Below are 53,981 nucleotides of genomic sequence, written 5' to 3'. Positions count from 1 at the left end.
TCATAGCCAGTGTATACAATTCATGCTAGTGCTTCCGGGGGTGCGAGCCGGCCCGGCCGGGCTACAACCTATGGAGGAGTGATCGTGGGCCGGCCCATGGGTCCTCGGCCGGGGCGGGGGATTCGTTTCGCCCGCAGGCTCAAGGGCAACCCCTATGACCCGGGGCCGGCTGTCGCGGCCACCGTAACCCGGCTTCCGCGGATCGGAACCGGCGGTCGGGATCGGCTTCACCGGCCGGAGACGGCGCCCGGCGGTCCCGGACGGTGGCGGTGGACGACCATGGTCTCCCGGAATACCCGGTCACTGCCGGTCGTCGCGCTCCGCGCGTGGCATCGGTGGGGCGCGGCACCGATGCCGGGCGGTCCGACGGGACCCCGACGGGGCGCGGAAGGGTGTTTCCGTCACCGTCCCATGTGGTCGGGCCGGGAAGGGACAGATCGCTTTAAAGATGCGGACCGGCGGCGATGGCTTCCGGGGGAGACGGATCGCCGCGAAGGCGGCATACCCGGCGAGCCGGTGGTGAGGGGTGGGAATATAGGAATAAACACCGCCATGTCGCCACGAGGCCGTATGGTGGGGTCCTTGCGGCCAATCGGGCCACCGACCCCTCAACCGCGATTGCAGTTGAGGGGTCATGGCAACCGGATTTTCCCAACCACAAACGCAGTCGCAGACGTCCGACAGGGCCGTCCGCAACTGCATGCGTTGATCGCGCGGGGACTCTCTTAAGGAATATCAGGCGGTTGCCGCGCCGGGTGAACCTGCCCTGCGAAGCTCGATGGCATCCCAGATCAGGCCCTCGATGCACACGCCATCGAACCGATCGATCTGCTGGATGCCGGTGGGCGAGGTCACGTTGATCTCGGTGAGGTAATCGCCGATGACGTCGATGCCCACGAAGATCAGGCCGCGCTCCTTGAGGGTGGGGCCGATGGCCTCGCAGATCTCGCGGTCGCGGGCGGTGAGAACGCTGGCCTTGGCGGTGCCGCCCACGTGCAGGTTCGAGCGGGCCTCGCCCTCGGCCGGCACGCGGTTGACGGCGCCCACCGCCACGCCGTCCACCAAGATGATGCGCTTGTCGCCCTGGCGCACCTCGGGCAGATAGCGCTGGACCATCACCGGCTCGCGGTAGAGCTGGGTGAACATCTCCAGCAGGGAATTGAGGTTTTCGTCGCCGGGCAGCAGGTGGAAGACGCCGGCGCCGCCGTTGCCGAACAGCGGCTTGACGATGATGTCCTTGTGCTCATCCCTGAAATCCATGATCTGCTCGCGGTCCGAGGTGATCAGGGTCGGCGGCATCAGGCCGCCGAAATGGGTGACCAGCAGCTTTTCCGGGGCGTTGCGCACATGGGTGGGGTCGTTGACCACCAGGGTGCGGGGGTGAATGTGGTCCAGCAGGTGGGTGGCGGTGATATAGGCCATGTCGAAGGGCGGGTCCTGGCGCATCAGCACCACGTCCATGCCGGCCAGATCGACGGTGCGGGCCTCGCCCAGGGTGAAGTGATCGTCCCTGACCCGGCGGACTGAGAGCGGCCGCACCCGGGCCAGGACACGGCCATTGCGCAGCGCCAGATCGCGCGGTAGGTAATGGAACAGGGTATGGCCCCGCTTTTCGGCCTCCAGCGCCAGCACGAAGGTGGAATCGGCATCGATGTCGATGGACTCGATGGGATCCATCTGGATGGCGACGGCAAGGCTCATGATCGGGTCCTTCTGTTTTAGTGCATTCGACGCTTGAGTTCGGCCAGCAGGGCCAGGGTCCGGGCCTTGGCCTGGGCGCTGGGGGTGCGGCTGAGGAATTGCTCCAGCGCCGCGATGGCCTGGGCGGTGTGGTCGAGCCGCATGTGCATCAGCCCGGCCTCGCGCCACAGCAAGGCGGCGTCGGGCGCCACCAGCAGCAGGGATTCCACCATGGCCAGGGCGCGCTCCACATGGCCCAGGCGCAACAGGCGCAGCTTGGCGGCATTGCCCAGGCGCAGCAGCAGGTCGCGGTTGCTCATGGCCGCGTAATGGGCGGGTTCCAGTTCCGCCTCCAGGCCAGCGGCGGCCTTGAGCATGGCCCGCAGATCGGGCGGGGCCAGCGCCTGGCCGCCGCCCAGGGGATCGACGATCACCCGGCTGCCGTCGTCAAGGCCCAGGCGCAGCAGGAAATGGGCGGGAAAGGCCAATCCCTCGGCCACCATGCCGGCACGACGGGTGACGGCCAGGGCCAGCAGGCCGATGGCGTCGTTGCCGCCCCGACGGCGGTCCATGACGGTCAGCAGGTCGAGGTCGCCCAATTCCTCGTCCTCGCCGTCATCGCCGTGGAAGCGGTGGCGGCGTCCCAGCAGGTGGAACAGCCGCAGGGCCAGGGCCTGGGCATGGTCGCACTCTCCCGCCTCGGCGCGCAACTCGGCGGCCATGCCGTCGAGCAGGGCCAGATAGGGGGCGATGTCCAGGGGCGCCCCCCGGCCGGCCCGCCCCAGGGCGGCCAGCAGCAGGGCCGGTTCCGCCGGGTCCAGGTCGCGGTCGTCCACCCGGCCCAGGGCCGTCAGGCGTTCGCGGACCCGGGCGGCGGTCTCGGTCATCAGCCGCCGTTCCGCCGGGGATCGGTCTTGAGGCGCACATGGCTGATCACCCGCTTGACCCCGCTGACGTCGCGGGCATGGGCGATCACCCGGTCAAGCTCGGTGCTGCTCTGGGCGATGCCCAGCAGGTAGACCACCGAATCGGTCACATCGATGATGTAGTTGATGTTCTTGACCTCGCCGTCGGTGAGCAGCCGGGCCTTCAGCTTGTTCTGAATCCACAGGTCGTTGGCCTGATCCCAGCCGGATTCGCCGGCCGCCACCACCTGGATCTCGTTCAGCACCTCCTTGACGCCGCCCACCTGCCAGGACAGGCGCACCGCGTCGGCGCGGGCCTGCTCGGTGGCGACCATGCCGGTCAGCATCACCCGGCCTTCCGAGATGTTGAGCGTGACCTTGCGGTACATCTCCACATCCTTCTGGAACCATAAATTATTGATTTCAGTCCTGATTTTCAGATCGTCGATGGCGCCGTCGATGCCGCGCTCCTCGGCGGCGGCCACGCCGGCGGTGGCGCCGGCCCCCACCACGGTGGCGGCGCAGCCGGACAACAGGCCACCCATGGCGGCGATGATCAGGACGTTGAGCAGCGGTCGAACCCCGGTCACGGATGACTCCCTTCAAAAACGGCGACTTTCCGGCAGTGTACGGCCTGGAAGAGTCGCTAATCAATTCTCCAAGCGTCGGGGATATGGCGAGGCAAACGCCAGGGGGCGATCAGCACCATGTCGAAGCGCACGCCGCATCCGGCCAGCTCGGGCCGCCGGGCCAGGAAGGCGGCGGCGGCGCGCTGGATGCGCTGTCTTTGGAAAGATGTAAGAGATTCAATGGCTTGATCGAAAGTTGCCCGGCGCTTCACCTCGATGAAGGCGACCAGATCGCCGCGCCGGGCCACCAGATCCACCTCGCCCGCTCCCGATCCCCGGCCGGATTTCAGGCCTTTGGTCAGGATTCCATAACCCTTGAGGCGCAACCACAGTGCCGCCACCCGCTCCGCCGCCCTGCCGCGCCGTTGGGCCGCCTGACGGGGGGCCGAGGGCTGTACGGAATTCATTCCTCGTTGCCCCCTCGGAACAGTCGCAGCGCCGTGGCGTAGACATCGCGCCTCGGATGACCGGTTTCGGCGGCCACCAGGGCGGCGGCATCCTTGATGGAAAGGCCTTTCTCTACCTCGGCGCGCAGACGGCCCTCCATGTCCCGGGGGGTGCCGGCCGTGGCGGCATCGGGTCCCGAGACCACGATCGCCACCTCGCCCCGGGGGGGGGTCTCGGTGAAGCGGTGGGCCAGTTCGCCGAGCGACCCCCGGACCACTTCCTCGTGCAGCTTGGTCAATTCGCGGGTCACCGCCCCCTGCCTCTCCCCCAGCACGGTGACCATGTCGGCCAGGGACTCGGCCGTCCGGTGGGGGGATTCATAGAACACCAGGGTAGCGGGTACCCGGGCCAGTTCCTGCAGCACGGTGCGCCGCGCCGCCCCCTTGGAGGGCAGGAAGCCGGCGAACAGGAACCGTTCACTGGCGATGCCCGATAGTTGTAAAGCCGTCAGCACCGCCGAGGCGCCGGGCAGGGCGGTGACCGGGATATCCGATTCGATACAATCCCGAACCAGCTTGAATCCGGGGTCCGAGACCATGGGGGTGCCGGCGTCGGAGACCAGGGCCACCACCTGCCCCTGGCCGAGCCGGGCCAGCAGGGCGGGCCGCGCCTTGTCGGCGTTGTGGTCGTGATAGGGGGTGAGGGGGGCCTTGAGGCCCAGCAGCTGCATCAGCTTGCCGGTGACGCGGGTGTCCTCGCAGGCCACCAGATCGGCGTGGCCCAGCACCTCCAGGGCGCGCAGGGTGATGTCGCCCAGATTGCCGATGGGCGTGGCGACCAGATAGAGCCCGGCGCTCGGTTTACTTCCGCGTGCCCAGGGTCTACCTTTCGCCTCTGTTCCGCCGCTGGGCTCCGAGGCCCCGGGGCCGTCGTCCGAGGAGGATTCCCTTGCGCCGTTTGGGCTTTTCCCGGCACTCCGTCGCTGTCCTGCCATTGCTTGCCGCCATGCTGATGGTATCGGGCTGTCAACAAGCGTCAGACGTACCACCTTGGCTCGGCGGAACCAAGTCCGCTCCCCAGGCGCAACCGCTTCCCGCCCCGGTACCGCCGCCGGTCGCCGCCGGGACGGGGTCGGCGGGCAGGGCGGTTGCCGCTCCCGTGCCGCCTCCCGCCTCCGCCTCTCCGTCTCCCGCCGCCGTGCCGGAGCCGCAGGCGGAAATCGCCAGCCTGCCGCCTGCCGCCGCCCCGGCCGCTCCGGTTCGGGCCGTGCACCAGGGCGAGGTGCGCGCCGCCTTGCTGCTGCCCCTGTCGGGTTCGCAGGCCGCCATCGGCCAGGCCCTGTCCAACGCCGCCCAACTGGCCCTGTTCGAGATCGCCGACGCCAAGTTCAACCTGATCCCCCTGGACACCAAGGGCACCGCCGAGGGGGCTGCCGCCGCCGCCCAGGCGGCCATGGCCCAGGGCGCCGACATCGTCCTGGGGCCGGTATTCAGCTACGAGGTCAAGGCCGCGGCGCCCGTGATCCGTGAGCAGGCCATTCCGCTGCTGGCCTACACCACCGACCGCTCGGTGGCGGGGACCGGCATCTATGCCCTGGGCTTTCTGCCCGGTCCGCAGGTGGCGCGCGTGCTGGCCCATGCCCGCGAGCAGGGCTTGCGGCGTATCGGTGTGCTGGCGCGCTCCGACGATTACGGCCGCGCAGTGGCCGACGCCGCCAGGGAGGCCGTCGCCATCCAGGGCCTGGAACTGGTGGCGGTGGATTATTACGATCCCGCCGCCACCGATTTCACCCAGGTGGTCAAGCGTTTCTCGGCCCGCCGGGGCGTGACCCCCAAGGGCGTGCCCGGCTCGGCCTATGACGCCGTCCTGCTGCCCGATGACGGGGTGCGGCTGCGCAACATCGCCTCGCTGCTGTCCTACTACATGAGCGAGGGTGGCGCCGAGGTGCCGCGCCTGCTCGGCACCCTGCTGTGGGACGATCCCAAGCTGGCCGCCGAGCCCGCCTTGGCCGGCGGCTGGTACCCGGCCCCGTCCGCCGCCGGACACGTCGCCTTCGAGCAGCGCTACGCCAAGGCCTTCGGCACTCTGTCGCCGCGCCTGAGCGGTCTGGCCGGCATCGCCTACGATTCCGCCGCCCTGGCCGCCGCCCTGGCCCGCAACGGCATGGGCGATTACGGCTCGGCCACCTTGCAGAACCCCAACGGTTTCGCCGGGGTGGACGGCATCTTCCGCCTGGGCGCCAACGGCATCGCCGAGCGCGGCCTGACCGTCAAGGAGATCGCTCCCACCGGCGCCCGCGAGGTGGGCACGGCGCCGAGCGCGTTCCAGTAGCGTTTTGGGATTTCAGGTTCAGGTGGGAACACCCCTCCCGTCGTGGCCTGGGCTTGAGCGCCTTATCCCCCCGTGCGGGGGCGTGAAAAAGGTGGATAACCACCAAGACACCAAGGACACCAAGCGGATTTTCCCTGGGACACTCTTTGCCCAGCCATGACGGCAAGGCTGGGCGGGGTTTTCTGCTCCGCCCCCTTGGTGTTTTTGGTGCCTTGGTGGTGAAGCGGCCTATCCCCCGGCACCCGGAAACTTGAACGGGACAGCCGTGGGTCAAGCCCGGCCACGACGGGTGGGAGTGTTTCCACCCGAGTCTGGCAAATTCTAAGTCAGCAATTCGCCCAGCACGGCATTGAGCACCAGCCGCCCTCGCGGCGTGGTGCGCAGACCCAGGGCATCCTCCACCAGGAAGCCGCCCTCGATCATATTGGCGAGGCCAAGGGGGTCGAGGGCGGGCCGCACCTCGGCCAGCAGGGCGGAATCAAGGCCGTTTCGCAGCCGCAACCCCATCAGCACCAGCTCCGGCAGCCGCTCGGCGGGGCCGAGCCTGGACCGGATCTCGGTGGCATGACCGTTCCGCTCCACCTGGGCCAGCCAGGCGCCGGGCGAGCGCGCCTGGGCCAGGGCGTCGCCGCCAAAGCGGCCATGGGCGCCGGGGCCGATACCCAGCCACTCGCCGCCCCGCCAATAAGTGAGGTTATGACGGCATTCGGCGCCGGGGCGGGCGTGGTTGGAAATCTCATAGGCCGGCAGCCCGGCCCGTTCGGTCAGCTCCTGGGTCGCCTCGAACTGAGCCGTCGCCTCGTCCTCGTCGGGCAGGGCGAAGTCGCCCCGCGCGTGGGCCGGGGCGAACATGGTGCCGTCCTCGATGGTCAGCTGGTAGAGCGACAGGTGCTCGCCCGCCAGATCCAGGGCGCGGGCCAGTTCGACCCGCCATTGCGCTTCCGTCTGTCCGGGCCGCGAATAGATCAGGTCGAAGGAGATTCGGGGGAAGGTGGCCTGGGCCAGCCTCAGCGCCGCCAGCGCCTCGTCGGCCGAGTGGCGGCGGCCGAGAAAGGCCAGGGATTCCGCGTCCAGCGCCTGAATCCCCAAGGACAGACGGTTGATGCCGGCGTCCCGGAAGGCGCGGAAGCGGTCGGCCTCGACGCTGGTGGGATTGGCCTCCAGGGTCACTTCCAGATCGGGGGCGGGTGCCCAGCGGCTGCGGATGGCCGCCACCAGGGCGCCGGCCGTCTCCGGCTCCATCAGCGATGGCGTGCCGCCGCCGAAAAACACGCTGGTGGGGATGCGGTCGGGAGTTTCGGCGGCGAAATGATCCAGCTCGGCCAGCAGGGCCTTGCGCCAGCGTCCATGGTCGGTGGATTGGGCGGCATGGCTGTTGAAGTCGCAATAGGGGCACTTCGACAGGCAGAACGGCCAGTGGATGTAGATGCCGAAGCCGGGGGCGGTCATGGGCGACAGCGCAACAGGGCTAAGCTCAACCCTTGCCGAAACACGCCGCCACCAGCTTGGTGAAGGCATCGGCCCGATGGCTGATGGCGTGCTTGGCGGCGGCCTCCATCTCGCCGAAGGTCAGCGTACCGCCCTTGGGCAGGAAGATGGGGTCGTAGCCGAAGCCGTTGGAGCCCTTGGGCGGCCAGACGATGTCGCCTTCCACCGTGCCCTCGAAGGTCTCGCAATGACCGTCGGGCCAGGCCAGCGCCAGGGCGCAGACGAAGCGGGCGGTGCGATCCCTCTCGTTGCCCATGGCGGTGTGGACCTTGGCCATGGCGAAGTCGAAATCCTTGGATTCCCCCGCCCAGCGGGCCGAGTAGATGCCCGGCGCCCCGGCCAGGGCATCCACCGCCAGGCCGGAATCATCGGCCAAGGCGGGAAGACCGGCGGCCGAGGCGGCGGCGCGGGCCTTCAGCTCGGCATTGGCGACGAAGGTCTCGCCGGTCTCTTCCGGCTCGGGCAGGCCCAGGGTGCCGGCCGACACCACCTCGGTACCGAACGGGGCCAGCAATTCGCCGATCTCGCGGACCTTGCCGGCATTGTGGCTGGCGATGACCAGCCTTCCACCCTGGAACCGCCGCGCGCTCATGACAGGCCCAGGGCCTTCTTCTGCGCCTCGACCAGCTGGCGGATGCCCGCCTCGGCCAGATCGGTGAGCTCGAGGAACTGGGCGCGCGAGAACGGACGCTCCTCGGCGGTGCCCTGAATCTCGACGATGCCGCCGGTGCCGGTCATGACGAAATTGGCGTCGGCCTGGGCGTTGGAATCCTCCGGGTAATCCAGGTCGAGCACGGCGGTGCCCTCGTAGATGCCGCAGGAGATGGCGGCCACATGGTCGGTGAGCGGCACGCTTTTCAGCAGTTCCAGGCGCACCAGCCGCTGGAAGGCCAGATGCAGGGCGACGAAGGCGCCGGTGATGGAGGCGGTGCGCGTGCCGCCGTCGGCCTGCAGCACGTCGCAGTCGATCTTGATCTGGCGCTCGCCCATGGCGGCAAGATCGGTGACCGAACGCAACGAGCGGCCGATCAGGCGCTGAATCTCGTGGGTACGGCCCGATTGCTTGCCCTTGGCGGCTTCGCGGTCGGTGCGGGTGTGGGTCGAGCGGGGCAGCATGCCGTATTCGGCGGTGACCCAGCCCTTGCCGGTGTTGCGCAGGAAGGGCGGAACCTTCTCTTCCACCGAGGCGGTGCACAGCACGTGGGTGTCGCCGAACTTGGCGATGCACGAGCCCTCGGCATGGCGTGACACGCCGGTTTCCAGGATGACGGTACGAAGCTGGTCGGGGGCGCGGCCGGACGGTCTCATGCTTATGGAAGTCCTCTAAGGGGGAAGAGGCGGCAAGCTACCTCCATATGGTGGGTTCCGTCCACAATCTCGACCCCCCGACATTGACGAGGGGGCGAGGCGCCACTAGATTTTCGCCGCACCGGAGAACGCTCCAGGAAACCCAATGCCACGGACCAAGGGACCCGTCATCACCGAGCTGAACGACCGATCGCGGGAAATCTTCCGCCAGATCGTGGAAGCCTATGTGGAGACGGGCGAGCCCATCGGCTCGCGTACCCTGTCGCGCCGCCTGACCCTTTCCCTGTCGCCGGCCACCATCCGCAACGTCATGGCCGACCTGGAAGATTTCGGCCTGCTCTATGCGCCCCACACCTCGGCCGGGCGGCTGCCCACCCAGGCGGGCATGCGTCTGTTCGTCAACGGCCTGCTGGAAGTGGGCCGCATGGCCGATGCCGAGCGCTCGGCCATCGATGCCCAGTGCAAGGCGGCCGGCCGTTCCATGGAGCAGGTGCTGGGCGAGGCGCTGGGCGCGCTGTCCGGCCTGTCGCGCTGCGCCGGCGTGGTGGTGGCGCCCAAGATCCAGCGCACGCTGAAGCACGTGGAATTCGTCTGGCTGGGCCGCAACCGCGCCCTGGTGGTGCTGGTCACCGAGGACGGCATGGTGGAGAACCGCATCCTCGACCTGCCCGACGGCGTCGAGATGTCCACCCTGGTGGAGGCGGGCAACTATCTCAATGCCCGGCTGGCCGGCCGGTCCCTCGACGAGGTACGCGAGGAGATCACCGCCGAGCTGGAGCATCAGCGCACCTTGCTGGATTCGCTGACCAAGCGGGTGATCGAGGCCGGGCTGGCCACCTGGGCCGGTGGCGAGAGCCATTCGGCGCTCATCGTGCGCGGCCAGTCGCACCTGCTGGAAGACGTCACCGCCGTCGAGGATCTGGAGCGCATCCGCGGCCTGTTCGAGGCGCTGGAGACCTCGGAGCAGTTCCTGCGCCTGGTGGACCTGACCCGGGTCGCCGACGGGGTGCAGATCTTCATCGGCGCCGAAAGCGATCTGTTCGGCGTCACCGGCTGTTCCATGGTGGTGGCGCCCTATCGCGACGCCCGCGAGCGCATCGTGGGCGCCATCGGGGTGATCGGCCCGCAGCGCATCAATTACGCCCGCATCATTCCCATGGTCGATTACACCGCCAAGGTGATCGGCCGTCTGATCGGGCAACCCACCTGACCATTAACCCCAAGATATCGAGAGAGCTTGATTATGACCCAGGATCAGACTGCTGAGCAGACGCCCGCCGCCGAGAGCGCCGAACCGGCCGCCGAATCCGCTGTTCCGCCGGCCGCCGAGTCCGATCACATCGCCGAGCTTGAGGCCGAGATCGCCCGCTTGAAGAACGACGTGCTCTATGCCAAGGCCGAGACCGAGAATACCCGGCGCCGCCTGGAGCAGCAGGCCGAGGATCGCGGCAAGTACGCCATCTCCAACATCGCCAAGGATGTGCTGTCGGTGGCCGACAACCTGCGCCGCGCCCTGGATTCGGTGCCGGCCACGGCGCGCGAGGGCAACGAATCGCTCACCGCGCTGACCACCGGCGTCGAGATGACCGAACGCGAGCTGCTCGCCACCTTCGAGCGCTACGGCATCAAGCCGGTTTCGGCCCAGGGCGAACGTTTCGATCCCAATCTGCATCAGGCCATGATGGAGATGGAGGACCCCAGCCAGATCGAGGGCACCGTGGTGCTGGTGATGCAGGCCGGCTACACCCTGCACGACCGTCTGCTGCGCCCCGCCCTGGTGGGGGTGGCCAAGGGCGGCCCCAAGGGCGGCGGCAACAACGTGGATACGTCGGTCTGACCGGCCCCATGAAAAATCCCCCGGCCCTGGCCGGGGGATTTGTTTTTCCCGATTACCGCAGCGCGCCGTAGGTCAGCGCCCCCAGCAGCAGGGCCAGGGCGGTCATCATGCCGTAGAAGATCCTGCGGGAGAATGCCACCTCCTCGGGCGAGCTGTGCTCCCACTCCTTGTAGCGGCGCTTGACCTGCGGTTCCTGCAGGGAAGGGGTCTCCGGGGGGGTCTGCTCCTCGCTCATCCCCTAAAGCCCCAACACGTCGCGCATGGAATAAAGACCGGCCGGCCGGCCGGCGGCCCAGCGCGCCGCCCGTACGGCGCCCTTGGCGAACACGGCCCGCGACGACGCCTTATGGGTCAGCTCCACCCGCTCGCCATCGGCGGCGAACATCACCGTGTGGTCGCCCACCACGTCGCCGCCGCGCAGGGTGGCAAAGCCGATTTCGCCCTTGGGGCGTGCCCCGGTATGGCCGTCGCGACTCTTGCACCATACGCTGTCCAGCGCCACCTGCCGGCCCCTGGCCGCGGCGCGGCCCAGGCCCAGCGCCGTGCCGCTGGGGGCGTCCACCTTGTGGTGGTGGTGCATCTCGACGATTTCGATATCGTAATCCTGGTCCAGAATGGCGGCGGTGCGCTCTGTCAGCGCCATCAGCAGATTGACGCCGACGCTGAAATTGGGGGCGTAGACCATGGGAGCACTCCTGGCGGCCTCGGCCAGCCGGGCCTCGTCCTCCTTGGCGAGACCGGTGGTGCCCACCACCAGCACCTTGCCGAGTTTGGCGGCCATGGCGGCGTGGGCCAGGGTGGCGGCCGGCGCGGTGAAGTCGATCACCGCGTCCGAGGCGGCGAACAGGGCTTCGGCGTCGGCGCTCACCACGGCGCCCACCGGATCGCGGCCCAGCAGGAGTCCGAGGTCGCGGCCGATGACGTCGCTTCCGGCCCGTTCGGTGCCGCCCGAAAGCCGGCAGCCCTCGGCGGACAGTACCGCCTCCATCAGCATCCGGCCCATGCGTCCATTGCAGCCGACGATTCCGATCCTCATGTCCCGATCCTTTCCAAAAAGGCTTGTCTTATGACTTTCCGTGCCGACAGGCGAAAAAGGAACCGCTGGGAGAGGGTGGCTGCCCTCTCGTCAGCGGCGAGGGATGGATCGAGAAAAAGCGGGCCGGATTGATGGGCCGAAGCGGAGTCTGATCACCCTCGTCTTTTCCATTGGCCTGAACGGATACCCGGGGGAGAGCCCCGGATGACAAGCAGAGGCACGGAAAAGATGACCGAGACTACCATTGGCATCGACATCTCGAAAGACAGTCTCGATGCCCATCGCCTGTCAGATGGCATCAGCCGCCAGTTCGCCAACGATTCCAAGGGACACAAGGCCCTGATCGCCTGGATCGGCAAGGATGTTGCCCGCGTGGTCTTCGAGCCCACCGGCCCCTATCACCGCACATTTGAGCGTGCGCTGGCCAGAGGCGGTCTGCCGATGGTGAAGGTCAATCCCCGCCAGGCCCGGCGTTTCGCTGAGGCCGTCGGCAAGTTGGCCAAGACCGACCGCCTGGATGCCATCCTGCTGGCCAGAATGGGGGCTCTTCTCCAACTGGAAACGCGCCCGGCGCCGGACGAGACCATTGTCGAACTCAGGCAGTTCCACCTCGCCCGCGAGGCGCTGGTCAAGGATCGCACGGCGGCCAGGAACCGCGCAAAATCCCTGAGCATCACCCTGCTCAGGCGTCAGAATGCCGAGCGGCTGAAGCACATCGAGCGTCAGATCGCCGCCATCGACGCCGAATTGGAACGTCGCATCCAGGCCAATGCCGAACTTTCCCGGCGCCAGGAAATTCTGATCAGCATTCCTGGCATAGGGCGCCTGACCGCGCTTGCTCTGCTGATCGAGATGCCCGAACTCGGTGTCTTGGAACCGGGACAAGCCGCAAGTCTCGCCGGGTTGGCCCCTATTGCCCGCCAGTCCGGACGCTGGACCGGACACGCATTCATTCGCGGCGGACGGGCTGACGTCCGTCAGGCGCTCTACATGCCTGCTCTCGTCGCCATGCGCTTCAACCCTGACCTCAAGGCCAAATACCAGCAGCTCATCAGTGCTGGAAAGCCCGCCAAGCTCGCCATTACCGCAATCATGCGAAAGCTCGTCGTCCTGGCAAATGCCCTGCTCAGAGCAGGCCGTCCCTGGATACCAAAATCAGCTTGATCAACACGGATACTCCGCTACTGCTCCCCCAATACCTTCAGCAACCGCGCCACCACGTTTTCCGGCAGGTCGCGGATGGACCGGCCGAGACGGTTGGCCAGTTCGGTGTGGGCGGGGGTGAGGCCCGAGGTGTCCAGGGTCACCTTGGGATGAGACAGTTCGGCCAGGGCCTTCAGCTCCTCGGCCTCGTCCCAGATGCAGCCGAGATAGCCGCAGATCTGCATCACCAGACCGGGGGCCGGACGGCCGCGATGGCCGTGCTCCAGCGCCGAGAGATAGGCGGCGGAGATATGCAGGTCGGCGGCCATCTGGCGCAATTGGATACCCTTGGCATCGCGCAGGGCGCGGATACGGGCGCCGAACGGAGTCATGCCCGCTGCCTGCGGATCAGGACGTAGAGGGCGCCATCGCCGCCATGGCGCGGCTGGGCGTAGGAAAAGCCCAGGATACGCTCGCGCAGGGGACTCTGGTTGAGCCATCGCGGCACCTGGGCCCGCAGGACGCCGAAGCCCTGGGCTCCCTTGCCGGTCACCACCAGGACACAACGGCGCTGCGCCACCCAGCAGCGCTGGATGAAGGCGGTCAATTGGGCATGGGCCATGTCCTGGGTCAGGCCGTGCAGGTCGAGATCGGCCTCGATCTCCATCTCGCCCTTCTTGAGCCGGTCGGCGGACCGGCGGTCCAGGCCGGGGGCTCTGCCGTGATGCAGCTCACCTTGACCGTGGCGGGGTGGGCGGGGGATGGGCCGAGGGGCGGACCGGCGGCTTGCCGGGCGGCGGCGGCTCTGAAGCCACCGGCTCGGGCGCGGCCACGGCATCGGGCGGCGGATCGGCGGGAGGGGAGCGGCCGGGCAGCGGCTTGGCGTCCGACACCACCGCCTTCCACACCCGGATCTCGTCGGCGCTGACCACCCGGCGGCGGGGCTGGCGCGGCTCGACCAGACGCGACCGGGTCATTGCCTGGGCACCACCTCATCGCGCGGCGGGTCCTCGTCGGCGATGGAGGCCCAGCGATCCCCCGGCTGGGGTGTCGGCGGCGCCATGATCTCGGGTTCGGGGGCGGGAGGAGGAGGCACCGGCTGCACCGAGTCGGCCAGGGGCGCGGTCTCGATCACCATCGGTGCCGGTTCGGGCGCGGGTGAAGGGGGCGGCACCGGGGCGGCCGGCTGGGCCGGCGGCGCCGTCATGCGCGGACCGGCGGGCACCGGAGCATTGGCCATGGGCGCCTGGGCCTGGGCCTCGCCCTCGCCGAGATTGCGGCGGATGAACTTGCGCCAGTCGCCCTTGGGCGCCAGACAGGGAGCCTCGTTGACCCCCTTGACCACCAGGGCGATGCCGCCCAGTTGCCACAGAGTGACGAATTGCTGATAGCTGCCCATCAGATAGGCCAGGGCACGCATCTTCAGCCGCCAGGCCACGTAGTACTTGTTGCCGTACAGATGGGCCAGCACGCACAGCGTCATGGCGACGATACCGGTGGCAAGGCCGGTAGCCAGCAGGATGATCAGCGCCAGGGTGGCTTCGATGGTCAGCGGCAGCAGATGGTCCCAGTGCTGGTGCACCGGCGAGCCCTGGAAATCCAGGAGGCGGGGATCGGTATAGACCTGAACCTGGCCGGCACGCACCGCGGCGCACAGCTGCTCATGCAGCTGCTCCTCCTCGCGTCCCTTGCGTTCCCGCCATTCGGCCAGCAACCGGCTCATCGCCGCGATCCGTTCCGTATCAGATTTCGTTGAGGCGAAGGATGGACAAGCCGGACCCGGAAGGCAACCCTTACCTCTCGGCCAGCCGGGGAGAGCGGGCGCGGGGCAGGAACACCACCAGCCGGCCGGGGCTCTTCATCTTGCCGGCGATCTGGAAGGCGGCTTCGCCAGCCCCCCAGAACACGTCGCCGCGCACCGGTCCCTTGATGGCGGCGCCGGTATCCTGGGCCACCATCAGGCGGCGCAGCGGCTTGCCCGCCGGATCGACGCTGTCCACCCATACCGGAACGCCCAGCGGCACGAAGCGGGGATCGACGGCCAGCGAGCGCTCGGGCGTCAGCGCCACGCCCTCGGTCCCCATGGGCCCGTCGGTGCCGGCGTTGAGGCCGTAGAAGATATAGCGGGGATTACGGCCCAGCAGGGTGCGGCCTTCCTCGGGATTGGCCTTGAGCCAGGCGCGGATGGCCGGCATGGAGGTGTCGCTCCCCAGCTTGCCCTCATCCTTCATCACCTTGCCGATGCCGACGAATTTATGGCCGTTGCTGCCCGCCACGCCCAGGCGGATCACCGAGCCGTCGTCGAGGCGTACCCGGCCCGAGCCCTGAATCTGCATGATGGCCAGATCCACCGGGTCGTCGGTCCACGCCACCACGGCGGCCTTGCCGTCGATGGCGCCCCTGTCGATCTCGGCGCGGGTGGCATAGGGAACCAGACGGCCGTTCTCGACCCGGCCGACCACCTGCTCGCCCGACCAGTCGGAGCGGAACTTGCCCAGATCGGCGGTGACCAGATCGGCGGGCTTGCCGTAAATGGGCTGGGTATAGGGCGCCTTCCGCAGGCGCGAGCCCTTGATCTCCGGCTCGAAATAGCCGGTGAACAGCCCGTCGGCCTTGCCGTCATTGGTGACCTGCCAGGGGGTGAACCAGGTCTCGAACAGGGCGCGGGCGCCCTTATGGTCGCCCTCGGCCACCCGGGCGGCGGCGGAGCAGGGGGAATACCAGTCGGCGGCGGTACCGCCCACGCCCTCGAAACCGATGGATTTGTCGATGGGCAGCCGGGTGATGCGGTTGCACGATTTAAGCAGGGCCGGCAGCACCCGGGCCGATTCGTCGTCGGACCACCCGGCCAGCCGGTCGAAGGAAAGGGGCTGCAGCACCATGCGGTCGGGCCCGCCTGGGCCGGGCGCCGGTTCCGGCGTGGCGCAGGCGGCCAGGGATGCCGCCACCAGCAGCGCGGCGGCCGCTTTCCTCATGGCTCGGGGGTATGGGTGGCGGCCAGCGCCCAGTTGGGATCGGTGGCGCGGGTATCGCGGCGGAAGGTCCACAGGTCGATCACGTCGATCACCCGCTCGGGATTGCCTTCCACCACTTCGCCCTTGGCGTCGCGCAGCGCGTTGACCTGCTCGCTGACGAACCGGATGGTGAGCGCGGCGAAGCGGCCGTCCATCTGGGCCTCGATCAGTTCGGCCGAGCGGATGCCCACCAGTTCGGTCTGCAGCGTCTCGCCATGCTGGCGCCGCGCCTCGATGGCGTCGCTGAAATGACGGTAGACGTCGGGGGCCAGCAGCGGCTGCAGCGTCGCCTTGTCGCCGTGGGCGAAGGCGATGACGATCATCTCGAACGCCGCCTTGGCTCCCCCTAAGAAGCCGTCCAGGTCAAATCCCCGGTCGGCGGCGCGGATGGCCGCCAGACCCTGGCCCACCGGCGTCTCGGCCGGCGGTTCCGCCGCCGAGCGGCGGACGCTTTGCAGGTCCACCACGTTGTCGGCGGGGGTTTCCGGCGGGGTCCACTGCTCGGGCGGGCGCTCGGCGCCGGTGCGCTTGCCCAGCACGCTGCGCAGGCGCAACACCAGGAAGGCGGCGACCATGGCGAAAAAAACGATGTCGAGAAGGTGATAGCCGTCGTTCATCAGGCCAGTCCGAGGTAGGCTGCTAATCCAGTCAAAGACATAAGACGGGTTGGGGGAAAGAGCAAGCATGGCATGGGCGTTCCTGATCGGTGTGCTGACCTTGCCGGTCGCCGAGATCATGGTGTGGATCCACGTGGCCGATGCCATCGGCGGACTGGCCACCGTGGGATTGACCGTCCTGGCCATCCTGGCCGGCTCGGCCCTGCTGCGTCACGGCGGGCTGGCCATGACGCTCGACGTGCGGGCCCGGCTGGAGCGGGGCGAGCCGCCCGGCCCGGCGGTGTTCGACGGCGTCTGCGTCACCCTGGCCGGTTTCCTGCTGATGCTGCCGGGCTTCATCAGCGACGGTCTGGCGCTGCTGCTGCTGTTGCCGCCGGTCCGCGCCCTGCTGCTGCGCGCCGTGGTGGCCCGCGTCGTAAGCGTGGGACCGGGCACGACCGGTACGGGTCCCGCCGCCCAGTCCGGCCCGACGGTCATCGATGGCGAGTACGAGATCATTCCGCCGGAATCGGAACCGACTCCGCCCGTGGACCACAAGCGGCTTGAGCCGTAAAGGTGTCCGTGCTACGCCCCTTGCCAGCTTGTTGAACGACTTCCCATTCGGAGAGTGCCATGACCGATGCCCAGACGCCGTCCGAGGATCTGCCCCAGCTGCAGGTCAACATGCAGTACATCAAGGACCTGTCCTTCGAGATCCCCGGCGCGCCCCAGACCTTCATCGAGATGCAGGGCAAGAATCCCGAGATTCCGATCCACGTGGACGTCAACGTCGCCAATGTGGGCGGCAACGCCTATGAAGTGGTGCTGCACCTGAAGATCGAGGCCCTGCTGGAAGGCAAGGCGCTGTTCATCCTGGAACTGGCCTATGCCGGCGTGTTCACCCTGAACCTGCCGGAAGAGCAGATTCACCCGGTGCTGCTGATCGAATGCCCGCGCCTGCTGTTCCCCTTCGCCCGCAACATCGTGGCCGACATGACCCGCGACGGCGGCCTGCCGCCGCTGCTGCTCCAGCCCCTGGACTTCGTGCAGCTCTACCGCGCCCGCGCCGAAGAGATGAACGCCCAGCAGGGTCAGGCCTAGTTTATTCCCGCAGCCACACGGCGTTCTTGAGCTTGCCCACGAACGCCGTGTGCGCCGCGCTTTCCTCTTCGGTCGGAGCATGGGGCCGGGGGGCGCGGAACTCGCGCTTGACCTCGATGGTCGAGGCGGTGGCGCCGCCACCACCGCCGTTGCCCTTGCCGCCACCCAGCTCGAGGCCCGGCTGGCGTCCGCCGATCAGCTGCAGATAGACCTCGGCCAGCAATTCCGAATCCAGCAACGCTCCGTGCTTGGTGCGGTGGGTGTTGTCGATCTCGAAGCGGCGGCACAGCGCGTCCAGATTGGCCTGGGCACCGGGAAAGCGCTTGCGCGCCATCATCACCGTGTCGATGGAGCGGCTCATGGGCAAGGGGGGAAAGCCCAGCCGCGCCAGTTCGGCGTTGATGAAACGCATGTCGAACTCGGCGTTGTGGATGACCAGCGGCGCGTCGCCGATGAACTCCAGGAAATCGGCGACGACCTCGGCGAACAGCGGCTTGTCCGACAGGAAGTCGGCCGACAGGCCGTGCACCTTGAACGCCTCTTCCGGCATGTCGCGCTCGGGATTGCAGTAGCGATGGAACACCGAGCCGGTGGGCAGGTGGTTGAACAGCTCGACACAGCCGATTTCCACCAGCCGGTGGCCGCTCAACGGATCGAAGCCGGTGGTTTCCGTATCGAGCACGATCTCGCGCATCAGACCTTCTCTCCTCTAGAGTTCTTCGCACTTAAGCTGAATCGGAACGTCGAAGAACTCTTAAGCCCGAGCGGCGCTTGAGCCCTGAAAAAGCGGAGCTTTTTCGTACAGACAGAATCCTGGAGTGCATCAGCTTGAAGCTGATGCACTCTAAGGGCGGCGACCAGCCGCTTCAACCGCTTCAGCGCCGGACCCTTGCCCAAGCCGGTGGGAATGACCACGTCGGCCTTCCGGCGCTTTTGCCCATCGGGCATCTGCTTGGCGAGCACCGCATCCAGACGCTGCCGCGTCATGCCCGGCCGGGCCAGCACCCTTGCCGCCTGCAGGAAGGCGGGGGCGCTGACCACCGCCACCACGTCGCAGCGATCCTCGCCATGGGTTTCGAACAGCAGCGGAATGTCGAGCACCACCAGGGGCGTATGATAGCGGCGATGGCGGGCGAGAAAATCACGCTCGGCGGCCCGGACCAGGGGATGGACGATGGCTTCCAGCGTCTTCAGGGCCGCCCCGTCGCCGAATACCCGGGCGCCCAGCGCCGTCCGGTCCACGGTCCCATCCTTGACCACGCCGGGAAAGGCGGCATCCACCGCATCCACCGCCTTGCCGCCCCGGGCGAACAGGGCATGCACGGTGGCATCGGCATCGTGCACCGGCACGCGAAGACGGCGAAGCATGGCGGCGGCCGTGCTCTTGCCCATGCCGATGGAGCCGGTAAGACCCAAAATCCTCATGACGACAGCACGAAGCTCCGTAATTCGCCGGTGACCACCGGGCGTTGCCCGAACCATGCCTCGAAGCCGGGCACCGCCTGATGCAGCAGCATGCCGAGTCCGTCCACCACCTTGTTGCCCCGCGCCCTGGCGCGCGCCAGCAGATCGGTCTCCAGCGGCACATAGACGATATCGTTGACCAGCGCGGCTTTCGGCAAGACCGACAGGTCCAGATCCAAATTCGACTGACCGGTCATCCCAAGCGTGGTGGTGTTGACCAGCAGGGCGCAGCCTTCCAGCATGTCCGCCCGGTCGGTCCACTCCACCACGGTGACCGGACCGCCCAAATCGGCGGCCAGCACCTCGGCCCGCTCGCGCGAGCGGTTGGCGAGGCGAATCTCCGGCACCCCGGCATCGGCCAGCGCCGCCACCACGGCACGTGCCGCGCCGCCGGCGCCGATCACCGCCGCCGGGCCGGATCGGGGCATCCATTGCGGACAACCCTGGCGCAAGTTCTCGAGGAAGCCATAGGCGTCGGTGTTGCGTCCTTCCAGGGAACCGTCGTCGCGCACCACCAGGGTATTGACCGCGCCGATGCGCCCGGCCAGGGGATCGAGATGATCCACCAGCCTCATCACCGCTTCCTTGTGGGGCACGGTGACGTTGGCGCCCCGAAAGCCCATGCGGGGCAGGGCGCGGATCACGGAATCCAGATGCTCGGGCGCCACCGCCAGCGGCAGATAGGCGCCGTCGATACCCAGACGTTCCAGCCAGAAGCCGTGCAGACGGGGCGAGCGGGAATGGGATACCGGCCAGCCGAGCACCCCGGCCAGCCGGGCCTTGCCCGATACGATCATGGAATCAGCTCTCCGTTCTCGCGCAGGAAATCCATCAGGGCCAGCAGCGGCAGGCCGAGGATGGTGAAGAAATCACCCTCCACCTGGAGGAACAGCTGGGCGCCCAGCCCTTCCAACTGATAGGCGCCCACCGAGGACAGGACCGCGGCGCCCGCCTGCTCCAGATAGCGATCGAGAAAGCCTTCCGAGAAATTGCGCATGGTCAGTTTGGCGGATTCGGTGTGGTGCCACACCCGCCTTCCGTCCCTGACCGCCACCACCGAGGAGGTCAGGCGGTGGGTCTTGTGACGCAGCGCCAGCAACTGGGCGCGCGCCGCGTCCCGGTCGGCGGGCTTGTCGAACCATGCGCCGTCGCAATCGAGCATCTGGTCGGCGCCGATCACCAGGGCGCCGGGACGGCGGGTGGAGACCCGCACCGCCTTCAACTCGGCCAGCACCTCGGCGACACGGGCGGGATTGCGGGTCTCGGCGGCCAGGGAATCCTTGACCGCCTGCTCGTCCACCGCCGCCACCTCGACGGTGAAGGCGATGCCGGCCTCTTCCAGCATGCGGGCCCGCGTGTGGCTTCCCGAGGCGAGAATGATCATGACGGGGCGTTCTCCACCTTGACGCCGCGCTTGGCCAGATGGCGTTCGTAAAGCTGAATGATGGCCGCCGAGGCCTCCTCGATGGAACGCCGCGTCACGTCGACCACCGGCCAGCCGAGGCGCGAGAACAGGCGGCGCGCCTGCTGGACCTCCTCCTTGACCTTCTCGAACTGGGCATAATCGGCTTCCTCTTCCTGGTTCAGCAGGCGCAGCCGGGCGCGGCGGATATCGGAGAGGCTTTTGGGGTCCTTGGTCAGGCCGACCACCAGGGGTTTCTTGGTCCGCTCCAGCTCGGGCGGCAGCGGCACACCGGGCACCAGGGGATAATTGGCGCATTTGAGGCCGCGATTGGCCAGGTACATGCAGGTGGGGGTCTTGGACGAGCGCGATACGCCCACCAGTACCACATCGGCCTGATCCACCAACTCGATCAACTGGCCGTCGTCGTGGGACAGGGTGAACTGCATGGCGTCGATGCGGCGGAAATACTCGGCATCCAACTGGTACTGGCGGCCGGGCAGGGCGGTGACCTCCAGGTCGAGAAAGGCCGACAGTCCGGCCATCACCGGATCGAGCAGCGAGATGCAGGGGATACCCCGATGGCGGCAGGCTTCCTCCAGCAGGCCGCGCACCGCGCCGTCCACCAGAGTGAAGAACACCAGTCCGGGATTGTCCTCGATGCCGGCGATGACCCGTTCCACCTGACCCTGGGTGCGGACCAGCCACCAATTGTGCTGGATGGGCTGCACGCCTTCGAACTGGACCAGACAGGCGCGCGCCACCGAGGTGACGGTCTCGCCGGTGGCGTCGGAAACGAGGTGAAGGTGAAAGCTCCGCATGGCTGTGGATAACCCGCAAGTCCGTGGATAAAGGGGGGTCCCGGCGGGAGACGGGAAAATCGCTCCCCGCTGACCCCGATTCCATGGAGATACATCCCCCCATGTCCAAAACCGTTCCGCTGTCTTCGACAATAGCGTGAATCGTCGCCGGCCACACCCGATTTCCCCGTTTTCCCCCGCGGATGAAGGCGTGAGAAAACAACGGTCTGGCCCGGTTGCACCGCACTCATCCACAGACCCGTCGGCATGGGGCGCAAATCCGGAAAAGCCTGTGGATGGCTTGGGTAAAGAGTCCAATCCCCGTTATCCACAGGCACCCACTAACCACAGCAACCTTTTCTCTAAACCTTAAAGTCTGTAAGAGAGAGCCATCCCCAGCCTGCGAGGCCCATTCGTGTCCAGCTCGTCCAAGCCCTTCCTCCGCGCCCTTGCCGGTGAGACCCTCACCCCGCCGCCCTTCTGGCTGATGCGTCAAGCCGGACGCTATCTGCCGGAATACCGCGCCACCCGCGCCGAGGCCGGAAGCTTCCTCGACCTTTGCTACAACTCCGATCTGGCCTGCGAAGTCACCCTGCAGCCCCTCAGGCGCTACGGCTTCGACGCGGCCATCCTGTTCTCCGACATTCTGGTGGTTCCCGACGCGTTGCGGCAGCATGTCGCGTTCAAGGAAGGCGAAGGTCCGGTGTTGACGCCGATTCGCTCGGCAGAGGATCTGAGCGCTCTCGACATCTCGGGCCTGCACGATCATCTCGCCCCGGTCTACGCCACGGTGAAGAAGCTGTCGGCCGCCATCCCCAAGACCACCGCCCTGATCGGCTTCGCCGGCGCGCCGTGGACGGTGGCCACCTACATGATCGAGGGCAGCGGCTCCAAGGATTTCGCCAAGGCCAAGGGCATGATGTTCGGCCAGCCGGAACTGTTCGCCCGCCTGATGGCGCTGTTGGTCCAGGCCACCGGCGACTACCTGATCCGCCAGATCGACAACGGCGCCGAGGCCATCCAGATTTTCGACACCTGGGCCGGGGCGCTGCCCGAGGATATGTTCGAGCGCTGGGTGATCGGCCCGACCCGTACCCTGGTGGAGCGTATCCACACCGAGCGGCCGGGCGTGCCGGTGATCGGCTTTCCGCGTCAGGCCGGTTACCTCTACAAGCGCTACGTCACCGAGACCAAGGTCAATGGCGTTTCCCTCGACCCCTCGGTGCCGCTGGATTGGGCGGCGGCCGAATTGCAGACCAGATGCACGGTACAGGGCAATCTCGATCCGCTGTTGCTGGTGGCGGGCGGCGAGGCGCTGGATTCCGGCATCGACCGGGTGCTGAAGGCGCTGTCCAAGGGACCGTTCATCTTCAACCTGGGTCACGGCATCACCCCGCCCACTCCGCCGGACAACGTGGCGCGGCTAGCCGAACGGGTGAAGGGCTGGAAGGGCTGAGGCCATGAGCACCGCCGGGGGCAGGAAGACGGCCGTCGTGCTGTTCAATCTGGGCGGTCCGGATTCTCTGGACGCGGTAAAGCCGTTTCTGTTCAACCTGTTCAACGACCCGGCCATCATCGGGGCGCCGGCACCTGTCCGCTGGCTGCTGGCCAAGTACATCTCGGCCAAGCGGGCTCCCATCGCACGCGGCATCTACCAGATGTTGGGCGGCCGTTCGCCCCTGGTGCCGGAAACCGAGGCTCAGGGCCGCGCCCTGGAGCACGTTCTGGGACATGGTTTCCGCTGCTTCATCGCCATGCGCTACTGGCATCCCTTCACCTGCGAGGCGGTGACCGCCATCAGGGAATGGGGAGCCGACGAGGTGGTGCTGCTGCCGCTTTATCCCCAGTTCTCCACCACCACCACCGGCTCGTCGCTCAAGGAATGGCACAAGCAGGCGGCCAGACAGGGCCTGAGCGTGCCGACCCGCATGGCGTGTTGCTATCCCACCGAGCCGGGACTGGTGGAGGCCATGGCCGATCTGGCCAGGACGGGATACCAGGAAGCGGCCGGTGCCGGCCGGCCGCGTATCCTGTTCTCCGCCCATGGCCTGCCCAAATCGGTGATCGACAAGGGTGATCCCTATCAGGCCCAGGTGGAGCTGACCGCGGCGGCCGTGGCGCGGGCCACCGGCATCGGCGACCTCGACTGGGCCATCTGCTATCAGAGCCGGGTGGGTCCCATGGAATGGATCGGTCCCAGCACCGAAGCCGAACTGGAACGCGCCGGCAAAGACGGGGTGCCGGTGGTGATCGTCCCGGTGGCCTTCGTCTCCGAGCATTCGGAAACCCTGGTGGAACTGGATATCGAATACCGGCACAAGGCGGATGGACTGGGCATTCCCGCCTATGTGCGGGTACCGGCCCTGGGTTGCCATCCCGCCTTCATCCGTGGGCTGGCCGATGTTATCCACCGGCCGCAGGCCTTTAGCGGCCAGGCCTGCAAACTTCTGGGCCGGAACTGTGAACTTGGGAGCCGCGCCTCATGCTGAGCGGATCGGCCTATCTGTGGGTCAAGGCGGTGCATGTCATCGCCATCATCTCGTGGATGGCGGGATTGCTCTATCTGCCCCGGCTGTTCGTCTATCACACCACGGTCAAGCCGCGTTCCGAGACCTCGGAAACCTTCAAGATCATGGAACGCCGTCTGATCAAGGCGATCATGACGCCGGCCATGGTGCTGGCCTGGACCCTGGGTCTGGTCATGGCGGTGGACGGCGGCCTGTTCTCCCAAGGCTGGTTCCACGTCAAGCTGGCCTGTGTGGTGGGCATGACCGTCGCCCATTTCTTTTTGGCCCGCTGCAAGGACGACTTCGCCGAGGACCGCAATGCGCGGTCGGAGAAGTTCTATCGGGTCATCAACGAGGTCCCCACCCTGCTGATGATCGTCATCGTCATCGTGGTAATCGTCAAACCGGCTTTCGGTGGCTGAATTCCGATTTGACAGCGCCGCCGGCTTTGGCTAATGCTCTAGCGAATATTCCAGGGCGGCCAACACGCCCGTTTCCCACCATCCCCCTTCCGCGCCGGATCATTCGCATCCGTTCCTGATCGGCAGCCGGTCCGCTTAAGAGTCGGACCCGTCCCACCTTAGGCCGATCGTCAGCGCGGGATATCCATCCAACGGATTTCTCCCATGCATTTGCAGGACCTGAAGAAGAAGACCCCGGCCGAACTCCTGGCCTTTGCCGAAGAGCTGGAAGTGGAAAACGCCAGCACGTTGCGCAAGCAGGACATGATGTTCGCCATCCTCAAGCAGTTGGCCGACAACGACACGCCCATCTACGGCGACGGTGTCCTGGAAATCCTGCAGGATGGCTTCGGGTTCCTGCGCAGCCCTGAAGCCAACTATCTTCCCGGTCCCGACGACATCTATGTCAGCCCCAGTCAGGTGCGGCGCTTCGGTCTTCGCACCGGCGACACGGTGGACGGCCAGATCCGGGCTCCCAAGGACGGCGAACGCTATTTCGCCCTCTTGAAGGTCAACAACATCAATTTCGAGGACCCGGAAAAGGTCCGCCACCGCATCAACTTCGACAATCTCACTCCGCTCTATCCCGACGAGAAGCTGAAGCTGGAGATCGAGGACCCCACCCGCAAGGATCTCACCACCCGCGTGATCGATCTGGTGGCTCCCATCGGCAAGGGCCAGCGCGCCCTGATCGTCGCCCCGCCGCGCACCGGCAAGACGGTGATGCTGCAGAACATGGCCCACGCCATTTCCCTCAATCACCCCGAAGTCTATCTGATCGTGCTGCTGATCGACGAGCGGCCGGAAGAAGTGACCGACATGGCCCGTTCGGTGAAGGGCGAAGTCATCAGCTCCACCTTCGACGAGCCGGCGTCGCGCCACGTCCAGGTCACCGAGATGGTGCTGGAAAAGGCCAAGCGTCTGGTCGAGCACAAGCGTGACGTGGTCATCTTGCTGGATTCCATCACCCGTCTGGCCCGCGCCTACAACACCGTGGTGCCCAGTTCGGGCAAGGTGCTGACCGGCGGCGTGGACGCCAACGCCCTGCAGCGCCCCAAGCGCTTCTTCGGCGCCGCCCGCAACATCGAGGAAGGCGGCTCGCTGTCCATCATCGCCACCGCCCTGATCGATACCGGTTCGCGCATGGACGAGGTGATCTTCGAGGAATTCAAGGGCACCGGTAACTCGGAAATCATCCTGGACCGCAAGCTCAGCGACAAGCGCACCTTCCCGGCCATCGACATCACCAAGTCGGGCACCCGCAAGGAAGAATTGCTGGTCGACAAGGGCATCCTGTCCAAGATGTGGGTGCTGCGCCGCATCCTGATGCCCATGGGCGTGGTCGACGCCATGGAGTTCCTGGTGGACAAGCTCAAGCACTCGAAGAACAACGGCGATTTCTTCGAAGCGATGAATTCCTAGGAATAACTCGAAAATCGTCACCCCCGGACTTGATCCGGGGGTCCATGGATGGCCGGGTCAAGCCCGGCCATTTTCATTCCTCAGTGATGGCTGGACGTCCGGCGCCGGTGATGGCGGCGATGGCTTTGGCTCAGCAGGTCATCCGAGGGACTGTCGTCCTCGGAACGGCGGCGCCACAGATGGATGCCGCCGGCCAGCAGCATGGGCGGCACCACCACGATGGCGATGCGGCCCAGCATGTTGAAGAACGAATTGCGGTCGGTATCGATGACGATGGCGTTCTTGCACTCATAGCGCTGCTTGAAGGTGCCCGAGCAATCGCGCAGCCGTTCCTGTACGGCCGCCGAGGAATGATTTTCCACGGTGCCCTCGGGAAGGTTGGCGAACTGATCCCATCCCGCCCAAGCCATCCAGACCAGACTGACCACCGCCACCATGCTATTGCCGATCTTCGACACGCGGCCCTCCACATCGGGTAAGACCCGAACCCGGAGTCTACTATCCTTTCGGAAGGCCCCTTACGGCAAGAGGAGAGTGGAGCCGGTGGTCTTGCGGTCCTCCAGATCGCGGTGGGCCTGGGGAGCGTCCATCAGGGCATAGGTCTGGTTGACCTCCACCTTGACCACACCCTTTTGCACCACCTCGAACAGTTCATTGGCCGAGGCCACCAGATCGGCCCGTTTGGCGGTATAGGCCATCAGGCTCGGCCGGGTCAGGAACAGCGACCCCTTGGCGGCCAGCAGGCCGGTATCCAGCGGCTCGACCTTGCCCGAGCTTTGGCCGAACGACACCATCATGCCCAGTGGACGCAGGCAGTCCAGGGACTTGAGGAAGGTATCCTTGCCCACGGAATCGTAGACCACCGGCACGCCTTCGCCGTTGGTGATCTCGCGCACCCTGGCGACGAAATCCTCGGACTTGTAGAGGATGGGATGGTCGCAGCCATGGGCCTTGGCCAATTCCGCCTTTTCTTCCGACCCCACCGTGCCGATCACCGTGGCGCCCAGGTGTCTGGCCCATTGGCAGACCAGCAGACCCACTCCGCCGGCGGCGGCGTGGACTAAGATGGTGTCGCCCTTCTGGACACGGTAGGTCCGGCGCAGCAGGTATTGAGCGGTCATGCCCTGCAGCATCATGGCGGCGGCCTTGGGCTCGGCGATGCCGTCGGGCAGTTTGACCAGCCGGTCGGCGGGCATCAGCCGCGCCTCGGCATAGGCGCCCAGCGGCGGATTGGCGTAGGCCACCCGGTCACCCGGCCTGAACTCGGTGACGCCGTCGCCCGCCGCCTCGACCACACCGGCGCCTTCCAGGCCGGGGGTGAAGGGCAGGGGGGCGGGGTAGAGCCCGGTACGGTGATAGACGTCGATGAAGTTGAGCCCCACGGCGGAATGGCGCAGCAGCACCTGGCCGGGGCCAGGAGCACCAACTTCAACCTCTTCCCAGACCATGACCTCGGGGCCGCCGGGCTGGTGGATACGGATGGCGTGAGTCTTCACTTCACCGGCACTCCTTTGAAATATTGTCCCTCAAGCGGCGGGTGCGTGCCTCCGCACGCTTGGCCTTCCGCGCCATAAGGCGCGCGGCCCCTTGGGCCTAGCCACCCCCTTTCGGGGATGGCGATCATGGAAGGGCGACGCCTTCATGACGCAGCAGGAATTCCTTGGTCTCGATTCCGTCGATGCCGGAATAGCCGCCCATGGCGCCGTTGGCGCCCAGCACCCGGTGACAGGGAATGATCACCGGAATGGGGTTGCGGCCGCAGGCACCCCCCAAGGCCCGCGCCGCGGTGCCCAGTTCCCCGGCCAACTCGCCGTAGCTCTTGGTCTGGCCGAAGGGAATCCTGGACAGCGCCGCCCAGACCTTCTGCTGGAACGCCGTGCCGTGGGGAGCGAGCGGCAGGTCGAAGCTGGTCCGCTTGCCCTCGAAATACTCTTCCAACTGGTCGCGGGCCTTGAGCAACAGAGGCGTTTCGTCGTTCTCGGGCACGAAGCCCCAATCCACCGCGACGATGGCGCCGTCGGCCTCGAACAGGGCCAGCGGCCCGATGGGGGAGTTGAAGGCAAGCTGCGGCATGGCGGTGGTCACTTTTCGCTGAGCAGGGCGGCAAAACGGTCGGGATCGGTGACCGGCGCCCGGCAGGTGGAGCCCCGACAAATATAGGCCGCCGCCCGACCGTCCACCAGTGACTTGCCGTGGGCCGGGTGCCCCTGGGGCAAGGCTGTCCCGTCCTCGACCCGCAGCAACGAGGCAGGCGGCAGAGGGGTGGCGGCGAAGGCGCGCAGCAGGGCCAGACCGTTGCCGTCGTCCAACGGCCCGACGATCACCACCTGCAGCGGCTCGGCCAGCAGGGTGAAGGCCTCCAGCAGCGAGGTCATGTGGGGAATCTGCTCGGGAATCGCGGCGGCGAAGGCATCGATCACCGCTTCCGCCCGGTCGCGCCACTTGTCCTCGCCGGTGGCCAGCCACAGCCGGGCCAGGGCCTCGGCCATGGTGCCGTTGCCCGACGGTACCGCCGAATCGAAGCTTGGCTTGGTGCGGATCACCACGTCGGTGGCGTCGTCGGCCGAGTGGAAATAGCCGCCGCCCGCCTGATCCCAATGATGGGCATGGGCCTGGTCCGCCCAGGCGACGGCGCGTTGCAGGTATTCCGGTCCGGTGGTGGTCTCGTGGAGCGCCAGCGCCGCCAGGATCGCCCAGGCGTAATCATCCAGCACGGCGGCGGTGTCGGCGCGGCCCCGGCAGAGGGAATGGGCGGGCCGCCCGTCGGGTCGGATCATGCGGGTGGTGATGATCTCGAAGGCGTGTTCGGCGGCGGCCAGCCAGTCGGGCCGGTCGAAGGCCAGCGCCGCCTCGGCCAGGGCGGCGATCATCATGGCGTTCCAGTCGGCCAGGACCTTGCCGTCGCGCCCCGGCCACACCCGCTTGTCCCGCTGGGCCAGCAGCACCGCCTTGGCCTCGGCCAGACCGCCGTCATCGCCACCGCCTTTCGGGTGGTTGCGGTGAAGGATGGTGCGTCCCTCCCAGTTGCCGTGGGCCCGCACGTCGTAGAGGTGTCCGAACGTGGTGGCGGTCTCGATATCCAGCAGGGCCGAGATTTCCTCGGCGGTCCAGGTGTAGAACAGCCCTTCCTCGCCGTCGCTGTCGGCATCCAGCGCCGCGGCGAAGGCGCCGCCCTCGGCCGTCATGTCGCGCAGCAGCCAACCCACCGTCTCGAAGATACGGGTGCGGTAGAGGGACGAGCCGGTATGCTTCCACGCCTTGGTCAGCAGCGACAGCAGTTGGGCGTTGTCGTAGAGCATCTTCTCGAAATGGGGCACCAGCCAGTACTCGTCGGTGGAGTAGCGCATGAAGCCGCCGCCCAGGTGATCGTAGATGCCGCCCTGGCAGATGTGGTCGAGCGTCACCGTCACCGCGTCCCGCAGGCTGGAATTGCCGGTCCGCAAATACGAATGCCACAGGAAGCGGAACAGGCCGGGCTGGGGAAACTTAGGGGCGCCCGCCGTGCCACCGTCCTCGAAATCGATCAGGCGCAGGCACTGGGTGGCGCCCATCTCGACCACTTCCATGTCCAGTTCCATGGGTCCGGGCGAGCGGGCCATCTGTTCCAGCGCACCCCGGATACGGCCCACATTGTGGCGCACCTTGTCGGGGTCCTTGTGGAAGGTATGGGAAATGCCCTCCAGCACGTCGGGAAAGGCGGCGCGGCCGTAGCGGGACGTGGCGGGGAAGTAGGTGCCACCCCAGAACGGCTCGGCCTCGGGGGTCAGGAACATGGTCAGCGGCCAGCCGCCATGCTGGCCCATCAGGGCCAGGGCGTTCTGGTACAGCGCATCCAGGTCGGGGCGTTCCTCGCGATCCACCTTGATGTTGACGAACAGGTCGTTCATCAGCCCGGCTATCCCTGAATCCTCGAAGCTTTCATGGGCCATGACATGGCACCAGTGGCAGGCGGAATAGCCCACCGACAGCAGGATCGGCTTGTTGGACCGTCTGGCCTCGGCCAGGGCGTCCGGCCCCCAGGCCCACCAGTGAACCGGGTTATGGGCATGTTGCAGCAGATAGGGGCTGGTCTCGGCGGCCAGTCGATTATGGGACATTCCTTGATCCTTAAAGGCGGGGCCTAAAGGCCAGACATTGCGTCGCGGGGGGCTAATGCTTAGTTTGGGTGGAGGTGGGCCGAGCGCAAGACGAGGACGACATGAAGATTACCGTGGACGTGGACTGTACTCCGGAGGAGGCACGGACCTTTCTTGGCCTGCCCGACGTCAAGCCCATGCAGGAAGCCCTGCTGAAGCAGATCCAGGATCAGATGGCCGCCAACCTGCACGCCATGGAGCCGGAAACCATGCTGAAGGTCTGGCTGCCGGCCGGTGTCCAGGGCATGGAGCAATTGCAGAAGATGTTCTGGTCCCAGTTCGCCTCCGGCGGCTCGCGCCCCAAGGAGAGCAAGCCGTGAGCCGTCTGCCCGATGATCCGCCGGATTATTTCCGGGTTCACGTCTTCATCTGCACCAACCGCCGTCCCGACGACAACAAGCGCGGCTCGTGCGCCCAGAAGGGGTCCGAGGCGCTGCGCGAGCACATGAAGGAGGCGCAGAAGAAGCTTGGCCTCAAGGATGTGCGCATCAACTCCGCCGGCTGCCTCGACCGCTGCGGCCAGGGGCCGGTGATGGTGATCTATCCCGAAGGCATCTGGTATTCCTTCCATACCATCGCCGACATCGACGAGATTCTCGATACCCATGTCGTCAAGGGCGGCCGGGTCGAGCGTCTGATGCTCGCTCCCAATTCCTGATACCGCTTCCATGTCCGACACCATCTATGCCCTTGCCAGCGCCGCCGGTCGGGCCGGCGTGGCGGTATGGCGGCTGTCGGGCGAGGAGAGCGGGGCGGCGCTTTTCTCTCTGACCGGCAGGCCTGTGCCCGAGCCGCGCAAGGCCATGCGGGTCCGCCTGCAGGGCGCCGGCGGCGAGGTCTTGGATGACGGGCTGGTCCTGTGGTTTCCCGCGCCCCATTCCTTCACCGGCGAGGATGTGGCCGAGCTGCACCTGCATGGCGGCCGGGCGGTGGCCGCCGCCCTGACCACGCGGTTGGGGGAGTTGGGCCTGCGGCCCGCCGAACCGGGGGAATTCTCGCGCCGGGCCTTCCTTAACGGCAAGCTCGACCTGACCCGCGCCGAAGCCATCGCCGATCTGGTGGATGCCGAGACGGCCGCCCAGCGGCGTCAGGCGCTGCGGCAGTTGGATGGCGGACTGGCCGGTCTGGTGGAGGGCTGGCGCGCCGCCCTGATCCGCGCCATGGCCCATCTGGAAGCGGTGATCGACTTCGCCGACGAGGATATTCCCGATACCCTGCTCGAGCTTTCGGTGGAGGAGGTGCGGGCGCTGCGGCTCGAGATGGCGGGCCATCTGGACGAGCGGCGCAGCGGCGAGCGGCTGCGGGACGGCATCCATATCGCCATCCTGGGCGCCCCCAATGCCGGCAAGTCCAGTCTGCTCAACCGGCTGGCGGGTCGCGAAGCGGCCATCGTCTCCTCCCAGGCCGGCACCACCCGCGACGTCATCGAGGTGCATCTCGACCTGGGCGGCTGGCCGGTGACCGTCGCCGATACCGCCGGTCTGCGGGACTCGGAGTGCGAGATCGAGAGCGAGGGGGTGCGCCGCGCCGAGGCCCGGGCGGCGGGGGCCGACCTTAAGCTCTGCGTCTTCGACGGGGCGCTGTATCCCGATCTGGACGCGGCTACGGCGGAAATGATAGACGACGCCACCCTGGTGGTGCTCAACAAGCGCGACCTGATGACGGAGGAGCCTCCCGCTTCCATCCGTGACCGCCCCGTTTTGTCCCTGTCGGCCAAGGCGGGCGACGGTGTTGACGCGTTGATCGCCGCCCTGGCCGGGACGGTGGAGAGCCGTTTCGCCGTGGGCGACGCCCCGGTCCTGACCCGTGAACGTCACAGGAAAGCGGTGGCCGAGGCGGTGGCGTCGCTGGGCCGGTTCGACCCGGCCATGGGTGTCGAGATGGCCGCCGAGGACCTCCGTCTCGCGGCCCGGTCATTGGGCCGGATCACCGGACGGGTCGATGTGGATGAGATTTTGGATGTCATCTTCCATGAGTTCTGCATCGGGAAGTGAGTCCGGACAGTTAGCTATGGATGGGGTCTGTTTCACGTGAAACAAACAAGTTGTTGCGATGTGGTGGTGATTGGGGCGGGCCATGCCGGGTGCGAGGCGGCGGCGGCGGCGGCGCGCTTCGGCGCGCGGACCGTGCTGCTCACCCAGCGTCTCGAGACCATCGGCGAGATGTCGTGCAACCCGGCCATCGGCGGGCTGGCCAAGGGCCAGCTGGTGCGCGAGGTCGACGCGCTGGATGGGCTGATGGGCCGGGCCATCGACCGCGCCGGGATTCAGTTCCGTATCCTCAACCGCAGCAAGGGACCGGCGGTGCAGGGGCCGCGCGCCCAGGCCGACCGCAAGCTCTATCGCCTCGCCATGCGGGCCTTGCTGGACGAGACGGAGAACCTGACCCTGCTGGAGGGCTCGGCGGAGGACCTCCTGGTGGAAGAGGGCAGGGCGGTGGGTGTGGTGCTGGCCGACGGCGCGACGATCGCCTGCGGCGCGGTGGTGATCACCACCGGCACCTTTCTGCGCGGCCTGATCCATCTGGGCGAGAAGACCTGGCCTGCCGGGCGGGTGGGTGATGCTCCGTCGCTGGGCCTGTCCCTGGCGCTCGAACGGGCGGGGCTGCCCTTGGGCCGGCTCAAGACCGGCACCCCGGCTCGGCTCGACGGCCGCACCATCGACTGGGACTCCCTGGACCGTCAGGAGGGCGACGACCCGCCGGTGCCGTTCTCCACGCTCACCGAGCGCATCACCACGCCCCAGGTGGCCTGCGGCATCACCGCCACCACGCCCGAAACCCACGCCGTCATCCGCGCCAATCTGGCCCGCGCCCCCATGTATTCGGGGCAGATCCAGAGCACCGGGCCGCGCTATTGCCCCAGCATCGAGGACAAGGTGGTGCGCTTCGCCGACCGCGAGCGGCATCAGATCTTCCTCGAGCCCGAGGGTCTGGACGACCATACCGTCTACCCCAACGGCATTTCCACCTCGTTGCCCGAGGATGTGCAGGCGGCCATGATCGCCACCATCCCCGGCCTGGAGAAATGCCGGGTGATCCGTCCCGGCTATGCCATCGAGTACGATTTCGTCGATCCCCGGTCGCTGCACCGGTCGCTGGAGACGAGGGGAGTGGCGGGGCTGTTCCTGGCCGGGCAGATCAACGGCACCACCGGCTACGAGGAGGCGGCGGGGCAGGGTCTGATGGCCGGGCTCAACGCGGCGCGCAAATGCGCCGGAACGGCGCCGCTGATCCTCGATCGGGCCGATGCCTATCTCGGCGTGATGATCGACGATCTGGTCAGCCTGGGGACCTCCGAACCCTATCGCATGTTCACCTCGCGGGCCGAGTACCGGCTGCTGCTGCGCGCCGACAACGCCGATCTGCGCCTGACCCCCAAGGGGCGCGAGGCGGGCTGTGTCGGGTCGGCGCGCTGGGCGTCCTTCATGGTCAAGTGCGCCGGGCTGGAGCGGGGGCGACAGGTGCTGCACACCCTCAAGGGCTCGCCCGACTGGCTCCGGCGCCACGGATTGGAGATCAATCGCGACGGGGTGGTGCGCTCGGTCTGGGACCTGCTGGCCTATCCCGATCTGAACCTGGCGCGTCTCGCCGCCGTATGGCCCGAACTGGCCGATCTGTCCGGGGCGGTGGCCGAGCAGTTGGAGATCGAGGGCAAGTATGCCGGCTACCTCGAGCGGCAGGAGGCCGACATTCGCGCCTATCGCCGCGAGGAGGGGCTGGCCCTGCCGGCCGATCTGGATTACGACGCCATCGGCTCGCTGTCCAACGAGGTGCGGCAGAAGTTCAAGGCGGCCAGGCCCGAGACCCTGGCGGCGGCGGCCCGCATTCCCGGCATCACGCCGGCGGCGGTGACGGCCCTGTTGGGGTTCGTGAAAAGGGCCTCCTAGATTTGGTGTTTCACGTGAAACAAACTACAGCATGGGGAATCGGATTGTGGGTCCGGAAGAGTTCCTGACGAAATCTGGTGTTTCACGTGAAACACTCGAGCGCCTGTGCCTCTACGCCGATCTGCTGGTCAAGTGGCAGGCCCGCATCAATCTGGTGGGGCCGGACACGCTGCCCGATCTGTGGTCGCGGCATTTCCTCGATTCCGCCCAGTTGTTCCCGCTGATCAGGCCGGGGACCAAACGTCTGGTGGATCTGGGCTCGGGCGCCGGCTTTCCCGGTCTGGTGCTGGCGGTGATGGGGGCGCCCGACGTCCATCTGGTGGAGAGCGATACGCGCAAATGCGCCTTCCTGCGCGAGGTGGCGCGGGTCACCGGAACCGCGGTCACCGTGGTCAACAAACGCATCGAACAGGTGGCGCCGCTGGGAGCCGACGTGGTGACCGCCCGCGCCCTGGCACCGCTCGACCGTCTGCTGGGATGGGCCTTTCCCCATCTGGCGCCGGAGGGCGAATGCGTCTTCCTGAAGGGTAGGGGGGCGGAAGACGAATTGACCGCAAGTGCGAAAGAATGGAATATCACGGCGAGCCGGGTGCCTTCGCTCACCGATCCCGGCGGTCTTGTCCTTCATTTGCGTGAGGTATCCCGTGGCCGAGCCCAGCCGTAGCAGCGCCCGAGTCATCGCCGTCGCCAACCAGAAGGGCGGTGTGGGCAAGACCACCACCGCCATCAATCTGGCGACCGCCATGGCGGCGACCAAGAAGACGGTGCTGATCATCGATCTCGACCCCCAGGGGAATGCCAGCACCGGGCTGGGCATCGACCGCTCGGCGCGCGAGGTCAATTCCTATCATGTGATGTTGGGCGAGGCGGCCCTGGCCGACGCGGTGATCGCCACCTCCATTCCCGGCCTGTCCGTGGTGCCGTCGGGTGTCGACCTTTCGGGCGCCGAGATCGAACTGGTGGAGTTCGAGCGTCGCGAGCACCGGCTGAAGGAATCGCTCGCCGGTTCGCTGGCGGCCTATGATTACGTGCTGATCGACTGCCCGCCGTCCCTGAACCTGCTGACGCTCAACGCCCTGGTGGCGGCCAATGCGGTGATGGTGCCGCTGCAGTGCGAGTTCTTCGCGCTCGAAGGCGTCAGCCATCTGATCAAGACCATCGAGCGGGTGCGCCAGGCCTTCAATCCCGGCCTGGAACTGCAGGGCATCATCCTGACCATGTTCGACAAGCGCAACAACCTGTCCGATCAGGTGGCCGCCGATGTGCGCGAGTATTTCGGCGACAAGGTCTACAAGACGGTCATTCCGCGCAACGTCCGGGTCTCCGAGGCCCCCAGCCACGGCAAGCCGGTGCTGCTCTACGATATGAAGTGCACGGGGTCCGAGGCCTATATCCATCTGGCCTCGGAAGTGTTGAAGCGCGAGCGGGAATTGTTGAGGGCCTAGGGAGCCTGAGCGAAGCGCTTAAGGCAGACCGAGGGCAAATCAAGAGGGTCCAAATTGGCTGAAGAAAAGAAGAAGGGCCTGGGGCGCGGCCTGTCCGCCCTGTTGGGCGATCATGCGGCCTCGGCCATCGCGGCGGTGACCAGCGCGGCGGCGGCCGGGCCGGAAGGCCAGGCGGCCATCAAGGGCCTGCGCACCATGCCGCTGGAGCACCTCCAGCCGGGCAAGTTCCAGCCGCGCCGCACCTTCGACGAGGATCGCATCGCCGATCTGGTCGAGTCGGTGAGGGAAAAGGGTATCCTGCAGCCGCTGCTGGTGCGGCCGCTGCCCAATAATCCCCACCGTTTCGAGATCATCGCCGGCGAGCGCCGCTGGCGGGCGGCGCAGGGCGCCAAGCTGCACGAGGTTCCGGTCATCGTCCGCGAGCTCTCGGACCGCGAGGCCCTGGAAGTGGCCCTGGTCGAGAACCTGCAGCGCCAGGACCTGTCGCCCCTGGAAGAGGCCGACGGCTATCGCCGCCTGATGGACGAGTTCTCCCATACCCAGGAGGAGCTGGCCAAGGCGGTGGGCAAGTCGCGCTCGCACGTGGCCAACATGATCCGCCTGCTGGCGCTGCCCGATCCGGTCAAGACCATGCTGGAGAAGGGCGAGCTGACCGCCGGCCACGCCCGCGCCCTGCTGACGGCCGCCGATCCGCTGCGTCTGGCCCGCGACGTGGTGTCCCGGGCGCTCAACGTCCGCCAGACGGAAAAGCTGGTCAACGACGAGGGCAAGGCCAAGCCGACCAATGGCGGCCGCCCGGCCGGCGGCGGCAAGGACCCGGACATCGCGGCGCTGGAGCGCGACCTCACCTCGCAACTGGGCTGCAGGGTGGCGATCCGCTCCCTGGGCAAGGGGGGCGAGCTGACCATCTCCTACGGGTCGCTGGAGCAGTTGGACGATATCCTGGCCCGTCTATCGCGCAATCCCGACCGGTCCGTCGAGGATCTGGACGCCGTCTGACCCCTCTCAATCTCCCCTCTATGAAGGATCGGCCCGCCTTTGTACAATAAAGGCGGGCGGCCGGAAGAATCCGCGCCACGACCGGGGGAGACGAGGATGGCGAACACCGAAGAAAACGCATCGCTGGACGCATTGCTGGCCAATCTGCCGGACAATGTCATCGAATCCTTCACCGCCGATCAGCGGGCAGCCCTGTGGAATGCCGCCAAGCCCATCAGTTGGCGCAAGCATCCCATCAATATCCGCATCACCTTTCCCTTCTTCGGCGGGCGCCATTTCGTCACCATCGTCGGCGGTTTCGAGCGCCGGTCCATCGACCGCATCAGCCGCGACCGCCACATGCACCCGCTGCGAACCGCCGGCAACGTACTGTTCATGCTGGGGGTGGGCGGCGCCTTCTATCTCGCCGCCGTCATCGGCATCTTCATGTTCTCCAACCTGATCGAGTTCTGAATGACCGGCTGCCCCTGCGGCTCCGGCCGGACCTACGATTCCTGCTGCGAGCCGTTCATCAGCGGCCAGGCGCTGCCGCCCTCCGCCGAGGCCCTGATGCGCTCGCGCTATTCGGCGTTCACGGTGAAGGCCATCGACTATCTTTACCAAAGCCGGCTGCCGGATCAGCGGGTCGACGTCAATCGCTCCATGTTGGAGAATTGGGCGAATGCCGCCCAGTGGCAGGGGCTGGAGATTCATTCGATCGAGGGCGACGGCCCCGACCGGACCGAGGCCATCATGGACTTCAGCGCTCATTTCCGCATGGCGGAGCGCAAGCTGGTTCATCGCGAGGTCGCGACCTTCCGCCGCGAGGGTGGGCGCTGGTACTACGTCAACGGCCGCCTGGGAGCGGCCGCGCCCTCCGGCCCCGTCCGCGCCGCCACTGCCGCCGGGCGCAACGACCCGTGTCCCTGCGGGTCGGGCCGGAAATTCAAGAAGTGCTGTGCCGCGGCGTGAACGGCGTGCCTGACGCTTGCCTCTTGCTCCATTGCCCGGCATTCTCGCCTTTTCCCAATCCGATCGAGTTTTGAATGACCTCCTGTCCCTGCGGCTCCGGCCAGACCTACGATTCCTGCTGCGAACCCTTCATTCTCGGCAAGGCGCTGCCGCCCACGCCCGAAGCGCTGATGCGGTCGCGCTATGCCGCCTTCACGGTGGCGGCCATCGACTATCTGCACGATACCCTGGCTCCGGACGAGCGCGGCGATTTCCACCGCGACGAGACCGAGAAGTGGGCCAAGTCGTCGCAATGGCTGGGCCTGACCATCCACGGCACCGCCGGGGGCGGCGAGGGCGACAGCGACGGCACGGTGGACTTCACCGCCCGCTTTCGCATGGACGGCCGCAACGAGGCCCATCGCGAGGTTTCCACCTTCCGGCGCGAGGACGGCCGCTGGTATTACGTCAGCGGCCGCATCGGCGGCCCGCCGGTGGAACAGCGCCGCGTCGCCGTGAAGGCTGGCCGCAACGACCCCTGTCCCTGCGGCTCGGGCAAGAAGTTCAAGAAGTGCTGCGGCGCCTGATCGCCTCGGTACGGGTCTGAAACGTGACGAAGGCCGGGCCGCGGACGCGATTCGGCCCTTTTCTCCGTTCGCCATAAGGCCGACCGTTCCGGAAACGGAAACGAGACGGTTTCATCGGGAGGGGAGAAAAGCAAAAGGGCCACAGTTTCCCGTGGCCCTTTTTGGCTGGTCCGATTGGAGCGGGCGAAGGGATTCGAACCCTCGACCCCAACCTTGGCAAGGTTAAAGTAGGCTCATTGCCGACGCTTCCCTACGATTCACGACCATTTCTAAGCGTTGACGTTCTGCGGCTTTCAGGCTTACCGTGGGGTTCGGGTCATTCCCGATGATTCCCCAATTCTGCTTCCCCGCGCTTCCCCCATGCTTCCCCGAGGAAGCAGGATGAGCCGGGGAAGCAGGGAAGCGAGAAGCCATGCCGAAGCTTACCAAGCGCGTCGTTGATGCCATTCGCCCCGATCCAGCCGGGAAAGATGTCTTCGTGTGGGATGCCGGTGACGGTGCCTTGAAGGGCTTCGGCATCCGCATGAAACCCAGCGGGGCCGCGTCCTACCTCGTCCAGTACCGCAACAAGGAGGGGCGGACCCGTCGCCTTGTCGTCGGCAAGGTAAGCACCCTGACCCCTGACGAAGCCCGGACCCTCGCAGGCGAGGCGTTGAAAGCGGCGGCCAAGGGCGGCGACCCTTCGGCGGATCGTCATGCGGTACGGACGGCCATCACCGTTTCCGAACTGTGCGACCTTTACGTTGCCGATGCCTCTGGCCGCATCAAGGCGTCCACCCTGGCAATGGACAAGAGCCGGATCGAACGGCACGTCAAGCCGTTGATCGGTCGCCTGACCGTCCGCAGCCTGACGACGGCGGACATTGAGCGGATGAAGGCCGACATCATGGCCGGTAAGACGGCCAAGCCCCGCAAGGAAGAAGGGCGAGGCGGAGTGACCACGGGTGGACCCGGTGTAGCGGCGCGTACCGTGGGCATGCTGGGGACCATCCTCGAATACGCCAGACAGCCGCTCAAGCTCATCAAGGAGAATCCCGCGCGGGGCGTGAGGAAGCCCGCCGATGGCAAACAGCGGCGGTTCCTGACTATCGAAGAAATCGCCACCCTCGGCGCGAAGATGCGCGAGGCGGAAGCGGCGGGCGAGAACCCGACTGGATTGGCCGTCATCCGTCTGTTGCTGCTGACAGGCTTGCGGCGCATGGAGGCGTTGGCCCTGCCGCGTGCCTGGATCGACAGCCGCAATCGCTGCATCCGCTTCGAGGACACTAAGAGCGGCGCGCAACTGCGCCCTATCGGTGCGGATGCCGTGCGCCTGTTGGACGCTGTACCGCAGCGGCCCGATTGCCCATGGGTGTTCCCGGCGGATCGTGGCGACGGCCACTTCATCGGCCTGCCGAGGGTGCTGGAACGGGCATGCGACAAGGCCGAACTCCAAGGCGTCACCGTGCATGTGCTGCGGCATACGTTCGCGGCGACGGCGGCGGAAATGGGGTTCAGCGAACTCACCATTGCCGGGCTGTTGGGCCATTCCGTGCCCGGCGTGACGGCGCGTTACGCCCATATGCCCGATACCGCATTGGTGGCGGCGGCTGACCGCGTGGCGGCCCGTATTGCCGCTGCGTTGGACGGCAGGGAAGAGGGTGGACAGGTTGTCCCGTTGCGTACCAGGGCGTGACGCTCATTGGCAGAGAAGCCATGGGCAGTACCGATTACGAACCAAACGTGTTGGGTCAGTGATGGAACATCGTAGCGACGAAAACACCGTGTTGAGCATAGCCCCATCGGACATGGAAGCTATGCAGCAGGCACTTGAGTATTTGCGCGAGGCCGAAGAGAGACGGATAAACGCCAAGACACCTGGAGAACGGCGTAACGCGGCCATTGTATGTCTAACGGGCTTAACTGGCTTGGGGCGTGTGTTGGCGGGGCCAGACATGGTTTGGACCGCATTGGAACTTCTGGCCTCCCTGCAAGACCTAAACGACGGCCGCACGCCCCCGATGCTCAAAGCAGCACCACGCGCCAGGACTACTCGCACAGTGCCCAGCGATTGGGATACACGAATGGCAACAGCTTGCGTTCTTGTCGATTACAAAGCGGCCGGATATGGCGAAAAAGATAAATGGATCGGAACGGTCGCTCGTCGGTTTAGGGTAACAAAGAAACAACTGTCTGATTTCAGAAAGGATCATATTGGCTGTGGTAATGGCAGGGCCAGGGAAGTATACGATTCATTGCTACCGATGCTCAAATCAAGCAATCTAACGGCGGATGAGGCTCTAAGAATACTGGGAAAGAACGTGCCTCGACGGCCCATCAAATAGTGCGAGCCTGAGCGCCACCCGCACTTTTTGTTCGGTCAACATCCACCCATTCCGGCGCTTCCGGGCAATCCAGAGCGCCCAACGAGTGAGGTGAATGATGACCGCTGATACCACCCTTCAACATCCGGGCCGCTTTCTCCGCCGTGCCGACGCGGCGGAATATGTGCATGCCCACTATGGCTTTCCGTGCTCGAAGCAGTGGCTTGCCAAGCTTGCCACGACCGGCGGGGGGCCGATTTACGTGAAGGCGGGCAAGTTCCCCCTGTATTCGGTCGAGGACTTGGATGCGTGGGCACAGGCCCGCCTGTCCGCCCCGATGCGCGCCACCGGCATCCCGGCGGGGGAGGCTTGACCATGGCCGAACCCATCTGGTCCCCCAGCGACATTCCGTGGCACGACACCAGTGCTTCACGCCCCGCAATCGGGACGCCCCTGCCGCTGATCGCGCCTCCCGCCCCGAGGGGCTGCCATCACATGTTCATGCCGCCCATGGCCTTCCCGATGGGCTACCGGCGATCCTTGTTGGTGCACGCCAATCTGTTGGACCGATTGCTTGGGGGTTATGTCCCTCGGGGCACCAAAATCTCCGAAAGCATTTACGTGTGCGCAGGCAGCCCTAAGCTCTACGGAAACATGGTGACATGGGTGAGGCTGGAAGACCTGACTTGGCGCTACGAGCCGGGCAGCCCAGGCTTCGCCGGGGATTTTGTCGCCCTCGTCCAACTGCGGTTCTCGCTCGAACGGGAGCGATCCAATGCTTGGGGGCTTGCCGTGGCGCTTCTCCGGCGAGCTTATGCCCGCGACTTGGTGACGGTTGAAGCGCTGGTGCAGCGGGGCGACGCTCTTAGAGCGGCTGGCACGCGGGCCAGCGGGAAAGCGTCCAAGGAAGCCAGGGACGCCCTCACCGAAGCGCGGGAAGCCTTCTCGGACGCCCTCCATACCGCCATGGGGAGGGATGCCACATGATTATCATGCCCCGCATTGACGGCTTCACCATGCACCGGGATGAACCGCTGCCGGATCGCACGGAATACCTGATCGGCAACGTCCTCCCCATGACGGGGGTGGGGTTGCTGGTCGGGAAACCGGGCGCAGGCAAGTCGTACCTTGCCATCGACCTGTCCGCCTCCATCGCCACCGGAAAGCCGTTTCTTGGGCAGCCGGTGGCAGCCTCGCACTATGCGGAAGCCCCGTCCCGCCGCACCGCAGGCGGGGCAACCATGTTCCTGGCGGGGGAGGGGCTAGAAACCTATCCCTACCGCGTCGAGGCGGCCTATTTGAGCTTGCCCACCGAACACCGGGACCGACTGGCCGACATGGGGTTTCCTGACCGGCTGCCGGTGAGGTGGGGGCCTGCCTTCAATCTCCGGGATGACCGGCTGTTCGAGACGTTTCTTGAACGAGCCGTGGATTGGGCCAACCAACTGACCCTCTATGCGGCCTTCGACCTTCGGCTGATCGTGGTCGATACCGTATCTGCCGTGTTCGGCTTCGGAGACGAAAATTCGGCGGCCGATGCCCAACGGGTCTTCAACAAGCTCCTTCGGCTTTCACGGGCAACCGGCACGTTCGTCTTGGGCGTGGTGCATCCGGGCAAGCACAAGGGGCGGGGCGACGTGCGTGGATCGGGGGTATTCGAGGGCAGCCCCGATTTGATCCTGAGCGCGAGCGCCGACAAGAAGGGCAAGGGAACGTTGGCCGTCACCAAAGCGCGGGCGACATCGACGCACAATGCCATATGGGGCTATAGCCTCGCCCCGATCACGCTGCCCAACGGCGATCCCCAGGCATACGTCATTGGCGCAGCGAACGCGACCCCAGCGAACGCACCAGCGGCGACAGCGGGGCGGAGGGGCCTGGGGCGCGACGCAGGATACGTACTTACGGCTTTGCAGAACGCGGTTCGTGAACGTCCTATCGCTTGGCTGTCTCCCGCTGGCACTTCAATGAGCGGGGCGGACGAAGAGGCCATTCGGTTCGAGTTGGGCAGGATCAAACCGCCATCGTCCACCGACGCCAGCCATAGCGCGGACGCTCTCCGCCAAACGTGGAGCCGAGGCATCAAAAAGCTCTTGGGGGCAAACATCGTCGCCAAGCTCGACCGGGAAGACGGGTCCGCCGTGTATTGGCACGTCGAGGACAACCTTGCCCGTCGAGAATGACGGTGGCTATACGCGGATGCCATCCATGAAAATGGCCTTCTCCGGTTTCCCAACCAACAAGCCGTTTCATCCATGCCAGCCGAAACGTCGGTCCCGTCGAGGCGGACTTCCCCTGACCACCAGTCCGAGGCACCGCTGTTATCGGCCACCCGTCGTTGAGGTGGTTCCTTCCTTGTCGGACAGAACGGACCGGCGCGCCGCACTGCGTTAGCTCTTGTGCGGGCGCGTCCGTGTCCGTGTCCGTGCGCCGAGTGTTCAGGAAGGTAAAGCGACTGCCCTGGCAGGATTGCTATTGCGACTGTGGTGTCCATTGCTGGGAAAGCCGCTGCGCCTCGGCAATCTGGTCCTTGGTCATCGCGCCTTCAAGTTGGTTCCGGGCTGTAGCAGCCTTGTCGCGCATGGTGGACTGCGACGCGGGGAAGCGCGACGCGGCAAGATTGAGCCATTTATAGGCTTGCACGTAGTCGCGCGGCACACCTTTCCCGTCAGCATAGATGGCGCCCAAGAGAAGTTGGGCAAGCGGAGCGCCCTGTTCCGCAGCCTTCCCATACCAGCGGATAGCCTCGACGTAGCTCTGCGGTGTTCCCTCGCCATTCTGATACATGCGGCCAAGGAACGTCTGTGCACGCACGTCACCAGTCGTCGCCGCTTGAAGGAACAGCCGCCTCGCTACGGTCAAATCCTTTGGTACACCGTGTCCGTCTGCATAAAGTATAGCCAATGCTGTTGCAGCCTGGGCCTCGCCCTGTCTTGCGGCCTTTTCGTACCATTGCGCGGCGTCAACGTAGCTTTGCCCCGTTCCCTTTCCTTCCTCATACATACGGCCAAGCTCTTGCTGTGCTGGGGAATACCCATTCTCTGCGGCCTTCTTGTACCAATTTATGGCGTCGCTGTAGCTCTTGGGCACACCTGCACCATCTTCGTACAGCATGGCTACGGCCACCTGTGCGATTTCATGTCCTTGTCGGGCTGCTTTGAGCAACCACTTGGCTGCTTCCACGTCATCTTGTGGTACGCCCGTTCCTGTCTGATAGGCCATGCCAAGGTTGATTTGTGCCTGGGCAAGCCCCTGTTCCGCTGCACGCCGTTCCCATCTTGCCGCTTCGGCGTAATCTTGGCGCACACCCTGACCGTTGGCGTACAGCAATGCGAGACGGGTTTGTGCGAGAGGACTGCCGTCATCGGCCAGGGGGCGCAGCAATCTGAACGCAGCGTCAAAATCGCCCCGATTGTACGCGGCCATTCCGTCTTCGTATGTGCCAGCAATACTTGGCATGGAGGCCGTCACGAGAAACACGAGCGCCCACACGATGATGCTTACCTGCCTACAGGCCCAACGCTTCGGTTCCGCCCCCATGTCGTTCGCCTCCAAATCCTTCACTTCTCGGCAGAGTTAAGCACTCGAGTACATGGCGTTGCAACGGCATACCCGCTTCCGTTGGCGTCATGGATGTTCGTCGGATCGTGGGAGCAAACGTCAAAAAGCACAGACTTGCGGCAGGGTTGTCGCAGGAAGAGCTTGCTTTGCGCGTTGAGATCGTTGACCAGGGCTACATAAGCGGCCTGGAAATCGGCAAGAGAAACCCGACCATCCTCACCATCTGGCTTGTCGCCAATGCGCTTGGCCTTGAGCCAGGGCAGCTATTTTCGACAGCGGGACTTCCTGCGGATTGGACAAGCGGGCCGATTAAGATTGTCAGCCGCCGCACTGGTCGGTCGGAGATTGACAGTCCGGGTTAATAGCAGAAATTTCCGCGCGGATTTTACCGGCATCTGCGGGAGATAGCCGCAACGCCTGGAAAGGCCCCCTCCCACCCCCGGCCTCCCCCCTGTCGAGTTTCGAGAAGGGTGGGGAGGGTGTACGGCAATCTACCGCCTTTGATGGCTCTGGCGGTGGCGCGCGATGGCTTGGGATTGCCGCGATTTCCCGCCGACTGCTTCCCCCATGCTTCCCCGGAAAAGCGAAAGGCCGGACACTGGGTCCGGCCTATCTCGTAACGCTTTGACTTTACTAGTCCGATTGGAGCGGGCGAAGGGATTCGAACCCTCGACCCCAACCTTGGCAAGGTTGTGCTCTACCCCTGAGCTACGCCCGCTCTGTTCGGCGTTTCCGCTGCCGTCGGCGGCGGAGGCCCGGATAATACGAAAAGAAACGGCCGACGCAAGCACTTTTTCGCATGCTTTTTCACAAGACCGTCCGGGGTGGGGTTTGGACTTGCCAGAGGGGCGCCAACGGTCCATCTATTGCGGGTCGAACCCGCGACCAGACGGACGGAAACAGCCATGGACCTGATGTTCAATTCCGGCGCCCAGGGAGCCGCCAAGAGCACGCCGCCGGGCGAACTGATCAAGGAAGCCACCACCGCCACCTTCGTGGCCGACGTCATCGAGATGTCGCAGAAGGTCCCGGTGATCGTCGATTTCTGGGCGACCTGGTGTGGCCCGTGCAAGACCCTGGGCCCGGCCCTGGAGAAGGTGGTGCGCGAGGCCCGTGGCGCCGTGCGCATGGTCAAGGTCGACGTGGACAAGAATCAGGATCTGGCCGCCCAGCTGCGCATCCAGTCGGTTCCCACCGTCTATGCCTTCAAGGGCGGCCGTCCGGTGGATGCCTTCACCGGCGCCCAGCCGGAAAGCCAGCTGAAGTCCTTCGTCCAGCGCCTGATCGCCGGCAGCAACGCCGGGCCGACCATCGACGACTACATCGCCGAGGCCAAGCGGGTGCTCGACGAGGGTGATGCCCAGACCGCCGCCGGCATCTTCAACCAGATCCTGCAGGAAGCGCCCGATAATGCCTCGGCTATGGCCGGATTGCTGCGCTGCCTGATGGCGGTGGGCCAGACCGAGCAGGCCGAATCCATGCTGAGCCGTCTGGCGCCCGAGATCGCCCGCCACCCCGAGATCGCCGCCGTGGTCACCGCGCTCGAACTGGCGCGCCATGCCGGCGGAGTGGGTGAGGCGGCCGAGCTGCGCCGCCGCCTGGCCGCCGATGCGGACGATCATCAGGCCCGCTACGATCTGGCACTGGCCTACTACGCCGGCAACGAGGTCGAGGCGGCGGTGGACGAGCTTTTGGAGCTGTTCCGGCGTAACCGCGCCTGGAACGAGGACGCGGCGCGCAAGCAACTGGTCAAGATCTTCGAAGTGCTGGGATTCTCCCATCCCCTGGCCAAGTCCGGCCGCGCCCGGCTGTCCACTCTGCTGTTCTCCTAAGGCCGGACCACGCCATGCAGGCCGACCGTCCGCTGCGCATCGACGACCTGCCCCGCGACCTGCCGGTTTTCGCGGTGTCGGGGGCCATCGTGCTGCCCAAGGGTACCAGTCCGTTCATGGTGTTCGAGCCGCGCTATCTGGCCATGGTCGACGACGCCCTGGGCATGGGCCGCCTGTTCGCCCTGGTCCAGCCGCGCGACGACAAGGACAAGGGCGGCGTGGTTTCCGGTCTCTACGACACCGGCTGTCTGGTCCGCATCACGGCGTTCGGCGAGACCGGCGACGGCCGTTATCTGATCACCGCCGCCGGGATCTGCCGTTTCCGTCTGGCCGGCGAGGTCGAGGGGCGGGCCGGCTATCGCCGGGTCCGCACCGACTATATCCCCTATGCCGGCGACCTGGACGGCAGCGACACCGGTCCGGTGGACCGTCGCGGCCTGCTGTCCATCGTGCGGGCCTATCTGGGGGGGCTTGGCATGTCGGCCGACATTGCCCAATTGGAAAAGGCCGACGACGCCGATCTTTCGGTGCGTCTGGCCATGGCCTGCCCCTTTGCCCCCGCCGAGAAGCAGGCCCTGTTGGAAGCGGCCAGCCACGCCGAGCGCTGCCGGCTGATGACCACGTTGATTCAACGGGAGCTGCTGAACGAAAGCGGCGGCTCCTCGATACATTAGGAGCTGTTTCCATGCCCGAGCGTGTTTCGGCCTTCGACACGAAGCTGCTGGATATCCTGGTGGCCCCCGGCACCCATGCGCCGCTGCGCTATGACGCGGCCGCCCAGGAACTGATCGACGACAAGGGCGGCCTCGCCTATCCCATCCGCGACGGCATTCCGATCATGCTGGTGGACGAGGCCCGCTCCATCGAGGGGGATGCGCGATGAACATGCCCGCCGAGCGTCCCTGGCCGGAAGAGATCAAGGTCGACAAGGTGGCCCGCACGCTGCGCGTCGCCTTCTCCGACGGCAAGACCTTCGTGCTGCCCGCCGAGCTGTTGCGGGTGGAAAGCCCCTCGGCCGAGGTGCAGGGCCACTCTCCCGACCAGAAGCAACTGGTTTCGGGCCGCATGCATGTGGGCATCATCGGTGTCGAGCCGGTGGGCAATTACGCCGTCAAGCTGGTGTTCGACGACCTGCACGACAGCGGTATCTATTCGTGGGACTACCTCTACGGCCTGGGCGCCAACCAGGATGCCATCTGGGCGGATTACCTGGCCGAGTTGGAGGCTCTGGGCCTGTCGCGCGATCCGGCCCTGTCCAAGGCGCCGCCGCCCAAGGCCCATGGCTGCGGTGGTGGCGGCGGCGGAGCCAAGTCGGGGGGCGGCGGTTGCGGCTGCGGCTGAGGCTTCGGGGCCGATGCGGATAAAGCAGGCATGTAGATCGGAGTAGGACCGGAAAAGGGGGGGATCGGATGAAGACGGTCATTGTCGCCGGCGGTGCCGGATTCGTCGGTTCATCCCTGGCGCTGGCCCTGAGGCGGGACATGGCGGATGGCGGGCGGGTCGTCGCCATCGACAATCTCAAGCGGCGTGGCAGCGAACTGGCGCTGGAGCGCCTGCGCGCCGCAGGGGTCGAGTTCGTCCACGGCGATATCCGCAACCCCGAGGATCTGGAGGCGGCAGGCTCCTGCGACCTGCTGCTCGATTGCTCGGCCGAACCCAGCGTACATGCCGGCTATGGCGCCAGCCCGGCTTATCTCATCAACACCAATCTGATGGGGACGGTGAACTGTCTGGAGCATGCGCGGCGCCATGGCGGAGCCTTCGCGTTCATCTCCACCAGCCGGGTCTATCCCATCGCGCCGCTTCGCGCCCTGCCGTTGGCCCCGGCGGGCGGGCGGCTGGTCCTGCCGGCGGGGGCAGCGGGTCCCGGCTGGTCGGGGGCGGGGATTTCCGAGGATTTCCCCCTGGCCGGGCCGCGCTCGCTCTATGGTGCCACCAAGCTGGCCTCCGAGATGCTGGTCGAGGAATACCGCGCCACCTACGGGCTCAGGACCCTGACCTACCGCTGCGGCGTGCTGGCCGGGCCATGGCAGATGGGCAAGGTGGACCAGGGCTTCATGGTGCTGTGGGCGGCCCGTCACCTTTACGGTGGCGGCCTGGGCTACATGGGATTCGGCGGCCACGGCCACCAGGTGCGTGACGTCCTGCATGTGGAGGATCTTTACGACCTGCTGGCGTTGCAGCTTGCCGATCTCGATCGCTGGAACGGCTCGCTGTTCAACGTGGGCGGCGGCGTCGCCAATTCCATATCGCTGCGCGAGCTGACCGCTCTGTGCGAAAAGGCGACGGGGCGCGCGGTGGCCATGGGCAGCACGCCGGAGACCCGTGACGCCGACATTCCCTATTACGTCACCGACAATGCCAGGGTCACCGCCGCCACCGGCTGGTCGCCGAGGCGGGACGTGCCGGGGCTGGTCGAGGAAATCTGCCGCTGGCTGGCGGAAAACCGCGCCCGGCTGGAACCCATACTGGCCTGAGAAGGCGCGCTTTACAGCGCTTCACCCTTCATCAATCGCGGCAAATCGCCCACCAGGCCCATGGCGTGGCGCATGAAGAAGCGCTTGGTATGGTCGAGCTGGTGGACGGCGGCCAGACCGATGCGGCGGACGTGCTTCAGCAATTCGACGTCATTGGAGAACAGGCGGTCCAGCCCGTCGGTGACGCCCAGCATCAGCATGGTGTCGAAGCGGCGCCAACGCTGGTAGCGCTCCAGAACGTCCGGCCCGCCGGCATCGAGGCCGAGGCGCAGGGAATCCACGATGACCTCGGCCAGGGCGGCCACGTCGCGGATGCCCATGTTCATGCCCTGGCCGGCGATGGGATGCATGCCGTGGGCGGCGTCGCCGATCAGGGCGAGGCGATGGCCGATCATGGCGTCCGCGAATTGCAGGGTGAGGGGATGGTGGAAGCGCTTACCCTCCAGCCGGATTTCGCCGAGGAAATCGCCGACCTTGGCGGCCAGTTCGGCCCGGAAGGCGTCGTCGCCCTGATCACAGATGGCGGCGGCGACGTGGTTGGCCTCGGTCCACACGATGCCGCTGCGGTTGCCGGCCAGGGGCAGGATGGCGAAAGGCCCGGCCGGCAGGAAGCGCTCGTGGGCGATGCCGTGGTGGGGCCGCTCGTGGGCCATGATGCAGACGATGCCGCTCTCGTGGTAGTCGCGCCGCGTCACCTTGATCCCCGCCTGCTGCCGGAGCATGGAGCCGCGCCCGTCGGCGGCCACCGCCAGGGCGGCGTGGACGACCCGTCCGTCTTCCAGCTCGGCCTCGACCCGATGGGGCAGGCGCTCGAGACGCTTGAGCCGGGCCGGAGCCAGCAGGGTGACGTCGGGAATGCGGCCGAGGGCGGCCAGCAGTTCGCGGCGGATGGCCGGGTTGGGGACGATCCAGCCCAGGGGATCGGCGCCGATTTCCTGGTGGTCGTAGTGCAGGAACAGCGGCGAGGCATCGTCGGTGACGCGGATTTCCAGAATCTCGCCCGCTTCGTCCTTCATGCCGTCCCAGGCACCGGCGGCGGCGATCACCTTGCGCGCCGTATAGGCGATGGCGATGGCCCGCGCATCCGAGCCGGGGCGGGCCAGGACTTCCGGCGGGGCGGCCTCGATCACCGCCACCCGGACACCGGCCCGGCCCAGCACGGCGGCCAGCAGGGCGCCGACCGGACCGCCGCCATTGATCAGGACGTCCACGCGCAGGGGGGAAGACATGCTCATGAGAATTGTTCTGCCATCCCCGGCCGGCCGATTCAAGGGTGGGCCGCCGTGAATCGCCGAGGAAACAGGCAAACCCACCCTGAAAGCGCCCAAGATTCAGGCGGCATGTTGATGGCGGCCCGGCTCAACACCTTGGCAAAGCGATATTTTTCATCATTTTCATGGGAAGGCCCAATTTCGGCATGCCGCTTGAATGGGAAAGGGCAGCGGAACATTCGCAAGAAGGCTTGCGACCGATCAACCGTGATCCGTTTTCTCGGCCCGCCAGGTCATCGGCGGACTCCGCACCGGGATGACGGATCCCTGGAATTGCATGGGGACCCCAAGATGAAGCTGATCATGGCCATCATCAAGCCCTTCAAGCTCGACGAGGTTCGCGAGGCCCTGACGCCCCTGGGCGTCCAGGGTTTGACCGTGAGCGAAGTCAAGGGCTTCGGCCGCCAGAAGGGACAAACCGAAATCTACCGTGGTGCCGAATACGTGGTGAACTTCCTGCCCAAGGTGAAGATCGAGGTCGCCGTCAACGACGATCTGGTCGACCGCGTGGTGGAAGCCATCCAAACCGCCGCCCGCACCGGCAAGATCGGTGACGGCAAGGTGTTCGTCACCGAGATCCAGCAGGCCTATCGCATCCGTACCGGCGAAAGCAACGCGGAAGCGCTCTGATTCGTTCAGCAGGCGGTGCAAGCCCTCAAGCCCGGAAGGCCCAATCCTTCCGGGCTTTTGCTTTGCCCAATCGCCGGCTTGTTCCGTCGCCATTGAAGCATTCGCCGCACAATATTAGCTCAGCACAAAATTTGACCACCACCCGATTTACCTGCCCAAAACTTCATCATTAATGGGGTTATCCCTGGGCCGGCAACGACAGGTCTCTGACAGAATCGCCTAATTCCGGCCTTTTCCGGCACTTGGCACGGTTCTTGTTACTGGAGAGCCAGCCGATCGTGCCGAGGATCATCGCAAGGCCGATCACAACGTTCATTCGCTGAGCCGCTTCGGGGGTAACCATGAGCAATCGTTTGAAGTCCGTTCTGTTAGGCGTAGGCCCCGCGCTCGGCCTCGCGCTTCTCGCCTCGGTCGCGGGCGCCGAGGAGGCCGCCGCTCCGGCCGCTGCCGCCGCTCCGGTGGTGCTTGATACCGGGTCGACCGCCTGGATGCTCACCTCCACCGCCCTGGTGCTGATGATGACCATTCCCGGCCTGGCGCTGTTCTACGCCGGCATGGTTCGCAAGAAGAACCTGCTGGGCACCATGATGCAGAGCTTCGCCATTACCTGCGTCGTCACCCTGCTATGGGTGATCGTCGGCTACTCCCTGGCCTTCACCGGCGAGAGCCCGTTCATCGGCGGCCTGGACCGCTTCCTGCTGACCGGCCTGGAAAAGGCTTCCCTGGCTCTGCCGAACCCGGTTCCCGAATCGGTGTTCATGATGTTCCAGATGACCTTCGCCATCATCACCCCGGCCCTGATCACCGGCGCCTTCGCCGACCGCATGAAGTTCTCCTCCATGCTGGTGTTCATGAGCCTGTGGCTGCTGGTCGTCTACGCTCCCATCTGCCACTGGGTGTGGATGATGGACGAGAAGGGCACCGCCGTCGGCTTCCTCGGCAAGATGGGCGTGCTGGACTTCGCCGGCGGCACCGTGGTGCACATCAACGCGGGCATCGCCGGTCTGGTCGCCTGCCTGATCATGGGGCCGCGCAAGGGCTACGGTACCGACAACATGGCTCCCCATAACCTCAGCCTGTCGATCATCGGCGCCGCGCTGCTGTGGGTGGGCTGGTTCGGCTTCAACGCCGGCTCCGCCGTGGCCGCCGACGGCCGTGCCGGCATGGCCATGGCCTTCGTGACCCAGGTGGGTGCCGCCGCCGCCGCCGTCTCGTGGATGCTCGCCGAGTGGCTGCTGCGCAAGAAGCCCTCCGCTCTGGGCATCATCTCGGGCGCCGTGGCCGGTCTGGTCGCCATCACCCCCGCCGCCGGCTTCGTGGACGTCAAGGGCGCCCTGGTCATCGGCCTGATCGCCGGCGTGGTCTGCTACTGGGGCGCCACCGGCCTCAAGCATGCCCTCAAGTACGACGACTCGCTGGACGCCTTCGGCGTGCACGGCATCGGCGGCATCACCGGCGCCATCCTGACCGGCGTGTTCGCGGTCGAGGGTATCGGCGGCACCGCCGGCCTGCTGGAAGGCAATGGCGGTCAGGTGCTGACCCAGGTCTACGGCGTGCTAATCACCGGCGTCTATACCGCCGTGGTGTCGTTCATCCTGCTCAAGGCCATCGACATGGTCATGGGCCTGCGCGTCACCGCCGAGGAAGAGCGGGAAGGCCTCGACCTCGCCCTGCACGGCGAAACGGTCCACTGATCCTCGAGCCTCCCCGTCGCCGCGGGAGAGAGGTCGAGGAGGGCGCCGGGGCAACCCGGCGCCCTTTTCTTTTATATGTCCCTCAATCGCCGGGCGGGTTCCTCCGAAACCCTTGGCTCCCGCGCCATAAGGCGCGCGGCCCCTTGGGCCTAGCCGGCCGGTGGGCCGGCGGGTTCACGTTCCTCAATCGCCGGGCGGGTTTCTCCGAAACCCTCGGCTCCCGCGCCATAAGGCGCGCGGCCCCTTGGGCCTGGCCGGCCGGTGGGCCGGCGGAAGGGCGCCGGGCGGCATCGTTAAACTTCCCCCTGGGGCCGGAGCGGGGAATAGGGTAATACTCCAATGTTCTGCCAACGTTTGCCTCGGCCCGCGGAAAAACATGACCATCGCTCCCCATCTCGACGCTCGTCTCGACGGCCTGCCCGATTATCCCTTCGCCCGGCTGGCCAAGCTGCTGGGGGCGCCGGCCCGGCCCGATTCCATCGTCATGTCCATCGGCGAGCCCCAGCACAAGGCGCCGTCCCTGGTGGCCGAGGTCCTGGCGGCCAATGCCGGGCTGTGGGGCAAGTATCCGCCCGCCAACGGTCCCGATGATCTGCGCCGCGCCGTGGCCGACTGGGCCGGCCGGCGTTATGGCCTGCCCGCCGGACTGGTCGATCCCGACAAGGCGATCCTGCCGGTGGCCGGTACCCGCGAGGCGCTGTACCTGATCGCCCAGACGGTCTGCGGCGATCGCGGCGGCCAGCGGCCGCTGGTGCTGCTGCCCAATCCGTTCTATCAGGTCTATGCTGGCGCGGCGGTGATGGCCGGGGCCGAGCCGGTCTTCGTGCCCGGCGCCACCGGTCCGGCCAGCCAGCCCGATTTTTCCACCCTGCCGGCCGAGATTCTCGATCGGACGGCCCTGGCCTATGTCTGCTCTCCCGCCAATCCGCAAGGATCGGTGGCCGATGCCGGCCTGTTGGAACGTCAGGTCCAGACGGCCCGCCGCCACGGCTTCGTCCTGGCCGTGGACGAATGCTATTCCGAGATCTGGGACAAGGCGCCGCCTCCCGGCGCGTTGGCGGCCTGCGCCGCCTCGGGCGAGGGATTGGCCAACATCCTGGTGTTCAATTCGCTATCGAAACGGTCCAGTGTGCCGGGTCTGCGCTCCGGCGTGGTGATCGGCGACGAGCGGGTGATCCATGCCTTTGCCCGTCTGCGCTCCTATGGCGGCGCCGCCACGCCGCTGCCCATCGCCGCCGTCGCCGCCGCCCTGTGGCGCGACGAGGCGCATGTGACCGAGAGCAACAATCTCTATCGCGCCAAGCTGGACGCGGCCGAACGGATTCTTGGCGGCCGCCTGGGCTTCACCCGGCCGGCCGGCGGCTTTTTCCTGTGGCTGGACGTGGGCGACGGCGAGGTGGCGGCGGTCAAGCTGTGGCGCGAGGGCAATATCCGGGTGCTGCCCGGAACCTATCTCGCCGCCGAGGATTCCGAGGAGGGCAATCCCGGAAGCCGCTTCATCCGCGTCGCCCTGGTCCACGATCTGGCCACCACCGAGGCGGCGCTGACCCGCCTGGGCGAGATCCTGGGAGGATAGGAGGGATCATGGCGGCTCCATCGCGCAAGACCATGCCCTCCGGCGGGTTCCTGCCGCGCGGAACCGTGGACTTCCTGCGTCGCCGCCTGACCCAGGTGGGCGGGCTGCTCATGCTGGCCCTCGGCGGGGCGGGCCTTGCCGCCCTGGTCACCGCCGACCCCCACGATCCCAGCTTCAACACCGCCGCCAGCGGCCCGGTGATCAACGCGCTCGGCCGTCCCGGCGCCTGGTTCGCCGACTTCTTGTTCCAGGCGGTGGGCTGGGGCGGCGCCGTCCTGGCGCTGACCTGGGTGGTGTGGGGCCTGCTGGTCGTGGTGCGAGTGCGGCTGCCCGGCCGCTGGATGCTGCGCCTGATGATCCTGCCGCTCACCATGGTGCTGTGGGGGCTGGCCCTGGCGGCGCTGCCGCTGCCCGACATGGCATCACTGCCCGCCGGTCCCGGCGGCGCCCTGGGTCTGTTGCTGGTCAAGGGACTTGGCCTGCTGCTGCCGCCGGAATTCGCCTGGATCGCCGGCCCCGCCGCCGCCTTGGTCGGGCTGGCGGCGTCGGTGTTCGTGCTGGGCCTGACCGGGGCCGAGTGGGCCGGGCTGGGGCGGCGTTCCCTGGACATGGCCAACGCGGCCAGTCAGGCGGCTTCCTCCTTGCGCACTCATCCCTTCGCCGAGCCCGAGCCGGGCATCCGCCGGGTCGATCCGGTGCTGCGTCCGGTTCCGGCGCGGGCCGAGCCGGTCGCCACGCCGTTGCCGCCCGATGACGAGGACGACGACGATCCCTTCGTGCCGCCGCCCCTTGAGGATACCGCCGATGAGCCGGCGCGGCCGGCCGGCTCCCTGGTCCAGCCCAAGCGCCCGCCGGTGACGCCGGGCAAGCGCGAGCGTGCCGCCCGCCAGGGGACTCTCGACCTGGGGGCCCCGCCGCCCGGTTCGGGCTACCAATTGCCGCCGCTGACCCTGCTGGCCCCGGCGCCCGATCAGGGCACCACCCGCGTCAATCAGGACGGTCTGGCCCAGAACGCCCGGATGCTGGAAGAGGTGCTGTCGGATTTCGGCGTCAACGGCAAGGTGGTGAAGGTTCGTCCCGGCCCGGTGGTGACGCTGTACGAACTGGAGCCGGCGCCGGGCACCAAGACCAGCCGGGTGATC

Annotated in this window: 61 protein-coding genes, 1 tRNA gene and 1 pseudogene (1 of these 63 only partly in view); 35 read left to right on the top strand and 28 right to left on the bottom strand. The window is 66.6% G+C overall.

Annotated features, from left to right (window positions below; all coding sequences use genetic code 11):
• Window positions 1-735 precede the first annotated feature (735 nt).
• The 5 genes from gshB to rsmI are packed head-to-tail and all read right to left on the bottom strand — an operon-like array spanning window position 736 to window position 4,595.
• Entirely contained in the window at window positions 736-1,701 is a 966-nt protein-coding gene (gshB, locus tag CP958_RS14290) for a glutathione synthase (protein ID WP_096702612.1), read from the bottom strand.
• A gap of 17 nt (window positions 1,702-1,718) precedes the next feature.
• Complete coding sequence (locus tag CP958_RS14285; RefSeq protein ID WP_096702610.1) at window positions 1,719-2,567, bottom strand: transglutaminase-like domain-containing protein; 849 nt, start codon at window positions 2,565-2,567, stop codon at window positions 1,719-1,721.
• Window positions 2,567-3,175, bottom strand: a complete 609-nt coding sequence (locus tag CP958_RS14280) for a BON domain-containing protein (protein WP_096702608.1) — start codon at window positions 3,173-3,175, stop codon at window positions 2,567-2,569. The genes CP958_RS14285 and CP958_RS14280 overlap by 1 nt, the downstream gene beginning before the upstream one ends.
• A 56-nt stretch (window positions 3,176-3,231) precedes the next feature.
• Window positions 3,232-3,621 (bottom strand): YraN family protein, encoded by a 390-nt coding sequence (locus tag CP958_RS14275; protein ID WP_096702606.1) that lies wholly within the window; start codon window positions 3,619-3,621, stop codon window positions 3,232-3,234.
• The gene (gene rsmI / locus CP958_RS14270) at window positions 3,618-4,595 is read right to left on the bottom strand and encodes a 16S rRNA (cytidine(1402)-2'-O)-methyltransferase (RefSeq protein ID WP_242442902.1); all 978 of its coding nucleotides are present in this window, start codon (window positions 4,593-4,595) and stop codon (window positions 3,618-3,620) included. The genes CP958_RS14275 and rsmI overlap by 4 nt, the downstream gene beginning before the upstream one ends.
• Window positions 4,596-4,759: 164 nt before the next feature.
• Here rsmI and CP958_RS14265 point away from each other — a divergent pair, with 164 nt between their 5' ends.
• Window positions 4,760-5,932: a penicillin-binding protein activator gene (locus CP958_RS14265; protein ID WP_242442901.1), complete on the top strand. Its 1,173-nt coding sequence runs from the start codon at window positions 4,760-4,762 to the stop codon at window positions 5,930-5,932.
• A gap of 321 nt (window positions 5,933-6,253) precedes the next feature.
• On the opposite strand, the gene hemW is transcribed toward CP958_RS14265, so the two are convergent.
• The 3 genes from hemW to rph are packed head-to-tail and all read right to left on the bottom strand — an operon-like array spanning window position 6,254 to window position 8,728.
• Window positions 6,254-7,381, bottom strand: a complete 1,128-nt coding sequence (hemW, locus tag CP958_RS14260; RefSeq protein WP_096702602.1) for a radical SAM family heme chaperone HemW — start codon at window positions 7,379-7,381, stop codon at window positions 6,254-6,256.
• A 25-nt stretch (window positions 7,382-7,406) separates the two neighbouring features.
• Window positions 7,407-8,012 carry an RdgB/HAM1 family non-canonical purine NTP pyrophosphatase gene (rdgB, locus tag CP958_RS14255; protein WP_096702600.1) on the bottom strand — a complete coding sequence of 202 codons (606 nt, stop codon included), beginning with the start codon at window positions 8,010-8,012 and terminating at the stop codon, window positions 7,407-7,409.
• Window positions 8,009-8,728 (bottom strand): ribonuclease PH, encoded by a 720-nt coding sequence (gene rph, locus CP958_RS14250; RefSeq protein WP_096702598.1) that lies wholly within the window; start codon window positions 8,726-8,728, stop codon window positions 8,009-8,011. The genes rdgB and rph overlap by 4 nt, the downstream gene beginning before the upstream one ends.
• A gap of 145 nt (window positions 8,729-8,873) precedes the next feature.
• Here rph and hrcA point away from each other — a divergent pair, with 145 nt between their 5' ends.
• A complete protein-coding gene (gene hrcA / locus CP958_RS14245) occupies window positions 8,874-9,938 on the top strand; it encodes a heat-inducible transcriptional repressor HrcA (protein WP_096702596.1) in 1,065 nt (354 codons plus the stop codon).
• A gap of 33 nt (window positions 9,939-9,971) precedes the next feature.
• Entirely contained in the window at window positions 9,972-10,565 is a 594-nt protein-coding gene (gene grpE, locus CP958_RS14240; RefSeq protein WP_096702594.1) for a nucleotide exchange factor GrpE, read from the top strand.
• Window positions 10,566-10,617: 52 nt separating this feature from the next.
• Here the strand turns inward: grpE and CP958_RS14235 are convergent, their stop codons facing one another.
• Both CP958_RS14235 and dapB read right to left on the bottom strand, forming a co-directional pair.
• Window positions 10,618-10,800 carry a hypothetical protein gene (locus CP958_RS14235; RefSeq protein ID WP_096702592.1) on the bottom strand — a complete coding sequence of 61 codons (183 nt, stop codon included), beginning with the start codon at window positions 10,798-10,800 and terminating at the stop codon, window positions 10,618-10,620.
• A gap of 3 nt (window positions 10,801-10,803) precedes the next feature.
• Complete coding sequence (dapB, locus tag CP958_RS14230) at window positions 10,804-11,601, bottom strand: 4-hydroxy-tetrahydrodipicolinate reductase (RefSeq protein WP_096702590.1); 798 nt, start codon at window positions 11,599-11,601, stop codon at window positions 10,804-10,806.
• 228 nt (window positions 11,602-11,829) lie between these two features.
• Here dapB and CP958_RS14225 point away from each other — a divergent pair, with 228 nt between their 5' ends.
• Window positions 11,830-12,765, top strand: a complete 936-nt coding sequence (locus CP958_RS14225; protein ID WP_096703048.1) for a transposase — start codon at window positions 11,830-11,832, stop codon at window positions 12,763-12,765.
• A gap of 17 nt (window positions 12,766-12,782) precedes the next feature.
• Here CP958_RS14225 and CP958_RS14220 read toward each other — a convergent pair whose 3' ends face one another.
• The 6 genes from CP958_RS14220 to CP958_RS14200 all read right to left on the bottom strand — a co-directional run bounded on the left by CP958_RS14220 (window position 12,783) and on the right by CP958_RS14200 (window position 16,375).
• On the bottom strand, window positions 12,783-13,136 hold the full coding sequence (locus CP958_RS14220; protein WP_096702588.1) for a helix-turn-helix domain-containing protein: 354 nt from the start codon (window positions 13,134-13,136) through the stop codon (window positions 12,783-12,785).
• Entirely contained in the window at window positions 13,133-13,411 is a 279-nt protein-coding gene (locus tag CP958_RS27035; protein WP_242442900.1) for a Smr/MutS family protein, read from the bottom strand. The genes CP958_RS14220 and CP958_RS27035 overlap by 4 nt, the downstream gene beginning before the upstream one ends.
• 64 nt (window positions 13,412-13,475) lie before the next feature.
• Window positions 13,476-13,721: a hypothetical protein gene (locus tag CP958_RS27030; RefSeq protein WP_242442899.1), complete on the bottom strand. Its 246-nt coding sequence runs from the start codon at window positions 13,719-13,721 to the stop codon at window positions 13,476-13,478.
• A complete protein-coding gene (locus tag CP958_RS14210) occupies window positions 13,718-14,467 on the bottom strand; it encodes a hypothetical protein (protein ID WP_096702586.1) in 750 nt (249 codons plus the stop codon). The genes CP958_RS27030 and CP958_RS14210 overlap by 4 nt, the downstream gene beginning before the upstream one ends.
• A 70-nt stretch (window positions 14,468-14,537) precedes the next feature.
• A complete protein-coding gene (locus tag CP958_RS14205; RefSeq protein ID WP_096702584.1) occupies window positions 14,538-15,719 on the bottom strand; it encodes a murein transglycosylase A in 1,182 nt (393 codons plus the stop codon).
• Window positions 15,716-16,375 (bottom strand): Tim44/TimA family putative adaptor protein, encoded by a 660-nt coding sequence (locus CP958_RS14200; RefSeq protein WP_096702582.1) that lies wholly within the window; start codon window positions 16,373-16,375, stop codon window positions 15,716-15,718. Before CP958_RS14200 ends, CP958_RS14205 begins: the two co-directional genes overlap by 4 nt.
• Window positions 16,376-16,442: 67 nt before the next feature.
• On the opposite strand from CP958_RS14200, the gene CP958_RS14195 reads away from it, so the two are divergent.
• On the top strand, window positions 16,443-16,928 hold the full coding sequence (locus tag CP958_RS14195) for an FxsA family protein (RefSeq protein ID WP_096702580.1): 486 nt from the start codon (window positions 16,443-16,445) through the stop codon (window positions 16,926-16,928).
• Between the two features lie 59 nt (window positions 16,929-16,987).
• A complete protein-coding gene (secB, locus tag CP958_RS14190) occupies window positions 16,988-17,455 on the top strand; it encodes a protein-export chaperone SecB (RefSeq protein ID WP_096702578.1) in 468 nt (155 codons plus the stop codon).
• 1 nt (window position 17,456) lies between these two features.
• Here secB and dnaQ read toward each other — a convergent pair whose 3' ends face one another.
• The 5 genes from dnaQ to CP958_RS14165 are packed head-to-tail and all read right to left on the bottom strand — an operon-like array spanning window position 17,457 to window position 21,142.
• Window positions 17,457-18,149 (bottom strand): DNA polymerase III subunit epsilon, encoded by a 693-nt coding sequence (gene dnaQ, locus CP958_RS14185; protein ID WP_096702576.1) that lies wholly within the window; start codon window positions 18,147-18,149, stop codon window positions 17,457-17,459.
• On the bottom strand, window positions 18,149-18,880 hold the full coding sequence (gene coaE / locus CP958_RS14180) for a dephospho-CoA kinase (RefSeq protein ID WP_242442898.1): 732 nt from the start codon (window positions 18,878-18,880) through the stop codon (window positions 18,149-18,151). The genes dnaQ and coaE overlap by 1 nt, the downstream gene beginning before the upstream one ends.
• Entirely contained in the window at window positions 18,877-19,716 is an 840-nt protein-coding gene (locus CP958_RS14175; RefSeq protein WP_096702574.1) for a shikimate dehydrogenase, read from the bottom strand. Before CP958_RS14175 ends, coaE begins: the two co-directional genes overlap by 4 nt.
• A complete protein-coding gene (locus CP958_RS14170) occupies window positions 19,713-20,303 on the bottom strand; it encodes a Maf family protein (protein WP_096702572.1) in 591 nt (196 codons plus the stop codon). The genes CP958_RS14175 and CP958_RS14170 overlap by 4 nt, the downstream gene beginning before the upstream one ends.
• Complete coding sequence (locus CP958_RS14165; protein ID WP_096702570.1) at window positions 20,300-21,142, bottom strand: pyruvate, water dikinase regulatory protein; 843 nt, start codon at window positions 21,140-21,142, stop codon at window positions 20,300-20,302. Before CP958_RS14165 ends, CP958_RS14170 begins: the two co-directional genes overlap by 4 nt.
• A 394-nt stretch (window positions 21,143-21,536) precedes the next feature.
• On the opposite strand from CP958_RS14165, the gene hemE reads away from it, so the two are divergent.
• The 4 genes from hemE (at window position 21,537) to rho (ending at window position 25,511) form a co-directional block, all read left to right on the top strand.
• Window positions 21,537-22,577: a uroporphyrinogen decarboxylase gene (gene hemE / locus CP958_RS14160; RefSeq protein WP_096702568.1), complete on the top strand. Its 1,041-nt coding sequence runs from the start codon at window positions 21,537-21,539 to the stop codon at window positions 22,575-22,577.
• A 4-nt stretch (window positions 22,578-22,581) separates the two neighbouring features.
• Window positions 22,582-23,610 (top strand): ferrochelatase, encoded by a 1,029-nt coding sequence (gene hemH, locus CP958_RS14155; RefSeq protein ID WP_096702567.1) that lies wholly within the window; start codon window positions 22,582-22,584, stop codon window positions 23,608-23,610.
• A complete protein-coding gene (hemJ, locus tag CP958_RS14150; protein ID WP_096702566.1) occupies window positions 23,604-24,050 on the top strand; it encodes a protoporphyrinogen oxidase HemJ in 447 nt (148 codons plus the stop codon). Before hemH ends, hemJ begins: the two co-directional genes overlap by 7 nt.
• A 204-nt stretch (window positions 24,051-24,254) precedes the next feature.
• A complete protein-coding gene (rho, locus tag CP958_RS14145) occupies window positions 24,255-25,511 on the top strand; it encodes a transcription termination factor Rho (protein ID WP_011386897.1) in 1,257 nt (418 codons plus the stop codon).
• 80 nt (window positions 25,512-25,591) lie between these two features.
• On the opposite strand, the gene CP958_RS14140 is transcribed toward rho, so the two are convergent.
• From CP958_RS14140 to CP958_RS14125, 4 genes are all read right to left on the bottom strand, one after another.
• Window positions 25,592-25,969, bottom strand: a complete 378-nt coding sequence (locus CP958_RS14140) for a hypothetical protein (protein WP_096703046.1) — start codon at window positions 25,967-25,969, stop codon at window positions 25,592-25,594.
• A 60-nt stretch (window positions 25,970-26,029) separates the two neighbouring features.
• Window positions 26,030-27,007 (bottom strand): quinone oxidoreductase, encoded by a 978-nt coding sequence (locus CP958_RS14135; RefSeq protein WP_096702565.1) that lies wholly within the window; start codon window positions 27,005-27,007, stop codon window positions 26,030-26,032.
• A 124-nt stretch (window positions 27,008-27,131) separates the two neighbouring features.
• The gene (locus CP958_RS14130) at window positions 27,132-27,584 is read right to left on the bottom strand and encodes a methylated-DNA--[protein]-cysteine S-methyltransferase (protein ID WP_096703044.1); all 453 of its coding nucleotides are present in this window, start codon (window positions 27,582-27,584) and stop codon (window positions 27,132-27,134) included.
• Window positions 27,585-27,592: 8 nt separating this feature from the next.
• A complete protein-coding gene (locus CP958_RS14125) occupies window positions 27,593-29,608 on the bottom strand; it encodes a thioredoxin domain-containing protein (protein WP_096702564.1) in 2,016 nt (671 codons plus the stop codon).
• Window positions 29,609-29,709: 101 nt separating this feature from the next.
• Here CP958_RS14125 and CP958_RS14120 point away from each other — a divergent pair, with 101 nt between their 5' ends.
• From CP958_RS14120 to CP958_RS14050, 15 genes are all read left to right on the top strand, one after another.
• Window positions 29,710-29,967, top strand: a complete 258-nt coding sequence (locus CP958_RS14120) for a DUF6489 family protein (RefSeq protein WP_096703042.1) — start codon at window positions 29,710-29,712, stop codon at window positions 29,965-29,967.
• Window positions 29,964-30,305: a (2Fe-2S) ferredoxin domain-containing protein gene (locus CP958_RS14115; protein WP_096702563.1), complete on the top strand. Its 342-nt coding sequence runs from the start codon at window positions 29,964-29,966 to the stop codon at window positions 30,303-30,305. Before CP958_RS14120 ends, CP958_RS14115 begins: the two co-directional genes overlap by 4 nt.
• A gap of 10 nt (window positions 30,306-30,315) precedes the next feature.
• The gene (gene mnmE, locus CP958_RS14110) at window positions 30,316-31,641 is read left to right on the top strand and encodes a tRNA uridine-5-carboxymethylaminomethyl(34) synthesis GTPase MnmE (RefSeq protein WP_096702562.1); all 1,326 of its coding nucleotides are present in this window, start codon (window positions 30,316-30,318) and stop codon (window positions 31,639-31,641) included.
• Between the two features lie 60 nt (window positions 31,642-31,701).
• On the top strand, window positions 31,702-33,534 hold the full coding sequence (gene mnmG, locus CP958_RS14105) for a tRNA uridine-5-carboxymethylaminomethyl(34) synthesis enzyme MnmG (RefSeq protein ID WP_096702561.1): 1,833 nt from the start codon (window positions 31,702-31,704) through the stop codon (window positions 33,532-33,534).
• 31 nt (window positions 33,535-33,565) lie between these two features.
• Complete coding sequence (gene rsmG, locus CP958_RS14100; RefSeq protein WP_170958978.1) at window positions 33,566-34,198, top strand: 16S rRNA (guanine(527)-N(7))-methyltransferase RsmG; 633 nt, start codon at window positions 33,566-33,568, stop codon at window positions 34,196-34,198.
• On the top strand, window positions 34,179-34,979 hold the full coding sequence (locus tag CP958_RS14095; protein WP_096702560.1) for an AAA family ATPase: 801 nt from the start codon (window positions 34,179-34,181) through the stop codon (window positions 34,977-34,979). Before rsmG ends, CP958_RS14095 begins: the two co-directional genes overlap by 20 nt.
• A 54-nt stretch (window positions 34,980-35,033) precedes the next feature.
• On the top strand, window positions 35,034-35,978 hold the full coding sequence (locus CP958_RS14090; protein WP_096702559.1) for a ParB/RepB/Spo0J family partition protein: 945 nt from the start codon (window positions 35,034-35,036) through the stop codon (window positions 35,976-35,978).
• A gap of 96 nt (window positions 35,979-36,074) precedes the next feature.
• Window positions 36,075-36,431: a hypothetical protein gene (locus CP958_RS14085; protein ID WP_096702558.1), complete on the top strand. Its 357-nt coding sequence runs from the start codon at window positions 36,075-36,077 to the stop codon at window positions 36,429-36,431.
• Window positions 36,432-36,929, top strand: a complete 498-nt coding sequence (locus CP958_RS14080) for a YchJ family protein (protein WP_096702557.1) — start codon at window positions 36,432-36,434, stop codon at window positions 36,927-36,929. It abuts the gene before it with no gap.
• Window positions 36,930-37,003: 74 nt separating this feature from the next.
• Window positions 37,004-37,495: a YchJ family protein gene (locus CP958_RS14075; RefSeq protein WP_096702556.1), complete on the top strand. Its 492-nt coding sequence runs from the start codon at window positions 37,004-37,006 to the stop codon at window positions 37,493-37,495.
• Window positions 37,496-37,907: 412 nt separating this feature from the next.
• Window positions 37,908-39,170: a site-specific integrase gene (locus CP958_RS14065; protein ID WP_096702555.1), complete on the top strand. Its 1,263-nt coding sequence runs from the start codon at window positions 37,908-37,910 to the stop codon at window positions 39,168-39,170.
• Window positions 39,171-39,231: 61 nt separating this feature from the next.
• Entirely contained in the window at window positions 39,232-39,819 is a 588-nt protein-coding gene (locus tag CP958_RS25950) for a hypothetical protein (protein WP_141400530.1), read from the top strand.
• A 94-nt stretch (window positions 39,820-39,913) separates the two neighbouring features.
• Entirely contained in the window at window positions 39,914-40,171 is a 258-nt protein-coding gene (locus tag CP958_RS14060) for a hypothetical protein (RefSeq protein WP_096702554.1), read from the top strand.
• 2 nt (window positions 40,172-40,173) lie between these two features.
• Window positions 40,174-40,785 carry a hypothetical protein gene (locus CP958_RS14055; RefSeq protein ID WP_096702553.1) on the top strand — a complete coding sequence of 204 codons (612 nt, stop codon included), beginning with the start codon at window positions 40,174-40,176 and terminating at the stop codon, window positions 40,783-40,785.
• Entirely contained in the window at window positions 40,782-41,981 is a 1,200-nt protein-coding gene (locus CP958_RS14050) for an AAA family ATPase (RefSeq protein WP_096702552.1), read from the top strand. Before CP958_RS14055 ends, CP958_RS14050 begins: the two co-directional genes overlap by 4 nt.
• Window positions 41,982-42,270: 289 nt before the next feature.
• Here the strand turns inward: CP958_RS14050 and CP958_RS14045 are convergent, their stop codons facing one another.
• Window positions 42,271-43,338, bottom strand: a complete 1,068-nt coding sequence (locus CP958_RS14045) for a tetratricopeptide repeat protein (protein WP_141400529.1) — start codon at window positions 43,336-43,338, stop codon at window positions 42,271-42,273.
• A gap of 107 nt (window positions 43,339-43,445) precedes the next feature.
• Here CP958_RS14045 and CP958_RS14040 point away from each other — a divergent pair, with 107 nt between their 5' ends.
• The gene (locus CP958_RS14040) at window positions 43,446-43,721 is read left to right on the top strand and encodes a helix-turn-helix transcriptional regulator (protein ID WP_242442897.1); all 276 of its coding nucleotides are present in this window, start codon (window positions 43,446-43,448) and stop codon (window positions 43,719-43,721) included.
• 281 nt (window positions 43,722-44,002) lie between these two features.
• On the opposite strand, the gene CP958_RS14035 is transcribed toward CP958_RS14040, so the two are convergent.
• Window positions 44,003-44,077: transfer RNA gene (locus tag CP958_RS14035), tRNA-Gly, on the bottom strand.
• Between the two features lie 187 nt (window positions 44,078-44,264).
• Between CP958_RS14035 and trxA the strand changes: the two genes are divergently transcribed.
• The 5 genes from trxA (at window position 44,265) to CP958_RS14010 (ending at window position 47,668) form a co-directional block, all read left to right on the top strand.
• Window positions 44,265-45,191 (top strand): thioredoxin, encoded by a 927-nt coding sequence (gene trxA, locus CP958_RS14030; protein WP_096702549.1) that lies wholly within the window; start codon window positions 44,265-44,267, stop codon window positions 45,189-45,191.
• A gap of 14 nt (window positions 45,192-45,205) precedes the next feature.
• Entirely contained in the window at window positions 45,206-45,865 is a 660-nt protein-coding gene (locus CP958_RS14025; RefSeq protein ID WP_096702548.1) for an LON peptidase substrate-binding domain-containing protein, read from the top strand.
• Window positions 45,866-45,876: 11 nt separating this feature from the next.
• Window positions 45,877-46,074, top strand: a complete 198-nt coding sequence (locus CP958_RS14020) for a Trm112 family protein (RefSeq protein ID WP_096702547.1) — start codon at window positions 45,877-45,879, stop codon at window positions 46,072-46,074.
• On the top strand, window positions 46,071-46,532 hold the full coding sequence (locus tag CP958_RS14015) for a DUF971 domain-containing protein (protein ID WP_096702546.1): 462 nt from the start codon (window positions 46,071-46,073) through the stop codon (window positions 46,530-46,532). The genes CP958_RS14020 and CP958_RS14015 overlap by 4 nt, the downstream gene beginning before the upstream one ends.
• 68 nt (window positions 46,533-46,600) lie before the next feature.
• Complete coding sequence (locus CP958_RS14010) at window positions 46,601-47,668, top strand: NAD-dependent epimerase/dehydratase family protein (protein ID WP_096702545.1); 1,068 nt, start codon at window positions 46,601-46,603, stop codon at window positions 47,666-47,668.
• Between the two features lie 11 nt (window positions 47,669-47,679).
• Here the strand turns inward: CP958_RS14010 and CP958_RS14005 are convergent, their stop codons facing one another.
• Window positions 47,680-48,903, bottom strand: coding sequence for a UbiH/UbiF/VisC/COQ6 family ubiquinone biosynthesis hydroxylase (locus CP958_RS14005; protein WP_096702544.1), 1,224 nt, complete (start codon window positions 48,901-48,903; stop codon window positions 47,680-47,682).
• A gap of 327 nt (window positions 48,904-49,230) precedes the next feature.
• Between CP958_RS14005 and CP958_RS14000 the strand changes: the two genes are divergently transcribed.
• From CP958_RS14000 to CP958_RS13985, 4 genes and pseudogenes are all read left to right on the top strand, one after another.
• Complete coding sequence (locus CP958_RS14000) at window positions 49,231-49,569, top strand: P-II family nitrogen regulator (RefSeq protein ID WP_008621271.1); 339 nt, start codon at window positions 49,231-49,233, stop codon at window positions 49,567-49,569.
• A gap of 341 nt (window positions 49,570-49,910) precedes the next feature.
• Window positions 49,911-51,263, top strand: a complete 1,353-nt coding sequence (locus tag CP958_RS13995; protein ID WP_096702543.1) for an ammonium transporter — start codon at window positions 49,911-49,913, stop codon at window positions 51,261-51,263.
• 376 nt (window positions 51,264-51,639) lie between these two features.
• Window positions 51,640-52,839 carry an aminotransferase class I/II-fold pyridoxal phosphate-dependent enzyme gene (locus CP958_RS13990; RefSeq protein WP_096700032.1) on the top strand — a complete coding sequence of 400 codons (1,200 nt, stop codon included), beginning with the start codon at window positions 51,640-51,642 and terminating at the stop codon, window positions 52,837-52,839.
• A gap of 8 nt (window positions 52,840-52,847) precedes the next feature.
• Window positions 52,848-53,981: pseudogene (locus CP958_RS13985) on the top strand (DNA translocase FtsK 4TM domain-containing protein); it runs 1,298 nt beyond the window's last position.

Source organism: Magnetospirillum sp. 15-1, from assembly GCF_900184795.1.
Lineage (GTDB): Bacteria > Pseudomonadota > Alphaproteobacteria > Rhodospirillales > Magnetospirillaceae > Phaeospirillum.
Note: the sequence above shows the minus strand (reverse complement) of the source record. Positions and strands in the feature narration are given on the sequence as shown.

What these genes read in the sequence shown, in the direction of transcription:
- gshB (WP_096702612.1), bottom strand. Translation starts at nt 1,701, where the DNA reads ATGAGCCTTGCCGTCGCCATCCAGATGGATCCCATCGAGTCCATCGAC.
- CP958_RS14285 (WP_096702610.1), bottom strand. Translation starts at nt 2,567, where the DNA reads ATGACCGAGACCGCCGCCCGGGTCCGCGAACGCCTGACGGCCCTGGGC.
- CP958_RS14275 (WP_096702606.1), bottom strand. Translation starts at nt 3,621, where the DNA reads ATGAATTCCGTACAGCCCTCGGCCCCCCGTCAGGCGGCCCAACGGCGC.
- rsmI (WP_242442902.1), bottom strand. Translation starts at nt 4,595, where the DNA reads ATGGCAGGACAGCGACGGAGTGCCGGGAAAAGCCCAAACGGCGCAAGG.
- hemW (WP_096702602.1), bottom strand. Translation starts at nt 7,381, where the DNA reads ATGACCGCCCCCGGCTTCGGCATCTACATCCACTGGCCGTTCTGCCTG.
- rdgB (WP_096702600.1), bottom strand. Translation starts at nt 8,012, where the DNA reads ATGAGCGCGCGGCGGTTCCAGGGTGGAAGGCTGGTCATCGCCAGCCAC.
- rph (WP_096702598.1), bottom strand. Translation starts at nt 8,728, where the DNA reads ATGAGACCGTCCGGCCGCGCCCCCGACCAGCTTCGTACCGTCATCCTG.
- hrcA (WP_096702596.1), top strand. Translation starts at nt 8,874, where the DNA reads ATGCCACGGACCAAGGGACCCGTCATCACCGAGCTGAACGACCGATCG.
- grpE (WP_096702594.1), top strand. Translation starts at nt 9,972, where the DNA reads ATGACCCAGGATCAGACTGCTGAGCAGACGCCCGCCGCCGAGAGCGCC.
- CP958_RS14235 (WP_096702592.1), bottom strand. Translation starts at nt 10,800, where the DNA reads ATGAGCGAGGAGCAGACCCCCCCGGAGACCCCTTCCCTGCAGGAACCG.
- dapB (WP_096702590.1), bottom strand. Translation starts at nt 11,601, where the DNA reads ATGAGGATCGGAATCGTCGGCTGCAATGGACGCATGGGCCGGATGCTG.
- CP958_RS14225 (WP_096703048.1), top strand. Translation starts at nt 11,830, where the DNA reads ATGACCGAGACTACCATTGGCATCGACATCTCGAAAGACAGTCTCGAT.
- CP958_RS14220 (WP_096702588.1), bottom strand. Translation starts at nt 13,136, where the DNA reads ATGACTCCGTTCGGCGCCCGTATCCGCGCCCTGCGCGATGCCAAGGGT.
- CP958_RS27035 (WP_242442900.1), bottom strand. Translation starts at nt 13,411, where the DNA reads ATGGAGATCGAGGCCGATCTCGACCTGCACGGCCTGACCCAGGACATG.
- CP958_RS27030 (WP_242442899.1), bottom strand. Translation starts at nt 13,721, where the DNA reads ATGACCCGGTCGCGTCTGGTCGAGCCGCGCCAGCCCCGCCGCCGGGTG.
- CP958_RS14210 (WP_096702586.1), bottom strand. Translation starts at nt 14,467, where the DNA reads ATGAGCCGGTTGCTGGCCGAATGGCGGGAACGCAAGGGACGCGAGGAG.
- CP958_RS14205 (WP_096702584.1), bottom strand. Translation starts at nt 15,719, where the DNA reads ATGAGGAAAGCGGCCGCCGCGCTGCTGGTGGCGGCATCCCTGGCCGCC.
- CP958_RS14200 (WP_096702582.1), bottom strand. Translation starts at nt 16,375, where the DNA reads ATGAACGACGGCTATCACCTTCTCGACATCGTTTTTTTCGCCATGGTC.
- CP958_RS14195 (WP_096702580.1), top strand. Translation starts at nt 16,443, where the DNA reads ATGGCATGGGCGTTCCTGATCGGTGTGCTGACCTTGCCGGTCGCCGAG.
- secB (WP_096702578.1), top strand. Translation starts at nt 16,988, where the DNA reads ATGACCGATGCCCAGACGCCGTCCGAGGATCTGCCCCAGCTGCAGGTC.
- dnaQ (WP_096702576.1), bottom strand. Translation starts at nt 18,149, where the DNA reads ATGCGCGAGATCGTGCTCGATACGGAAACCACCGGCTTCGATCCGTTG.
- coaE (WP_242442898.1), bottom strand. Translation starts at nt 18,880, where the DNA reads ATGAGGATTTTGGGTCTTACCGGCTCCATCGGCATGGGCAAGAGCACG.
- CP958_RS14175 (WP_096702574.1), bottom strand. Translation starts at nt 19,716, where the DNA reads ATGATCGTATCGGGCAAGGCCCGGCTGGCCGGGGTGCTCGGCTGGCCG.
- CP958_RS14170 (WP_096702572.1), bottom strand. Translation starts at nt 20,303, where the DNA reads ATGATCATTCTCGCCTCGGGAAGCCACACGCGGGCCCGCATGCTGGAA.
- CP958_RS14165 (WP_096702570.1), bottom strand. Translation starts at nt 21,142, where the DNA reads ATGCGGAGCTTTCACCTTCACCTCGTTTCCGACGCCACCGGCGAGACC.
- hemH (WP_096702567.1), top strand. Translation starts at nt 22,582, where the DNA reads ATGAGCACCGCCGGGGGCAGGAAGACGGCCGTCGTGCTGTTCAATCTG.
- hemJ (WP_096702566.1), top strand. Translation starts at nt 23,604, where the DNA reads ATGCTGAGCGGATCGGCCTATCTGTGGGTCAAGGCGGTGCATGTCATC.
- rho (WP_011386897.1), top strand. Translation starts at nt 24,255, where the DNA reads ATGCATTTGCAGGACCTGAAGAAGAAGACCCCGGCCGAACTCCTGGCC.
- CP958_RS14130 (WP_096703044.1), bottom strand. Translation starts at nt 27,584, where the DNA reads ATGCCGCAGCTTGCCTTCAACTCCCCCATCGGGCCGCTGGCCCTGTTC.
- CP958_RS14125 (WP_096702564.1), bottom strand. Translation starts at nt 29,608, where the DNA reads ATGTCCCATAATCGACTGGCCGCCGAGACCAGCCCCTATCTGCTGCAA.
- CP958_RS14120 (WP_096703042.1), top strand. Translation starts at nt 29,710, where the DNA reads ATGAAGATTACCGTGGACGTGGACTGTACTCCGGAGGAGGCACGGACC.
- mnmE (WP_096702562.1), top strand. Translation starts at nt 30,316, where the DNA reads ATGTCCGACACCATCTATGCCCTTGCCAGCGCCGCCGGTCGGGCCGGC.
- rsmG (WP_170958978.1), top strand. Translation starts at nt 33,566, where the DNA reads ATGGGGAATCGGATTGTGGGTCCGGAAGAGTTCCTGACGAAATCTGGT.
- CP958_RS14085 (WP_096702558.1), top strand. Translation starts at nt 36,075, where the DNA reads ATGGCGAACACCGAAGAAAACGCATCGCTGGACGCATTGCTGGCCAAT.
- CP958_RS14080 (WP_096702557.1), top strand. Translation starts at nt 36,432, where the DNA reads ATGACCGGCTGCCCCTGCGGCTCCGGCCGGACCTACGATTCCTGCTGC.
- CP958_RS14075 (WP_096702556.1), top strand. Translation starts at nt 37,004, where the DNA reads ATGACCTCCTGTCCCTGCGGCTCCGGCCAGACCTACGATTCCTGCTGC.
- CP958_RS14065 (WP_096702555.1), top strand. Translation starts at nt 37,908, where the DNA reads ATGCCGAAGCTTACCAAGCGCGTCGTTGATGCCATTCGCCCCGATCCA.
- CP958_RS25950 (WP_141400530.1), top strand. Translation starts at nt 39,232, where the DNA reads ATGGAACATCGTAGCGACGAAAACACCGTGTTGAGCATAGCCCCATCG.
- CP958_RS14060 (WP_096702554.1), top strand. Translation starts at nt 39,914, where the DNA reads ATGATGACCGCTGATACCACCCTTCAACATCCGGGCCGCTTTCTCCGC.
- CP958_RS14055 (WP_096702553.1), top strand. Translation starts at nt 40,174, where the DNA reads ATGGCCGAACCCATCTGGTCCCCCAGCGACATTCCGTGGCACGACACC.
- CP958_RS14050 (WP_096702552.1), top strand. Translation starts at nt 40,782, where the DNA reads ATGATTATCATGCCCCGCATTGACGGCTTCACCATGCACCGGGATGAA.
- CP958_RS14045 (WP_141400529.1), bottom strand. Translation starts at nt 43,338, where the DNA reads ATGGGGGCGGAACCGAAGCGTTGGGCCTGTAGGCAGGTAAGCATCATC.
- trxA (WP_096702549.1), top strand. Translation starts at nt 44,265, where the DNA reads ATGGACCTGATGTTCAATTCCGGCGCCCAGGGAGCCGCCAAGAGCACG.
- CP958_RS14025 (WP_096702548.1), top strand. Translation starts at nt 45,206, where the DNA reads ATGCAGGCCGACCGTCCGCTGCGCATCGACGACCTGCCCCGCGACCTG.
- CP958_RS14020 (WP_096702547.1), top strand. Translation starts at nt 45,877, where the DNA reads ATGCCCGAGCGTGTTTCGGCCTTCGACACGAAGCTGCTGGATATCCTG.
- CP958_RS14015 (WP_096702546.1), top strand. Translation starts at nt 46,071, where the DNA reads ATGAACATGCCCGCCGAGCGTCCCTGGCCGGAAGAGATCAAGGTCGAC.
- CP958_RS14010 (WP_096702545.1), top strand. Translation starts at nt 46,601, where the DNA reads ATGAAGACGGTCATTGTCGCCGGCGGTGCCGGATTCGTCGGTTCATCC.
- CP958_RS14005 (WP_096702544.1), bottom strand. Translation starts at nt 48,903, where the DNA reads ATGAGCATGTCTTCCCCCCTGCGCGTGGACGTCCTGATCAATGGCGGC.
- CP958_RS14000 (WP_008621271.1), top strand. Translation starts at nt 49,231, where the DNA reads ATGAAGCTGATCATGGCCATCATCAAGCCCTTCAAGCTCGACGAGGTT.
- CP958_RS13995 (WP_096702543.1), top strand. Translation starts at nt 49,911, where the DNA reads ATGAGCAATCGTTTGAAGTCCGTTCTGTTAGGCGTAGGCCCCGCGCTC.
- CP958_RS13990 (WP_096700032.1), top strand. Translation starts at nt 51,640, where the DNA reads ATGACCATCGCTCCCCATCTCGACGCTCGTCTCGACGGCCTGCCCGAT.